Source organism: uncultured Oxalicibacterium sp., assembly GCF_913776015.1.
GTDB lineage: Bacteria > Pseudomonadota > Gammaproteobacteria > Burkholderiales > Burkholderiaceae_D > Oxalicibacterium.
Genome location: NZ_CAJYMD010000067.1, coordinates 115,343 through 158,217, shown reverse-complemented (window position 1 = coordinate 158,217; position 42,875 = coordinate 115,343). Strand labels below are relative to the sequence as shown.

At 55.6% G+C, this 42,875-nt stretch carries 36 protein-coding genes and 1 pseudogene (1 of these 37 cut by a window edge); 20 read left to right on the top strand and 17 right to left on the bottom strand.

Annotated features, from left to right (window positions below; all coding sequences use genetic code 11):
• A pseudogene (locus QZ725_RS12275) lies at nt 1–131 on the top strand (thiazole synthase); the annotation flags it as partial.
• Nucleotides 132–282: 151 nt separating this feature from the next.
• Nucleotides 283–1,263, top strand: a complete 981-nt coding sequence (locus tag QZ725_RS12270; protein ID WP_293779914.1) for an NAD(P)H-quinone oxidoreductase — start codon at nt 283–285, stop codon at nt 1,261–1,263.
• Nucleotides 1,264–1,303: 40 nt separating this feature from the next.
• Here QZ725_RS12270 and QZ725_RS12265 read toward each other — a convergent pair whose 3' ends face one another.
• Entirely contained in the window at nt 1,304–2,287 is a 984-nt protein-coding gene (locus QZ725_RS12265) for a LysR family transcriptional regulator (RefSeq protein WP_293779912.1), read from the bottom strand.
• 135 nt (nt 2,288–2,422) lie between these two features.
• Between QZ725_RS12265 and QZ725_RS12260 the strand changes: the two genes are divergently transcribed.
• The 8 genes from QZ725_RS12260 (at nt 2,423) to QZ725_RS12225 (ending at nt 11,087) form a co-directional block, all read left to right on the top strand.
• Nucleotides 2,423–2,752, top strand: a complete 330-nt coding sequence (locus QZ725_RS12260; protein ID WP_293779910.1) for a hypothetical protein — start codon at nt 2,423–2,425, stop codon at nt 2,750–2,752.
• A 419-nt stretch (nt 2,753–3,171) separates the two neighbouring features.
• Nucleotides 3,172–4,338 carry an ADP-forming succinate--CoA ligase subunit beta gene (gene sucC, locus QZ725_RS12255; RefSeq protein WP_293779908.1) on the top strand — a complete coding sequence of 389 codons (1,167 nt, stop codon included), beginning with the start codon at nt 3,172–3,174 and terminating at the stop codon, nt 4,336–4,338.
• Between the two features lie 3 nt (nt 4,339–4,341).
• Nucleotides 4,342–5,217 carry a succinate--CoA ligase subunit alpha gene (gene sucD, locus QZ725_RS12250; protein WP_293779906.1) on the top strand — a complete coding sequence of 292 codons (876 nt, stop codon included), beginning with the start codon at nt 4,342–4,344 and terminating at the stop codon, nt 5,215–5,217.
• A 195-nt stretch (nt 5,218–5,412) separates the two neighbouring features.
• Nucleotides 5,413–6,180: a fumarylacetoacetate hydrolase family protein gene (locus QZ725_RS12245; protein ID WP_293779904.1), complete on the top strand. Its 768-nt coding sequence runs from the start codon at nt 5,413–5,415 to the stop codon at nt 6,178–6,180.
• Between the two features lie 17 nt (nt 6,181–6,197).
• A complete protein-coding gene (locus QZ725_RS12240; RefSeq protein ID WP_293779902.1) occupies nt 6,198–7,208 on the top strand; it encodes a 2-dehydropantoate 2-reductase in 1,011 nt (336 codons plus the stop codon).
• Nucleotides 7,209–7,838: 630 nt separating this feature from the next.
• Nucleotides 7,839–8,861 (top strand): tripartite tricarboxylate transporter substrate-binding protein, encoded by a 1,023-nt coding sequence (locus tag QZ725_RS12235; RefSeq protein ID WP_293779900.1) that lies wholly within the window; start codon nt 7,839–7,841, stop codon nt 8,859–8,861.
• Nucleotides 8,862–8,977: 116 nt separating this feature from the next.
• Nucleotides 8,978–9,499, top strand: a complete 522-nt coding sequence (locus QZ725_RS12230) for a tripartite tricarboxylate transporter TctB family protein (RefSeq protein WP_293779898.1) — start codon at nt 8,978–8,980, stop codon at nt 9,497–9,499.
• 58 nt (nt 9,500–9,557) lie between these two features.
• On the top strand, nt 9,558–11,087 hold the full coding sequence (locus tag QZ725_RS12225) for a tripartite tricarboxylate transporter permease (RefSeq protein ID WP_293779896.1): 1,530 nt from the start codon (nt 9,558–9,560) through the stop codon (nt 11,085–11,087).
• Between the two features lie 204 nt (nt 11,088–11,291).
• On the opposite strand, the gene QZ725_RS12220 is transcribed toward QZ725_RS12225, so the two are convergent.
• Complete coding sequence (locus tag QZ725_RS12220; protein ID WP_293779894.1) at nt 11,292–11,900, bottom strand: Crp/Fnr family transcriptional regulator; 609 nt, start codon at nt 11,898–11,900, stop codon at nt 11,292–11,294.
• Nucleotides 11,901–12,170: 270 nt separating this feature from the next.
• On the opposite strand from QZ725_RS12220, the gene oxc reads away from it, so the two are divergent.
• The 4 genes from oxc (at nt 12,171) to QZ725_RS12200 (ending at nt 18,545) form a co-directional block, all read left to right on the top strand.
• Nucleotides 12,171–13,889, top strand: coding sequence for an oxalyl-CoA decarboxylase (gene oxc, locus QZ725_RS12215; protein WP_293779892.1), 1,719 nt, complete (start codon nt 12,171–12,173; stop codon nt 13,887–13,889).
• Between the two features lie 309 nt (nt 13,890–14,198).
• A complete protein-coding gene (gene frc / locus QZ725_RS12210) occupies nt 14,199–15,452 on the top strand; it encodes a formyl-CoA transferase (protein ID WP_293779890.1) in 1,254 nt (417 codons plus the stop codon).
• Between the two features lie 467 nt (nt 15,453–15,919).
• Complete coding sequence (gene frc / locus QZ725_RS12205) at nt 15,920–17,170, top strand: formyl-CoA transferase (protein WP_293779888.1); 1,251 nt, start codon at nt 15,920–15,922, stop codon at nt 17,168–17,170.
• A gap of 238 nt (nt 17,171–17,408) precedes the next feature.
• On the top strand, nt 17,409–18,545 hold the full coding sequence (locus tag QZ725_RS12200) for an ABC transporter substrate-binding protein (RefSeq protein WP_293779886.1): 1,137 nt from the start codon (nt 17,409–17,411) through the stop codon (nt 18,543–18,545).
• Here the strand turns inward: QZ725_RS12200 and QZ725_RS12195 are convergent.
• Nucleotides 18,533–19,870, bottom strand: coding sequence for a D-amino acid dehydrogenase (locus tag QZ725_RS12195; RefSeq protein WP_293779884.1), 1,338 nt, complete (start codon nt 19,868–19,870; stop codon nt 18,533–18,535). The two genes, QZ725_RS12200 and QZ725_RS12195, sit on opposite strands and share 13 nt — an antisense overlap.
• Before the next feature lie 285 nt (nt 19,871–20,155).
• Between QZ725_RS12195 and QZ725_RS12190 the strand changes: the two genes are divergently transcribed.
• Nucleotides 20,156–20,491: a hypothetical protein gene (locus QZ725_RS12190; protein ID WP_293779882.1), complete on the top strand. Its 336-nt coding sequence runs from the start codon at nt 20,156–20,158 to the stop codon at nt 20,489–20,491.
• Between the two features lie 105 nt (nt 20,492–20,596).
• On the opposite strand, the gene QZ725_RS12185 is transcribed toward QZ725_RS12190, so the two are convergent.
• From QZ725_RS12185 to QZ725_RS12145, 9 genes are all read right to left on the bottom strand, one after another.
• Entirely contained in the window at nt 20,597–20,920 is a 324-nt protein-coding gene (locus tag QZ725_RS12185) for a P-II family nitrogen regulator (RefSeq protein WP_293779880.1), read from the bottom strand.
• A 71-nt stretch (nt 20,921–20,991) separates the two neighbouring features.
• Nucleotides 20,992–24,093 carry an efflux RND transporter permease subunit gene (locus tag QZ725_RS12180; RefSeq protein ID WP_293779878.1) on the bottom strand — a complete coding sequence of 1,034 codons (3,102 nt, stop codon included), beginning with the start codon at nt 24,091–24,093 and terminating at the stop codon, nt 20,992–20,994.
• Nucleotides 24,094–24,097: 4 nt separating this feature from the next.
• On the bottom strand, nt 24,098–25,249 hold the full coding sequence (locus QZ725_RS12175) for an efflux RND transporter periplasmic adaptor subunit (protein ID WP_293779876.1): 1,152 nt from the start codon (nt 25,247–25,249) through the stop codon (nt 24,098–24,100).
• A complete protein-coding gene (locus QZ725_RS12170; RefSeq protein WP_293779874.1) occupies nt 25,246–26,484 on the bottom strand; it encodes a TolC family protein in 1,239 nt (412 codons plus the stop codon). Before QZ725_RS12170 ends, QZ725_RS12175 begins: the two co-directional genes overlap by 4 nt.
• Nucleotides 26,485–26,570: 86 nt before the next feature.
• Complete coding sequence (locus QZ725_RS12165; RefSeq protein ID WP_293779872.1) at nt 26,571–27,002, bottom strand: hypothetical protein; 432 nt, start codon at nt 27,000–27,002, stop codon at nt 26,571–26,573.
• Nucleotides 27,003–27,193: 191 nt separating this feature from the next.
• On the bottom strand, nt 27,194–28,342 hold the full coding sequence (locus tag QZ725_RS12160; protein WP_293779870.1) for a UbiH/UbiF/VisC/COQ6 family ubiquinone biosynthesis hydroxylase: 1,149 nt from the start codon (nt 28,340–28,342) through the stop codon (nt 27,194–27,196).
• Nucleotides 28,335–29,681 (bottom strand): aminopeptidase P N-terminal domain-containing protein, encoded by a 1,347-nt coding sequence (locus QZ725_RS12155; protein WP_293779868.1) that lies wholly within the window; start codon nt 29,679–29,681, stop codon nt 28,335–28,337. The genes QZ725_RS12160 and QZ725_RS12155 overlap by 8 nt, the downstream gene beginning before the upstream one ends.
• Complete coding sequence (gene murU, locus QZ725_RS12150) at nt 29,678–30,394, bottom strand: N-acetylmuramate alpha-1-phosphate uridylyltransferase MurU (protein ID WP_293779866.1); 717 nt, start codon at nt 30,392–30,394, stop codon at nt 29,678–29,680. The genes QZ725_RS12155 and murU overlap by 4 nt, the downstream gene beginning before the upstream one ends.
• 54 nt (nt 30,395–30,448) lie before the next feature.
• Nucleotides 30,449–31,486, bottom strand: a complete 1,038-nt coding sequence (locus QZ725_RS12145) for a phosphotransferase (RefSeq protein WP_293779864.1) — start codon at nt 31,484–31,486, stop codon at nt 30,449–30,451.
• A gap of 101 nt (nt 31,487–31,587) precedes the next feature.
• Here QZ725_RS12145 and QZ725_RS12140 point away from each other — a divergent pair, with 101 nt between their 5' ends.
• The 5 genes from QZ725_RS12140 to gloA all read left to right on the top strand — a co-directional run bounded on the left by QZ725_RS12140 (nt 31,588) and on the right by gloA (nt 37,631).
• Entirely contained in the window at nt 31,588–33,825 is a 2,238-nt protein-coding gene (locus QZ725_RS12140; RefSeq protein WP_293779862.1) for an LPS-assembly protein LptD, read from the top strand.
• A 2-nt stretch (nt 33,826–33,827) separates the two neighbouring features.
• Nucleotides 33,828–35,261, top strand: a complete 1,434-nt coding sequence (locus tag QZ725_RS12135) for a peptidylprolyl isomerase (protein WP_293779860.1) — start codon at nt 33,828–33,830, stop codon at nt 35,259–35,261.
• Between the two features lie 3 nt (nt 35,262–35,264).
• Nucleotides 35,265–36,302 carry a 4-hydroxythreonine-4-phosphate dehydrogenase PdxA gene (pdxA, locus tag QZ725_RS12130; protein WP_293779858.1) on the top strand — a complete coding sequence of 346 codons (1,038 nt, stop codon included), beginning with the start codon at nt 35,265–35,267 and terminating at the stop codon, nt 36,300–36,302.
• A 36-nt stretch (nt 36,303–36,338) separates the two neighbouring features.
• Nucleotides 36,339–37,112 (top strand): 16S rRNA (adenine(1518)-N(6)/adenine(1519)-N(6))-dimethyltransferase RsmA, encoded by a 774-nt coding sequence (gene rsmA / locus QZ725_RS12125; RefSeq protein WP_293779856.1) that lies wholly within the window; start codon nt 36,339–36,341, stop codon nt 37,110–37,112.
• Nucleotides 37,113–37,223: 111 nt separating this feature from the next.
• Nucleotides 37,224–37,631 carry a lactoylglutathione lyase gene (gene gloA, locus QZ725_RS12120; protein ID WP_293779854.1) on the top strand — a complete coding sequence of 136 codons (408 nt, stop codon included), beginning with the start codon at nt 37,224–37,226 and terminating at the stop codon, nt 37,629–37,631.
• Nucleotides 37,632–37,727: 96 nt separating this feature from the next.
• Here gloA and QZ725_RS12115 read toward each other — a convergent pair whose 3' ends face one another.
• The 5 genes in view from QZ725_RS12115 to glyQ are tightly spaced (at most 37 nt apart) and all read right to left on the bottom strand, a layout consistent with a single transcriptional unit that may run on beyond the window.
• Nucleotides 37,728–38,621 carry a SprT family zinc-dependent metalloprotease gene (locus tag QZ725_RS12115; RefSeq protein ID WP_293779852.1) on the bottom strand — a complete coding sequence of 298 codons (894 nt, stop codon included), beginning with the start codon at nt 38,619–38,621 and terminating at the stop codon, nt 37,728–37,730.
• A gap of 15 nt (nt 38,622–38,636) precedes the next feature.
• Entirely contained in the window at nt 38,637–39,410 is a 774-nt protein-coding gene (locus tag QZ725_RS12110) for a lysophospholipid acyltransferase family protein (protein WP_293779850.1), read from the bottom strand.
• Between the two features lie 26 nt (nt 39,411–39,436).
• Nucleotides 39,437–39,994: a D-glycero-beta-D-manno-heptose 1,7-bisphosphate 7-phosphatase gene (gmhB, locus tag QZ725_RS12105; protein ID WP_293779848.1), complete on the bottom strand. Its 558-nt coding sequence runs from the start codon at nt 39,992–39,994 to the stop codon at nt 39,437–39,439.
• A gap of 37 nt (nt 39,995–40,031) precedes the next feature.
• Nucleotides 40,032–42,134 (bottom strand): glycine--tRNA ligase subunit beta, encoded by a 2,103-nt coding sequence (gene glyS, locus QZ725_RS12100; protein ID WP_293779846.1) that lies wholly within the window; start codon nt 42,132–42,134, stop codon nt 40,032–40,034.
• Nucleotides 42,131–42,875: the 3' portion of a glycine--tRNA ligase subunit alpha gene (glyQ, locus tag QZ725_RS12095; protein WP_293779844.1), read on the bottom strand. Its footprint extends 185 nt past the window's final position; the window shows 745 of its 930 coding nt (coding positions 186–930); the start codon falls outside the window, past its right edge — the gene reads right to left on this strand; it ends in the stop codon at nt 42,131–42,133. The genes glyS and glyQ overlap by 4 nt, the downstream gene beginning before the upstream one ends.

Genomic DNA, 42,875 nt, shown 5'->3' with positions numbered 1-42,875 from the left:
AAGACCCGGTACGCATGGCACATGCCATGAAGCTCGGCATCGACGCTGGCCGCAATGCCTTCCTCGCCGGTCGTATTCCACGAAAGTTTGCTGCTTCGCCATCGTCGCCGATGGCTGGGCGCGTGGTTTGATTTTGAATTCGGTTGTTGGGTCGGAAAGATTTCCGGGCAAGGTGCCAACGTTTGACGGCAGTGCCGCAAGGCGCGAATAAGGCGCATGTCTGCAAAACGTAGCGTTATGGCATATCCTTTGCAGCTTCAAAGTCAGTCATAAGGATTTCTCATGCGCGCAATCGAAATTACGCAGCCAGGTCCGCCGGATGTTCTCAAGTTATGCGAGCGTCCGATGCCGGTGCCCAAGGAAGGCGAACTTTTGATCAAGGTTCATGCGGCCGGCATCAATCGTCCCGATGTCTTGCAGCGCACGGGCAACTACCCGGTGCCGAAAGGCGCCTCCGATTTGCCGGGGCTGGAAGTTGCCGGCGAAGTCGTCGGAGGGGATTTTGAAGGCACGCATTTCAAACTTGGCGACATGGTGTGTGGCCTCGCGCAAGGCGGTGGTTATGCCGAGTACTGCACGGTTCCTGCTGCGCAATGTTTGCCGATTCCCGAGGGCTTGAGTGCTGTCGAAGCGGCATCGCTGCCGGAAACGTTCTTTACCGTCTGGAGTAATGTCTTTGATCGTTGCCATTTGTCCGAGGGCGAAACCTTTCTCGTGCAAGGCGGTACGTCGGGCATTGGTGTGACAGCGATTCAGATTGCGGCGGCACTGGGGCATCGCGTGTTTGCCACGGCGGGTAGCGACGAGAAGGTGAAGGCGTGTGAAGAGTTGGGTGCCGAACGTGGTATCAACTACAAGACGGAAGACTTCGGCCAGGTCGTCAAGGATGCAACGAACGGCAAAGGCGTCGATGTCATTCTCGATATGGTCGGTGGCGAATATACGGATCGCGAATTGCGTTGCCTGGCGGATGACGGTCGTTTGGTATTCATTGCCCTACTTGGCGGCAACAAGGCGAATGTCAGTCTTGGACAAATCCTGTTGCGACGTTTGACAGTCACCGGCTCCACGCTGCGTCCGCGATCTGTCGCCTTCAAGGCAGCCATCGCGCAGCAACTGCATGAACGCGTCTGGCCCTTGATCGAGGCGGGCAAGATCAAGCCGGTTATCTACCAGACTTTTTCACTCGAAGAGGCGGCCAAGGCGCATGAGCTGATGGAAAGCAGCACGCATATCGGCAAGATCGTGTTGAAGGTCGTTTGATGCATCACCCGTAAAAAAGCCCGGCTCGTGCCGGGTTTTTTTATTGCCCCTGCCGCTTCTTGGCGCGCTTGACGGGCAGGTTGCTGAGTTGTCGCCCCGGGCGCGGGTTGTAGCGCACGATGCGTTCGATCTGCGTCGGACCTTCTTCCAGCAGGAAGTTCTTGAAGGCCTGGGCGACGGGTGGCAGACGCTTGTTCTTGCGATGCACGACATACCAGTTGAGCATGACGGGAAAACCTTCGACGTCGAGAACGGCCAGACTGCCAGCCTGTAATTCCAGACTGATGGTGTGTGCGGAAAGAAACGCCAGTCCCATGCCTGCAATCACGGCCTGCTTGATGGTTTCGGTACTGCGAATCTCCATGGCGATATTGAGATTGCTCAATTGCCCACCGAAGCCTTCTTCCATCGAATTCCAGGTATCTGAACCTTTTTCGCGGACGACAAAGGGTTCACGTATCAGTGTCTGCAACGGAATGTTTTTCTGCGTCACCAAATGATGGTCGGGTGGGGCGACGATGACGTAAGGATGCGGTGCGAACGCTTCCACATGCGTGTCGACGTCAAGTGGTGGCCGCACCATGATCGCGATGTCGGTCAGATTGTTGGCGAGCTGGTTCAACAAGCCTTCGCGATTGTGTACCGAGAGATTCAGCGTCACGCCTTGATGACTGCGTGCGAATTCGACCAGCAGGCGGGGAAAGAAGTAATCGCCGGCGCTGATCACGGCGACATTCAGCTTGCCGCCGGTAATGCCCTTGAAGTGCGTCATGGCATCTTCGGCTTCCTGGAACAACTGGATGATATCGCGGCAGTAATGCAGCAATTCGGCGCCGCCCGGCGTCAAGTAAATCTTTTTCCCCAATTGTTCAAACAGCGGCAAGCCGGCGTGGTCTTCGAGCTTTTTGATTTGCGTGGAGACTGCCGGTTGTGTCAGATGCAGCTCCTCGGCCGCACGTGAAAAGCTGAGATGGCGGGCAACCGTTTCAAAGACCTTCAACTGGCGCAGGGTGGCATTTTTCATAATGAGCTCGGCAATCCATAACTTATTAAGAATACATATTATTAAATACTTTAACTATGCGTAATCATATTTTTTTCTTAAGATGGCCCTCGATCCGGTTTTACCCGGAATCGCGGAATCTTTAAGGAAGTCATCATGTTCAAGTTCTCGCCCGCTCATGCCGCCGCCGACGTTGCCGATCTGCATCGCAACGCCTATAACGCTGCGTTCTATGAATTGGGGTTGCGCTGGCATTGGGACACGGATACCGACCACGATCTTTCCGACGCGACGGCAGGCACACAACGCTTGCGTCACTTTCTGGAAAACGATCAGTCGCATCTGCTCAAGGTCTACGAGGCTGACTTCCTGATCGATGCCATTCAAAGCGCCAAGGCGCGTTGCTACGAAGCCATGAAGGTTGCCGGTGTACGCAAGTCGGCAGTCAATTGGGCGGAATTTCAGCACGCACAGATTGGCGTCTAATGATTGCTCTTTGCCGTTAACGTCATGATCTGACGCGATGCGGTTGGGCAATGGTCTCAAGCATGCACACGCCTATCGGCCTGTGGTGTTCCGAAGAGTCGAGTTCTCCCTTGTCAGCTCAAGACGCGGCAATCGGAAGCAGGTCACTTCCTTTTTGTTTCTCGCATGATTTGTTGCGCTGCCGCATGCATGATTTGCACGGTAGCGTGAAAAAATCTTAACCGAGGTCAAGGCATCCGGTTCGGGCTTCTCGGACAATCGCGGCACCGTTTGAATTCGAGTCAAGAATTGCTAAGATAGCAGTCTTTTTGCTGGAAGAGGCACAGAAGAGGCACTCACGGTTTTTGCGTGGATTCAATGCAAAAAAATATTCGTAGCGAATCGCTGCCAGAAAAAATTGGTTTTCAATAAGGACGATCATGAATATCCACGAGTATCAAGGAAAAGAAATACTGCGCAAGTACGGTGTCACGACACCAAAAGGCGTTCCATGTTTTTCCGTAGACGAAGCTGTCAAGGCTGCTGAAACACTGGGCGGCAAAGTTTGGGTTGTTAAAGCCCAGATCCACGCTGGCGGTCGCGGTAAAGGCGGCGGCGTTAAAGTTGCCAAGTCGCTCGACGAAGTACGCAAGTACGCTGACGACATCCTCGGCATGACGCTGGTCACGCATCAAACCGGCCCTGAAGGTCGTCTGGTCAAGCGTCTGCTGATCGAAGAAGGCGCAGATATCAAGAAAGAACTGTACGTGGGTATGGTCGTTGATCGCGGTAGCCAACGCGTTGCGTTGATGGCCTCGAGCGAAGGCGGCATGGATATCGAGCACGTCGCAGAACATACTCCTGAGAAAATCCACACGGTATTCATCGATCCAACCAAAGGTTTGCTCGATAGCGAAGCAGACGACATCGCACGCAAAATCGGCGTGCCTGAAGGTTCGATCGGTCAAGCACGTGCATTCATGCAAGGCTTGTACAAAGCATTCGACGAATCCGATGCATCGCTGGCAGAAATCAATCCGCTGATCGTCACTGGCGACGACCGCATCGTTGCTCTCGACGCGAAATTCAACTTCGACTCCAACGCACTGTATCGCCACCCTGAAATCCAGGAAATGCGCGATCTGGACGAAGAAGATGCAGCAGAAATCGAAGCATCGAAATTCGACCTGACCTACATCTCGCTCGACGGCAACATCGGCTGCCTGGTGAACGGCGCCGGTCTGGCAATGGCAACGATGGACGTCATCAAGCTGTACGGCGGCGAACCAGCCAACTTCCTCGACGTCGGTGGCGGTGCCACGACCGAGAAAGTGACCGAAGCATTCAAGATCATGTTGAAGAATCCGGACATCAAAGCGATTCTGGTCAACATCTTCGGCGGCATCATGCGTTGCGACGTGATCGCAAACGGCGTGATCGCAGCAGCGAAACAAGTTGATCTGAAAGTGCCACTGGTTGTTCGTATGGCAGGTACCAACGAAGAACTGGGCAAGAAGATTCTTGCTGAATCCGGTCTCCCGATCATCACGGCTAACAACATGGCTGAAGCGGCAGAAAAAGTCGTCAACGCAGCACAGGGGAAATAATCAATGTCTATCCTGATCAATAAAGACACCAAGGTCATCACCCAAGGTATCACCGGTAAAACCGGTCAGTTCCACACCAAAATGTGCCTCGAGTACGCGAACGGTAAAAACTGCTTCGTTGCTGGTGTGAACCCGAAGAAACCAGGCGAATCGTTTGAAGGCGTACCAATCTACGCCTCGGTTGCCGAAGCAAAAGCAGAAACGGGCGCAACCGTTTCCGTGATCTACGTTCCGCCTCCATTCGCTGCTGCTGCGATCGACGAAGCGGTTGACGCTGGCGTTGATCTGGTGATCTGCATCACCGAAGGTATTCCTGTGCGCGACATGATCCGCACCAAGCAACGTCTGGAAAATTCCAAGACTTTGCTTTTGGGACCAAACTGCCCAGGTCTGATTACGCCTGACGAAATCAAGATCGGCATCATGCCAGGCCATATCCACAAGAAAGGTCGCATCGGCGTCGTTTCGCGTTCGGGTACCTTGACCTATGAAGCAGCGGGTCAATTGGCTGAATTCGGTCTGGGTCAATCGACCGTGGTCGGTATCGGTGGTGATCCGGTTTCGGGTCTGAAACACATCGACGTGTTGAAGATGTTCAACGACGATCCAGACACCGATGCAGTCATCATGGTTGGTGAAATCGGCGGTGAAGCAGAAGAAACCTGCGCACGCTGGATCAAAGACAACATGAAGAAACCAGTCGTTGGCTTTATCGCTGGCGTTACGGCACCTGCAGGTAAGCGTATGGGCCACGCTGGCGCGATCATCTCGGGCGGCAAAGGTACGGCGCAAGAGAAGCTGGCTGTCATGGAAGCATGCGGTATCAAAGTAACGAAAAACCCAGCTGAAATGGGTCGCCTGCTGAAGTCGGTTCTGTAATTAAGTAGTTTTGACACTCCCCTGCATTGGGGGAGTGTTATCCCTACAGGAAATACGCGGTGTTTTCTGTAGAGATAGTTACAAATGCAAAAAGGCAGTGCGCCAAAGTGCACGCCGGGATCTGATTGCGATGAGCGGGTGTTCTCGTAATCCCTTGCGTAACAGTACAAGTTTCGAAATCTGGAGGAAGCAAAAATGTCTACACGTTGGGTACGTTTCAGTCACGCAGGCAATGAGCAGTTCGGTACGCTCGAAGGCGACAACATTCAGGTTTACACCGGCGACATGTTTGCCAACCCTGTCAAGGGCGACACGGTTGTGAACGTCAATGACGTCAAATTGCTGATGCCATGCCAGCCAACCAAAGTCATCGCCATGTGGAACAACTTCCACGCCTTGGCTGCAAAACTCAATCTCGCAGATCCGGCTGAGCCGCTGTATCTGATCAAGGCACCAAACTCGTATCTGAATCCAGGGGAAACGATCGAGAAGCCACCAACCGACGACAAGATCGTCTTCGAAGGTGAACTCGGTATCGTTATCGGCAAGAAAGCCAAGAACGTGTCGGAAGCCGATGCGCTCGACTACGTGTTTGGTTACACCGCAGCAAACGACGTCACTGTTGCCAACATCCTTAATCGCGATGAATCCTTCGCGCAGTGGGTGCGTGCAAAAGGTTTCGACACGTTCTGCCCATTTGGTCCTGCGATTGCAACCGATCTGGACCCGACCACACTGGTCGTCAAAACCATTCTTAACGGTGATGTCCGTCAGGATTACCCAATCAGCGACATGCGCTTCTCGACCCAAAAGCTGGTCAGCATGATTTCGCAGGAACTGACGCTGTTCCCTGGTGACATCATCCTCTGCGGTACCTCCGTCGGTGTTGGCTCGATGAAGCCAAACAGCGTTGTCGAGGTCGAGATTGCCGGCATCGGTAAGCTCACGAACGATTTCAAATAAAAAATCAGAGGAAAGCTATGAAAATTGCAGTTATCGGAGCAGGCGCAATCGGCGGTTACGTCGGCGTCAAACTGGCATTGGCAGGTGAAGACGTTACCTTCATCGTGCGTGGTGCCAATCTGGAAGCCATTCGCAAGAACGGCGCCAAGCTGATCATGCATGATGGTTCCGAGCACGTTGCATCCAACGTCAAGGCAACCAACAACTACGATGAAGCTGGTCATCAAGACATCATCGTGTTGGCAATGAAGGCGCACCAATTGGAAGCGATCGCTGACGATCTGCCAAAATTGATCGGTCCAGATACTGTCATCGTTACGATGCAAAACGGTATTCCATTCTGGTATTTCCACAAGCACGGCGGTGACCTGGCAGGTACCTGCGTCAAGAGCGTGGATCCAACCGGCAAGATTACGGCCAAGATCCCTGCTGATCGCGTGTTGGGTTGCGTGGTGTATCCAGCATCCGAACTGATCGCGCCAGGCGTCATCAAGCACATCGAAGGCGATCGTTTCCCAATCGGTGAGCTCGATGGTTCGGTCAGCGAACGCGCTACCCGCGTTTCGGAATGCTTCACAAACGCTGGCTTCAAGGCACCTGTGCTGGATAACATCCGCGCAGAAATGTGGCTCAAGCTGTGGGGTAACCTCACGTTTAACCCAATCAGCGCGCTGTCGCACTCGACCTTGGTAGATATCTGCCAGTACCCACTGAGCCGCGAACTGGCTGCTGCCATGATGACCGAAGCGCAGACCGTCGCGAACAAGCTGGGCATCGAATTCCGTGTGCCACTCGAAAAGCGTATCGCTGGCGCAGAGAAGGTCGGCAAGCACAAGACCTCCATGCTGCAGGACGTCGAAGCTGGTCGTGATCCTGAAATCGACGCGCTGGTGGGTTCGGTTGCCGAGCTCGGTCGTTTGACCAACACGCCAACACCGCACATCGATACCGTATATGCACTGGTCAAATTGCTGGCCAAGACCATGTCTGAAGAATCGGGTATGGTGAAAATGCAGCAAGCGGCTTGATCATAGATTGCTGATGTTTAAAAAGGCCTGCGAAAGCAGGCCTTTTTCTTTTCTAAAAGAAGAAAGGTGCGGCGATTAAACGTTTCTTCGAGATAAAAATTCAATGGTACGTATAAATACGTATTGTGAATGTGTTCGAGGATCGTTAAAGATGTGTAAAACTTGACCGGAGTCAATGAAGGCTTGTAAGCCTTCTCCCAGAATCCGGGCAGTTAGTGAAAGGATTGTGAGGAAAGCGTAAAAAAGTTTCCCCCCATCCAAGCCAAAGATGGCACACTGACGCAAAGCAATATTGATAAGAATCAGGAAGCAGTGCTGGCTGATTCAAGAGCAGGATAGGACGAGCCGCAAGACGGATTGCCATCTTGAAATTGAATCGGGTTTGCAGACAAGGTTAAAGGAGGCCGTGTCAGCATACCGTTGGAAGTCAGCATGCCGCCTAAGCAGTTGGTGATGTGGCCGCGTTGTTTTTAGACAGATGACGTTGGCGAAAGGACGCATCGCCTGAAATGATCACAACAAGATTATTTCAATCAGCATCGGCGCCGCACGATGCGGGAGCCCAAAAGGCATCCAGACCAGTGGCATGTAGCAAAGCAGTGAAAAAATTATTATTCCAAGGAGACAGTAATGATCAAGAAATTGCTTTCCAAGAGTGGTGTAGCCAAAGCAACGGCAGGCGCAATTGCCGCTCTCGCACTTACAGCCGCTCCCGCCTTTGCAGCATGGGAGCCAACCAAGCCAGTCGAATTCGTCGTTCCAGCCGGTACCGGTGGTGGCGCTGATCAAATGGCGCGCTTCATTCAGGGTGTGATCATCAAGCACAAACTGATGAAAGAGCCACTCATCATCGTCAATAAATCCGGTGGTGCCGGTGCCGAGGGTTTCCTGGGCATCAAGAATGAAAAAGGTGATCCGCACAAGATCATCATCACCCTTTCCAACCTGTTCACCACGCCAATGGCAACTGGTGTGCCTTTCAACTGGCGCGACATGACGCCGGTTGCAATGCTGGCGCTGGATCAGTTCGTTCTCTGGACGAATGCTGACCAACCATACAAGACTGCAAAAGAGTACATCGATGCGGTAAAAGCGGCCGGTCCGAACAAGTTCAAGATGGGCGGTACGGGCTCTAAGCAGGAAGATCAGATCATTACTGTCGGCCTTGAAAAAGCAACCGGTGCCAAATTCATCTACATCCCATTCAAAGGCGGTGGCGAGGTTGCTGTTCAGCTCGTGGGTGGTCACGTTCAATCGACTGTGAACAACCCGATCGAAGCTGTTTCGCAATGGCGTGCTGGCAAGCTGAAGGCGCAATGCGTGTTCGATCACGAGCGTATGCCGTACAAGGCCAAGGTGACTGACACCCAATCCTGGAACGACATCCCAACCTGCCAGGAAGCCGGTATTCCAACCGATTACACCATGCTGCGTGGCATCTTCATGCCAGCTGGCGTGACGGCGGACCAGTTGGCCTTCTATGTGAATCTCTTCAAGAAACTGCGTGAAACGTCTGACTGGAAAGAGTACATGGAAAAAGGTGCGTTCAATACCACATTCAAGACCGGCGACGACTTCAAAAAATGGCTTGAAACCGCAGAGAAGCAACACGAAACTCTGATGCGTGAAGCAGGTTTCCTGGCTAAGAAGTAATCTCCGCTACCTGCAGAGAATCCATACGAACGGAATGACGACGCTACCGAGAAATCGGTAGTGTCGCCGAAGTTCGTCTGTACAAATCATATAAATAATTTTCAGGAGCATTCCCCATGGATCAGCATTCAGAATCCAATGGCGGCGTTCGCACAGGCGTAGCCCATTACGTCGTGGAGGCGGCGGTCGCCGGACTTTTACTCTTGCTCGGCATCGTCGTCGCCATTAGTAGCTGGGAGCTTGGCGCTGGCTGGACAAGCGACGGGCCGGGCTCGGGTTACTTCCCGTTCTATATCGGCCTTGTGATCTGCATATCGGGAGCCGGTACGCTTTTTCAAGCCTTGTTTGGCAAGGAAAAAAATACTGAAATCTTCGTCGATAGCGAGCAGTTGAAACGCATTTTCCAGGTCTTGATACCTGCAGCCATCTACGTCGGCGCGATTCAGCTAATCGGTATCTACGTCGCCTCTGCGATTTACATTGCACTGTTCATGATCTTCCTCGGCAAATTCGCGCCATGGAAAGCGATCGTTGCAGCACTGGGTGTCAATACGCTGTTCTTCATGATGTTTGAAGTGTGGTTCAAAGTCCCACTCTACAAAGGCGCTGTCAATCTCTTGAGCTTCATCGGTTACTAGTGTGTTGACCAAATCAATCACGGAAATCGAACAAGCTTGAATTAAAGGAGTTACGAAAATGGATGAAGTTAGCGCATTATTTCACGGCTTTGCCGTGATTTTGACGCCAATGAACTTGCTGCTGATGGTCGTCGGCATTGTTCTTGGTGTTTTGATCGGCGTTTTGCCGGGGCTCGGGGGGGCGAATGGCGTGGCAATCTTGTTGCCGCTGACATTCACGATGTCGCCGACGTCGGCAATCATCATGTTGACATGTATTTACTGGGGAGCATTGTTCGGCGGTGCAATTACGTCGATTCTGTTCAATATTCCAGGTGAGCCTTGGTCTGTTGCGACAACCTTTGACGGTTATCCACTGGCCCAAAAAGGTGAGGCAGGCGCATCGTTGACCAGTGCTTTCACGTCTTCGTTCGTCGGTGCATTCCTGGCCGTGATCATGATCACGTTTATGGCGCCGCTGGTTGCGAAATTTGCGCTGCGTTTTGGTCCGCCAGAGTTCTTTGCGGTGTATCTCCTGACCTTCTGTAGCTTTGTGGGTATGGGTAAAGGCTCGCCGTTCAAAGTGCTGGGTTCGATGGCGCTGGGTTTTGCTCTGGCTTCGGTTGGCATGGACACCGTGACCGGTCAGTTGCGCTTGACCTTTGGTTTTGAAGAGTTCATGCGCGGCTTCGACTTCCTGATCGCTGTTATCGGCTTGTTCGGTATTGGTGAGATCCTGCTGTCAATGGAAGAAGGTCTGGCTTTCAAAGGCAAGTCTGCAAAAATCGATCCAAAAGTCGTGCTGCAAACCTGGAAAAGACTGCCTGCCTACTGGGCAACGTCGCTGCGCAGTGCGGTGGTCGGTATGTGGATGGGCGTGACGCCTGGTGGTGCAACGCCGGCATCGTTCATGGCTTATGGTCTGGCCAAGAAAATGTCGAAAGACGGCAAGAACTTCGGCAAAGGTGAGATCGAAGGTATCGTCGCCCCAGAAACCGCAGCGCATGCTGCAGGTACCGCTGCGATGCTGCCGATGCTGGCGCTGGGTATTCCAGGTTCGCCAACTGCTGCGGTTCTGCTGGGTGGTCTGTTGATCTGGGGTCTGCAGCCTGGTCCTCTATTGTTCGTTGAGCAGAAAGACTTCGTCTGGGGCCTGATCGCCAGTATGTATCTGGGTAACCTGGTTGGCCTGGCGATTGTTCTGACCACAGTGCCAGTGTTTGCTTCGATCTTGCGCATTCCGTTCTCGATCATCGCACCAGTCATCATCGTCATCTGTGCAATCGGTGCCTACACCGTGCACAACGCGATGTTCGATATCTGGCTGATGATTGTGTTCGGTGTGATCGGTTATCTGTTCAAGAAGCTGGACTATCCGCTTGCACCAATGGTGCTGGCACTGGTTCTCGGCGACAAGGCAGAAGATTCGTTCCGCCAGGCGATGCTGGTTTCGCAAGGTGACGTATCGATCATGTTCTCGAACCCACTGGTTGGCACCATCACTGGTCTGGCACTGTTAATGTTGTTCTGGCCGCTGATCTCGAAAGTGATCGCTTTGGTCAAGCCACCGAAGAAAGACGAGTTCGCGGACGAACGTCCAGTCGATTAATCTCATGCGGTGACGTGCTGTCAAACGCACGTAATAAAAACCCTGCAAGCTTGCTTGCAGGGTTTTTTTGTTTGGGAAGTTTACGGTGCATGTGCCGACAATCTGTTTTACCAAAGCCGGTAGCGCGGATATTGCTGATGGGAGCGTCAGGCAGCAGTGTCAACTAAACGCGTTTGCTATTGCGGTGCGTCTTGCTAAACAAGGTCAGATTTTGCCTTGGTGTTTAAGGCGGCTCAGTGTTTCGGGAGAAAGGTTGAGATAGGAAGCAAGCTCTTTCTTGGGAATCCGATCGAACAAGGCAGGATGCTTGCGCACGAAGCGCTGTACGCGTCCCGGCGCATCCAGCAAATGCAGTGTGATGGTATGCGCCATGATGTCGCTCATGAGTTGCATCACATCAAGTTCGAATGCCTGTTTGATATGTTCGTGCTTGTCGAGGAAGGCGATCCATTGAAGCAATGGCAACTTCACGATGCGCGCTTTGGTAACGCAGATAATGCTGTAAGGTGTCGGTGTTTTAAGGCGCCAGGCAGCGTAACTGGTTTCCATGCTGCGTTCATCGGCAAAGCGTAGAATCATTTCCTTGGCTTGCTGGTTAGTGACGACGCGTTTGAGGATGCCATCGAGAATGAAGTATTGCTCCATCTCGTGCACGCCCTGATGCAGCAGGAAATCGCCCTTGGGACAATCAACGACTTGCAGATGTTGTTCCAGCTCTGCCCATTCCTGCTCCGTCATGTCTTTCAAGACATGATTTTGCTTCAATTGAACGCGTATAACATTGCGGTCAGGATGGTTATCGACTGTCGGCATTTGCGATCAGGAAACAGGGCGGAAAAGTGGTAGAGCAGGGGCAGATATCATGCGATGAAAATTGACCGGGGTCAATGATAGAAGCGCAACCCGATCGATATGATACGCCCACTTGGATAAGGATGCGTATTAACGCATGTTTAAAGGGTGTCTCTAAAAATCTGCCGATCGGATTTTTAGAGGTGCCTTGCAAGTAAGGATGACCGTCAAAGAGCGGTATGAACATGGCACTGAGCAACCTTGCTCAACCTTTACGAAAGAGATCTCATCATGAGTAACGCACCTGCTGTAGTACCTGAAGGCGTAGAACTGACCGACGGCTTCCATCTGTTGATGGATGCACTGGAGCTGAACGGTATCACCAACATCTACGGTCTGCTCGGTATCCCAGTAACCGAAATCGGCCGTATGTGGCAAGCTCGTGGCAACAAGTTCTACAGCTTCCGTAACGAACAAAATGCTGGTTACGCTGCATCGGTTGCCGGCTACCTGACCAAGAAACCTGGCGTTTGCGTGACTGTTTCCGCACCAGGCTTCCTGAACGGTTTGACTGCATTGGCTAACGCCACCACCAACTGCTTCCCAATGATCCTGATCTCGGGTTCGTCCGAGCGTGAAATCGTTGACCTGCAGCAAGGTGACTACGAAGAGATGGATCAGCTGAACATCGCTCGCCCACACTGCAAGGCTTCGTACCGTATCAACCGTCCTGAAGACATCGGCGTTGCTGTTGTTCGCGCTGTGCGTACCGCTCTGTCGGGTCGCCCAGGTGGTGTGTATCTGGACATCCCAGCACGTCTGTTCAGCACCGTCATGGCTGCTGACGAAGGCAAAAAATCGCTGTGGGCACCAGTTGATCCAGCTCCTGCACAAATCCCAGCACCATCGGCTGTTCAACGCGCTGCTGAACTGATCAAGAACGCTAAGAAGCCTCTGATCTTGTTCGGTAAAGGTGCTGCTTACGCTCAGTGCGACGCTGACATCCTGGCATTCGTTGAAGAAACCGGTATTCCTTTCACGCCAATGTCGATGGCAAAAGGTCTGGTTTCCGATCTGCACCCACAATGCGCTGCTGCAGCACGTTCGCTGGTTCTGCAAGAGTCCGACGTCGTCATCCTGGTTGGTGCACGTCTGAACTGGCTGCTGGCTCACGGCAAAGGCAAAACCTGGGGTGTCGCTCCGAAGAAATTCGTTCAAATCGATATCCAGGCAAACGAGATCGACAGCAACGTCAAGATCGAAGCGCCTCTGGTTGGTGACGTCCAATCGTGTATCAACGCACTGCGCGCTGAACTGAAAGGCTACAAATCGGCTGACCAAGCTGCTTGGGCTTCCTCTGTTGCCGAGAAGCACAACAGCACCCGTGCCAAACTGGCAAGCAAGCTGTCGACGGCTACGCCAGTCATGAACTACCACAACTCGCTCGGCGCGATCCGTGACGTTCTGAAAAACTACCCAGACATCTGCCTGGTCAACGAAGGCGCAAACGCACTCGACAACGCACGTATGGTCATCGACCAATACCTGCCACGTAAGCGTGTGGATACGGGTACCTGGGGTGTGATGGGTATCGGTATGGGTTCGGCTGCTGCTGCTGCTGTTGAAACCGGCAAGCCTGTCGTCGCCATCTGCGGTGACTCGGCATTCGGCTTCAGCGCAATGGAATATGAAACCCTGACCCGCTACAATCTGCCAGTAACCGTGATCGTCATGAACAACGGCGGTATCTATCGCGGTGACGAAGCCAGCCCTGATCACCAGTTCTCGTGCATGCTGTTCAACCCGAACACCCGCTACGACCAACTGAGTATCGCTCTGGGTGGTGAAGGCGTTCGCGTCAACACCCCAGAAGAACTGGCTAAGGCACTGGAAGATTCGATCAAGTCGGGTAAAACCACCATCATCGACGCGATCATCGACCCGGCAGCTGGTGTTGAATCGGGCCGTATCGGTAACCTGAACATCGTTTCGACGATCGGCAAGAAGTAATCTTTGTGCATGGCGCAAGCCATGTACAAACGAAGTAACTTGTTTTATCGTTACAGAGTTGGCGCGTCACGGGTGACCGGACGCGCCATTATCCCAAAAGCCGTCCTGGCTCTCGGGCTGTAAAAAATACTCATTCCAGTGTTGAAATTTCCGCAAGGGTCCACATCTGGTTTGAATATGAATAAGTCGGCTACAAAAAGCCGTCCCCATTCCGCGTAAGGTCTCGTGGGATTTCCATTTTCTGGGATGCATTGCTGTCGGATGTATTTTCAGGAAGCAAGTTAAACAATTAACAAGGAAGCTATCAATATGAGCAAGCCATTAGAAGGGATCAAGATCATCGACTTCACGCACGTGCAAGCAGGTCCTGCATGTACGCAGCTGCTGGCATGGTTCGGCGCTGATGTGATCAAGGTTGAGCGTCCAGGCGCTGGTGACGTAACGCGTTCGCAATTGCGCGACATCCCAGGCAAAGACGCCCTGTACTTCACGATGCTCAACAGCAACAAACGTTCGCTGACCCTGGACACCAAGACCCCACAAGGTAAGGAAGTTCTGGAAAAGCTGATCAAGGAATCGGACGTTCTGGTTGAAAACTTCGGTCCTGGCGCACTGGATCGTATGGGCTTCTCGTGGGCACGTATTCAGGAACTGAACCCAGGCCTGATCATGGCATCGGTCAAGGGCTTCTCCGAAGGTCACCACTACGAAGACCTGAAAGTCTACGAAAACGTCGCACAATGTGCTGGCGGCGCTGCTTCGACCACTGGTTTCTGGGATGGTCCACCAACCGTCTCGGCAGCTGCTCTGGGTGACTCGAACACCGGTATGCACTTGGCAATCGGTATTCTGACCGCTCTGATGGGTCGTCAAAAAACCGGCAAAGGTCAAAAAGTTGCCGTTTCGATGCAAGATGCTGTTCTGAACCTGTGCCGCGTCAAACTGCGCGATCAACAACGTCTGGACAAGATCGGTTACCTGGAAGAGTACCCACAGTACCCACACGGCAAATTCACCGATGTGGTTCCACGCGGCGGTAACGCAGGCGGTGGCGGTCAACCAGGTTGGGTTCTGAAATGTAAAGGTTGGGAAACCGATCCTAACGCCTACATCTACTTCACGATCCAAGGCCACGCATGGGCACCAATCTGTAAAGCATTGGGTAAAGAAGAGTGGATCGAAGATCCAGCGTACAACACGCCACAAGCTCGTCAAGACAAGATTTTTGACATCTTCGCATTCATCGAAGACTTTATCAAAGACAAGACCAAGTTCGAAGCTGTCGACATTTTCCGCAAATTCGACATCCCTTGCGCACCAGTTCTGTCGATGAAAGAAATCGCAGCAGACGAGTCCCTGCGTAAGAGTGGTTCGGTTGTTGAAGTCGAGCACGCAGATCGTGGCGAGAAATACCTGACCGTTGGTAGCCCGATCAAATTCTCGGATCTGACCCCAGAAATCACGGCTTCCCCATTGCTGGGCGAGCACACCGATGAAGTTCTGGCTCAACTGGGTTACACCAAAGAGCAGATCGCTGAATTGCACGCAACCAAATCGGTTTAATATCCGCTTCGGCAGATATGCGAAAAAAGCGCCTTCGGGCGCTTTTTTTTATTTGGGCAACAAAAAGAACGGAATGGAATACGACAGTTTTGGTGTTCTGGAGACTTTGCTCTACAATGCCACGCGCAAGTGTCGTGTAAGGTTTGCATGCATTGGAAAATTGACCGCGATCAATGCTGGCGGGATAGCCGCATCGCTATGATACGGCCACCCCCGATTAAGATGGATTGGCGTGTGCCCAATTCCATCCTGCTGGCATCCGGCAACTACCCCCGCCGGCAGCATGACTGCCATGCACCGCAAGCAACGCACACGAATTCGCCACCGAGAAAACATCTGGATCGAGCCTGCATCGATTTGTCAGATGCGGTGGCTCGATGCGCACAGACAGAATTTTTATTGAGTTGAACGCAGCGCGAAGCGGACTCATGTTCGCTCGCGCTTTTTTGTAAAACAAAGGAGTAGTGATGAGTAAGGCATTAAGCGGTTACCGCATTCTTGATTTCACGCACGTGCAATCCGGCCCAGCCTGCACGCAGTTGCTGGCATGGTTTGGTGCAGACGTCATCAAGGTGGAGCGCGCAGGTGAAGGCGACGTAACACGTAGCCAGTTGCGCGATATTCCGGAAGCGGACAGCTTGTACTTCACGATGCTGAACAGCAACAAGCGTTCGATCACGCTCGATACCAAAAACCCAAAGGGTAAAGCTGTTCTTGAAAAGCTGATCAAGGAGTGCGACGTTCTGGTTGAAAACTTTGCTCCTGGCGCGCTGGATCGTATGGGCTTCTCGTGGGAGCGCATTCAGGAACTGAACCCGAAGATGATTATGGCTTCGGTCAAAGGCTTCGGTCCTGGTCCTTACGAAAACTGCAAAGTGTATGAAAACGTCGCGCAATGCGCAGGCGGTGCTGCATCGACCACCGGTTTCGACGATGGTCCTCCACTCGTGACCGGTGCACAGATCGGTGATACCGGTACCGGTATGCACCTGGCACTGGGTATCATGGCTGCGCTGATTCAGCGTCAAACGACGGGCCGTGGTCAGCGCGTTCTGGCTGCCATGCAGGATGCTGTTCTGAATCTGTGCCGCGTCAAGCTGCGCGATCAGCAACGTCTGGAGCGCACCGGCGTCATGAAGGAATATCCACAGTATCCAGGTACCGAGTTCGGCGATGCCGTGCCGCGTGCTGGTAACGCATCGGGTGGTGGTCAGCCTGGTTCGATTCTGAAGTGCAAAGGTTGGGAAACCGATCCGAACGCCTACATCTACTTCATCACCCAGGCACCAGTCTGGGAGCAGATCTGCAAGGTGATCGGCAAGGAAGAATGGCTGACCGATCCAGAGTACGCAACGCCAGCAACGCGTCTGCCGCACTTGAAAAACATCTTCGCTACGGTTGAAGAGTGGACCAAGACCAAGACCAAATTTGAAGCGATGGATATCCTGAATCAATACGATATTCCTTGCGGTCCGGTTCTGTCGATGAAGGAAATCGCCGAAGAACAGGCACTGCGCGATACCGGTACGATCGTTGAAGTCGATCACCCAGTTCGCGGCAAGTATCTGACGGTTGGTAACCCGATCAAACTGTCGGACAGTCCGACTGACATCGTGCGTTCGCCTCTGCTGGGTGAGCATAACGAAGAAGTGCTGTCGCAGCTCGGTTACTCGAAAGCGGAAATCGAAGATCTGCGCGCTGATCGCGTGATTTCGTAATCCTTGGCGATTGCCTACGAAAAGCCCCTCGAAAGAGGGGCTTTTTTTTGCCTTTGCAAAATGGTGTCTCAAAAAAGGCTTGCCCGAATAACGACGTAGTGGCTTTGCGAGGTATTGCTTGCTTGCACGATTGTAGTCAGGCAATCTTCAGCATCGTCCACAGGGCCAAGGGATTACAGCGCACATCAAGATGCGTCCTGTCTGGCGGACACAAAGTCTGAAGAAAAGAGGAGGAGTGATGCGTTTCATATGGAAAACGACCATCGCGGCCATGCTGCTGGTTTCAGCGCAATGCGCCATGGCTGAAGAGGGAATAAGCGACAGCACGATCCTGATCGGGCAAAGTATTGGAGTGACCGGGCCGATTGCCGACACGGTCAAGGAAATGAACGATGGTGCGCGTGCGTATCTGGCGCATATCAACAAGCAAGGTGGCGTCAATGGCCGGCGCATCGAACTGCGTACGCTGGACGATCAGTACCAGCCAGAGAAAGCGGCAGCCAATGCCAGAACGCTGATCGACAACGAACATGTGTTCGCCCTGTTCCAGAGCCGTGGTACGCCGCAGACGCTAGCGGTCGTGCCCGAGCTGAGCAAGCACAAGGTCGCATTGATTGCTCCCAGTACAGGCGCTGAAAGTCTGCATATGCCGGTACAGCGCATGGTGTTCAACGTGCGTGCAAAGTATCAGGATGAGGTCTTCAAGGGCATCGAGCATTTCCATACGCTGGGAATGAAGAATATTGCGCTGCTCACGTACGAAAAAGACGACCCCTTGGGATTGGATGGCCTCAATGGTTTCAACAAGGGGATGGCGCATTTCAAACTCACGCCGGCCGTCATCGAAATTTTTTCGCGTCACAAGCCGAATGTGCAGGAGACGGCCAGAAAACTGATCGCCGCCAATCCTGATGCACTGATCATCGTCAGTTCCGGTGTGAATACGGTGGAAATCATCAAGGCGATTCGTGCGCAGGGCAGTCGCATGCAGTTGATGACGCTATCGAATAATTCCTCACAGGATTTCATTCAAGATCTGGGCAAGGACGGCGTGGGTGTGGTGGTCACCCAGATCACGCCGCCGCCGACATCATCGGTCAGTGGACTGGGCAAAGAGTTCCAGGCGATCGCCAAGGCCGCGAATGTCACAGTCTCCTATGCCGCGATGGAGGGATTCATGTCGGCCAAGGTACTGGTGGAAGGTTTGCGTCGCGCTGGACGTAACCCGACGCGCGAAGGCTTGATCAAGGCGATGGAATCCATGCAGCGCGTCGATATCGGCGGTGTGCTGATCAGCTATAGCGAGCGTGATCATAGCGGCAGCGATTTCGTCGAGCTAACCCTGATTGGTAAGGACGGTCGTTACGTACGCTGATCGCCAGATGCGGTGAAGGTATCAGAAGTGGATGTCGCAAGCTGAACGGCGCGGGCCGGCATGCCGCTAAAACGGAAGTTCACATCGGGAATCTTGCCGGAGACGATGTCTGCGATCGCCTTGCCGGAACCGCAACCCATGGTCCAGCCCAGCGAACCGTGTCCGGTGTTGAGATACAGGTTGGCAATTTTCGTTTTGCCAATGTACGGCACATTGGATGGTGTCAACGGCCGCAAGCCCGCCCAGTAGGTCGGTGCATCGTAGTCGCAGGCGGTCGGAAACAATTCCTTGGTGCGGCGTGTAATCGCTTCGCAACGCGTCGGATTCAATTCGCGCGAATAGCCATTGAATTCGCAGGTACCGGCAACGCGCAATTGATCGCCGAGGCGCGACACCACCAGCTTGTAACCATCGTCGATAAGCGAGATTGTGGGTGCGGCTGCCGGGGCCAGAATCGGGTAGGTCGCCGAATAGCCCTTGCCTGGATAAATCATCAAGGGAATGCCGAGCGGCTTCAGCATGGCGACCGAAAAACTACCCATTGCCATCACGAAAGCATCGGCCTGCAAGGTGCGATGTCTGCCTTCGGCATCAATCACTTCAACGCCTGTAACACGAGTAGCAGCGCCGCTGCCTTGCGTGATCAGACGTGTCACCGTGTGATTGAAGTGGAATTGGACCCCTTGCTCGGCTGCCTTGGCAGCCAGGCCGCTGGTGAAGCGATGAATGTCGCCCGATTCGTCTGTCGGCGTGAAGTCGGCGCCAACCAATTGCGTACGTATCGATGCCAGCGCGGGTTCCAGGCGAATGGCTTCTTCGACCGCCAAGGGATCACGCGCGCAACCCAGTTCACGCATGAGGGCGGCCGATGCCAGCGAATTGTCAAATTCGCGCTGATCCGTATAGAAATGCAGGATGCCACGCGTCAGGCAGTGATAGTCGATGCCGGTTTCAGCGCGCACAGCTTGCAAGGTCTGCCGGCTGTATTCGGCAATCGCGACGATCTGGCGGATGTTATAGGCGGTGCGCGATGGCAGGCATTCGCGCAGAAAATGAGCGCCCCATTGCCATTGCAGCCATTCGGGACGGAAACGATACAGAAGCGGCGCATCCTCACGGCCCAGCGATTTCAGAATGGTCAGTGGTGCGGTCTTGTTGGCCCACGGCGTGGCATGCGATACCGAGATCTGGCAACCGTTGGCAAAGCTGGTTTCCTGAGCCGGACCGGGTTGCCGATCCACGACGGAGACATCATGTCCGGCCTTGTTGAGGAACCAGGCGGAAGCGGTACCGATAATGCCGGAACCGAGGACGATGACTTTCATGATGAAGACCGTGAAAACATGGATGAGCGAACTGCAACTGGTAGAGACGTTAAAGCAAGAACGAAGGCTACCGTGATTCGTGCAATTCGCCTATGACGGGTGTCAAGAAAGCTGGCGGCGAGGCAATGCCTCGCGAACTAGTTATAAATAATAGGTAATGGTACACATTAAATACTTTAACTATACGTAATCGTTTGCGGCGATTACGATGCTCTCAAAGGTCGGCTAAACATGCAGACCATTCCTAGTCCGCGTGCAGCACATCAGGCTGCGAGGAGAGCAAACATGACGACTACCGTACTCGAACAATGCCCGATTGGTCCGGCTGTGACGTGTCATCTGGCCGCATACAATGCCGCTTTCTACGAGCTTGGCCTCAGTTGGCACTGGGACGATGAAACTTTCCACAATCTGCAAAGCCTGCCTTGCGAGCGTGAGTGGATCAAGGCGTACATGAAGACGCATCAATCGCATCTGTTGTCGGCCTATGATCCTGACTTCCTCATCGATGCCATTCAAACCACCAAGGCACGTTGCTTCGAAACGATGACCGATGGCGGTGTGAGAAAAGCCGCGCAGGTGAACTGGGCAGCTTTCCGCGAGGCGGAAGTCGGCGTCTGAGTCGGCGTCTTATTTCCCGCTTCTGTTGTCGCTAGCTGGCGTAAAACAAGCAATCCATTAAAAAACCCGCCTAGGCGGGTTTTTTGTTTTTTGGCACGCGCCAACTCAATCGCCCGGATGCCAGATGTAATCGAATGCCTCTACATGCGTCATCCAAACAATACCGTCGCCGATGTGGCGTGTGGAACCAAGTTGACGGATCGTTTCGTAAAGCGTTCTGGCATGGTCGTCTTCGGCCACGATATCGATACGAATCTTCGGCGAGTAGTCGAGTAATTCTTCGTCGATATTTTGCGGCTGGTGCCGTATAGGTGCGCTACGTCCCTTGACCTCGGTGACCGTCATGCCGGGAAAGCCGGGCATGTTGCGTAGTGCCTGGCTGATTTCATCGAGTCGTTCGGGGCGGATGATGGCCTTGATTTCTTTCATCTGCGGTACTCCTTGTGCGGATCAGAAGAGGATGCCGCGCGCAGCATCCTGTTAAGTGAGGCAATACGCGATTACGCTTCGCCCGGATTGTCATCGAACCAGCGGTACAGCACTGGCAGCACAAGCAAGGTCAATGCGGTACATGTGATGAGGCCACCGATCACAACGACTGCCAACGGCTTCTGCACTTCTGAGCCGGGACCGCTGGCAAACAGGAAAGGTACGAGGCCCAGCATCGCGACGGTGGCTGTCATCATCACCGGACGGAAACGCATGGTGGCGCCTTTCACGACCGCTTCGGCCAATTCCATGCCATCAGTGCGCAGTTTTCTGATGTACGACACCATCACCACGCCGTTCAACACCGCAATACCCCATAGTGCGATGAAGCCGACCGATGCCGGCACCGACAGATACTCGCCGGTGACGAACAGGCCGATGATGCCGCCGATCGATGCGAATGGCAGCACGGTGATAATCAAGGTGGCGTATCGAACCGAATTGAACAGCAGGAACAGCAGGAAGAAAATTGCTGCAACCGTGGCCGGTACGATGATAGCCAGATGGCCGAGTGCGCGTTCCATGTTCTGGAACTGCCCACCCCACTCGAAGTAGTAACCCGAAGGCAGTTTCACCTTGCTGGTAACGACCTGCTGGAGTTCGGCCACGAAACCGCCCAGATCCCGATTCTCTACGTTAATGGCAACGACCACGCGACGTTTACCGCCTTCACGGCTGACTTGCGCCGGTCCGTCGCGCACTTCGATCTTGGCGAGACTATCGAGCGGGACACGAATGCCATGCGGTGTGGTCAGCAGAATCTGGCGAATCGCCTGTACATCGCCACGGAAACTTTCGGGCAAGCGCACTGCGGCCGAGAAGCGACGTTCGCCTTCGTAGATTTCGGTCGCTGTCTTGCCGGCGATTGCGACCTCAATGACGTCATGCACATCCGATACATTCAGACCGTAACGGGCAATCGCCTGTCGATCGATGTTGATCGACAGATATTGCTGGCCGCTGACGCGATCGACACGAATGTCACGCGCGCCTTGCACCGTACCGGCCACGCGTGCGATTTCATGTGCTTTCTGCAGCAGCCGGTCGAGGTCTTCACCGAAGATCTTCACGGCGACATCGGAACGCACGCCCGTGACCATTTCATCGACGCGATCCGAAATCGGTTGAGCCATCACGATTTGTGCACTCGGAATCACGGCAAGGCGTTTTTGAATTTCTGCCGTGATGGTGTCTTGCGTCCAGCCTTCAGGCCACTCCTTCTTCGGTTTCAGACTCACAATCGGTGTCGATTCGTTTTGCGCTTGCGGATCTGCCGGACTTTCACCGCGGCCGACGCCAGAGATCGCAGATTTCACACCGGGTACTTCCATGATGATGCCCATGGCTTGTTTCTCTAGCGCGATCGATTCTTCCAGCGAAATGTTCGGCACCCGGTTGATCCCGGGAACGATGGAACCTTCCTTCATTTCGGGAATGAAGGCAGTTCCCAGCAGCGGCAGAATTGCCACTGACGCGGCGAACGCGCCAACCGCGAGAATCAGCGTCTTCTTGGCATTGTTCAGCACCCAATCCAGCATGCGCAGATAGTGACGCTTCATGAAGGCGATGACGCGCGTATCGTGTTCAGCGCCACCCTTGAGCAGATAGAAGGACAGCACGGGCGACAGCGTCATCGATAGCAGCAGCGAGATCGCGAGGGCAATCGCAATGGTGTAGGCAAGCGGCGCAAACATCTTGCCCTCCATGCCTTGCAGTGTCATCAGCGGCAGGAAGACGAGAATGATGATGCCGATGCCGAACACGACCGGTGTCGCCACTTCCAGTACTGCATTGAGGATGATCTGAATCTTCCGCTTGCCGTACTTGTTCGGTCTGCCCAGATGTTCGAACGCGTTTTCCACCACCACCACCGAGCCGTCCACCATCAGACCGATTGCCACTGCCAAGCCGCCAAGCGACATCAGGTTGGCCGATATGCCAAGCTGGTTCATGAAGAAGAACGTCAGCAAGGGGGTCAGCACCAGCGTTGCAACGACAATCAATGAAGACCGGACATCGCCGAGGAATATGAACAGCACGATCACCACCAGTGCGACACCTTCGAGCAGCACTTTGGCAACCGTCCACAACGCCGCATCCACGAGCTCGCTGCGGTCGTAATACGGCACGATCTGCAAGCCGTCAGGCAGCATGCCCTGACTGTTGATTTCCTCCACGCGATCCTTGATGCGCGACACGACTTCCTTTGCATTGCCGCCTCGCATCATCATCACGATGCCGCCGACCGATTCGGTCACACCATTCTTGACCACGGCTCCGTAGCGGACTTCGTGACCCATCGTGACCTGCGCCACATCGCGTATGTACACAGGGGTGCCGTTGGATTCGGACAGCACGATGTTGCTGATGTCCTCCAGATTTTCGATCAGGCCCACACCGCGAATCAGGTATTGCTCGGCATAGTGCGGCAGGATACCGCCACCCGAGTTGGCATTGTTGCGGGCCAGTCCTTCGTACACTTGCTTGAGCGAGATGCCGTAGTGATTCATGCGCTCGGGATTGACCTGCACCTGATACTGCTTGACGTAGCCACCTTGCGAATTGATCTCGGCAACTTGCGGGATGGAACGCAGCAGCGGACGCACAATCCAGTCCTGCACGATACGACGTTCGGTCAACTCCTTCTGCGTGAGTTCGCGGTTGCCGTCGTCGGGTTTGTCGAGTGTGTACTGATACACCTCGCCGAGTCCTGTGGATACCGGCCCTAGTACGGGTGTCACGCCATTCGGCATGCGCGAACCGATCTCGATCAGGCGCTCCATCACGAGTTGCCGCGCAAAATACACATCGGTGGCATCGGTGAACACGAGCGTGATCAGCGACAGACCGGGTTTGTTGAGCGAGCGCATTTCTTCCAGGCCGGGCAGGCCGGTCATGGCGATCTCGATCGGGACGGTGACGAAGCGTTCGACTTCTTCAGGCGAGCGACCGGTTGCATCGGTGGCAATCTGCACCTGTACATTGGTCACATCGGGGAAAGCATCGACCGATAGCTTGCGCATGGCGTCCACGCCCACCACAAGGGCGATCACGGCCAGGACGACAATGATCAGCCGCTGCTGCAGGGCAGTGCGGATTGTCTGTTGTAGCATGGCTTTACTCCTGGGCGATACCGGTACGCTGGTTATTCAGATGGAAGGCGCCATCGGTCACGATGCGGTCACCCGCTTTCAAGCCCGAAACGATGGTGCGTATCCCGTTATGCGATTGCCCCAGTTGCACCTGCGTGGCGCGATACTGGTTCTCCTTGGTTTCGACAAAAACCAGATCCTCGTTTTCGAAACGCACGACGGCGGAAGCCGGAATGACCAGTTGCTCGGTGGGACGGCTGGTGATCAGCATGGTGGCCAGCATCGCCGGTTTGAGACGGCCGTCCTGATTGTCGAGTGCCGTGCGGACCTTGACGGTACGAGTGGCGGGATCGACGATCTGTCCGACCTGAATCAATTCGCCGGCAATCTTGCGGTTGCCCAATGCCGGAATTTCAATATCGACCAACTGCCCGACAGCGACCAGATCGGCTTGCTGTTCCGGCACGTCTGCTACCGCCCATACGCGAGACAGATCAGCCACCGTGAACAGGGTGTCTGTCGGTTGCACAACCTGGCCGGGCGCGACCTTGAATTCCACCAACGCACCGCGCAGCGTGGAAACGATCGGGAGTGTCGAATTAATCTCGCCGTTCTTGCTCATTTGCGCGATGCTGCCTGCCGACATGCCGAGTACGCGCAACTGATCCGATGCGCCACGTGCTTCGGCAGCGGCAATCGCGTATTCGTTTTCGCGTCGTTGCAATTCGGCCTTACCGATGACGTCGGCAGCAAACAGCAAGCGCGCACGCTCCTGATTTTCCGCTTGCAGTTGCGATTGCGCACGCGCCTTCAGGAACGCAAGTTGTGCGCTACCCAGTTCTGTACTGTGCAGGCGTGCCAGTACATCGCCCGGTTTAACGGCCTGTCCGATGGTGGCAGAAATATCGGTGACGCGACCGGTGACCGGTGCGCTCAGGCGTGCCATACGCTGCTGATCGAAATCGATCAGGCCGGGTACGCGCAGTACTTCGCTGAACGGTGCCAGTTCGACGACGCCGATCTTCAGACGGCTACGCATGGCTTCATCGGCGATGACGAGATTGGGGTCGGTTTTCTGTGCCGGCTCGGCGGTTTCGGTTGGTTTCTTGTCGCCGCAGGCAACCAGGGAAAAGCAAAGCGTCATCAACGCGGCAAGAGGGAGAATGCGGGGCATCATGGTGTGTTACCTGTAGTAGGGTTGGCCAACAGTCGTTCGATTTCGATGACGGCGATTTGTAGATCAAATTGGGCGGCGATCAGATCGTTGCGGGCGACGCGCAGTACACGCTGGGCATCGAGATAGTCGATGATGCCGCGCTCGCCGTAGCGATAAGCCGCTTCCGCCACGCGCAAGGCACTTTCAGCTTGGCGCACGATGCCGGATTCCAAGGCTTCCACCTGCGAGGCGGCAATCTGATATTGCTGGTAAGCGGTGTCCAGATGCTGTGCCAGTTCGAATTCGCGTGCTTCCAGTTCATAACGCAGACGCATTGCATTGGCGGAAGCTTCGTTGATGGGACCGCGATTCTGATCCCACAACGGCACGCTCATCACCACGCCGAACTGGGTATTTCGGTTCTCGGGGTCGCTGCTGGAAGTGGCTCTCAGTGCCAGCGAAGGCATGCGTAAAGAACGCTGATAATCGACGGCAATGCCGGCACGCTGCAATTGCAGGCGCGATTGTCGCAGCTCGGGATTCTTGTCCAGCATCTGCTGGCGCAATTGCTCAAGAGGCGCCAGCGGTGGAATCTCGTTCATCTTGCCTGCGACCGAAAAGGTCGGCGGCAGGTCGCGGCCAACATATTGACGCAAGGTAGATTTGGCCTGGTTGGCACGTAACAGCGTGCTCTGGCTGTTCTTTTGCGCGTTCAGCAATTCAGCCGCCACGCGGATCGATTCGTACTTGGGCGCTTCACCGACTTCGACACGCACTTGCGCACGGTCATAAAGTTGCTGTGTCAATTGCATGTCTTCCAGCGCAGCTTGAAATTCTGCTTCGCGACGCAGCGTTTCATAGTAGCCATGCTTGACCTTAGCGATCAGTTCCGCCGCAAACTGCGTCTGTCCAGCCGTGCTGACATCCAGCGTGCGGCGTGCCATTTCCTGACGCAGATAGCGCTGGTTCGGCAGATCCACACGCTGTGTCAGGGAAATGGTCTGACCATTGCCGGTCATGACACCGGGTACGCGTGCGCCCACGCGACCGGCTGTGTACTCGATTTCAGGATTGGGATAGGCGCCGGCCGAGGTAACGCCGGCGCGTGCGGCCTCGACTTGTGCCGCACTAGCAGCGACGCCCCGGTTGCCTTGCAATGCAAGGGAGAGCAATTGGTCCAGTGTGTACGACTGGGCAGAAGCCTGCGAGCAAGCTACTGCCAGACACACTGCCGTGATAAGTGTGATGGGCTTCATGATTTCCGTGAAAAAGACCTGCCGTGCGCCAAGCGCGCAGCAGAAGGGGGACGATCAGCGACCGTCCGTGCAGCGAAGAAAGACGATCAGATCGTCAGTGTCGGGGGGCGATAAGTCGCGAAAACGGGGGCGGCAGGCGGCGCCTGCAGGGCAGCGGCAAAGGAGGCATTGCCGTGTTCCGATTCATGGAAGGTCAGCACGAGTGGCACATCGTATTCCTGCGGATCGGGCAATTGCACCGTCGAGGCAGATGCATCCTTCGAAGCGCGACAGGGATGTTGCTCCATATCGGCATGTGCGGAGACTTGGGAGACGATGCCATGCTTGCCATCGACTTCGAATTCCCACCATTGCAATTCCAGCAAGACGACCGGATTGTTGAACGGGACGGGAACAGGAAAAGCCGTTTTTTCATCTGCCGAGGCGAGCAGAGAAAGTTCGTTGACGACGGCTTCCGGTGGAATGGTGCCGCTCATCTGCAGAAAGGAGCCGGGTACGGCGTAGCTTGGCGCAGGCATTTCTGTCCGGCACGAAGTTGTGTTGCCCCAGGCCCATTGCAAGGGCAGCAGGAGCATAACAAGAAGCACGTAAAGTCGAGGCATTGCCGGCATTGTAAGGATCGATGGGGTTTTGCGCAATCCGCGCCGCTGGAGGGGCGGCGGCAAATGTTTTCCTTCATGCAAGCTTTGTGCCCGCAAACGGGGAAGCTTCAGGAACGCTGGCCGAACATCATCTGTTGCGCGAGCAACTTTTTGGCCGGGCGAATGCCGTCGATCATGCCCAGCGACAAACCGAGCAGGCTTTGCGGGACCTTGCCTGCCGTCTGTCCGGCAAAAATACGGGCCATCAGATCGGTGAGGTGAATGGTGAGACTGCGATCGTTTTTTCTGGTGGCAGAGAAGCTCGCCAATGCATCGACCGGTGTTTGCTCGCGCAGCAGACGCGACAGCGTGTGCGCATCGCGCAATCCGAGGTTGAGTCCCTGCCCGGCAACCGGATGCAGGGTCTGAGCGGCATTGCCAATCGCGATGCTGCGTGGACGATCCTTAACCTGGGCGTTGAGGCCAAGCGGGAAGGCATGACGTGCCGACGTTTGGATGAAGCGGCCGAGCCGAGTGCCAAAGGCTTCTTCCAGTTCAGCCAGAAACTTGGCGTCTTCCAGCGTCAGTAGATAGCTGGCGCGCTGCGGGCTGACGCACCATACCAGCGCGTAACCGTCATCCTGCGGTAGCAAGGCCAGCGGTCCCTCGTCGCAAAAGCGTTCGAAAGCGCGATGTGCGACCGGCTCATCCACCTTGATGTGAGCAACCACTGCGCTCTGATGGTAATCGCGGTGCAGAGTTTTCTTTTCTTGCTGGCCAAAAATGCCGCCTTCGGCTTGAATGACGATGCGTGTGTTGATGGCGGGCTGGTCGGCCAGCTCGATGCTGGCACCGTCGCCGGTTTCCGTCATGCCGATCACCGAAGCGGGGCGGACGACATGCAGCGCGCTACCCGCCAGCCGGTTTTCCAGTGTTTCGACAATGCTGCCGTAGCGCAGCACATATCCCAGTGCCGGTAAGCCGTAATCGGCACGATCGATCATGGTGCGGCCGAAATGACCGCGCCGCGAGACGTGAATCTGTTCGATGGCCGTCGCGGCAGCGGGCCAGGCCGCGATCTGTTCCAGAATCTGGCGGCTGCCCCATGATAGCGCGATCGAGCGCGGATCACGCATGGCTTGCGCCGCCGGGCGCGCATCGATCAGTGCCATACCTTCGGCACGCTGTCCCTGCTGAATTAGCAGGGCGGCAAGTGCCAGTCCGACCGGGCCGGCACCACAAATGGCAATGTCGAAGGTTTGCGGAGCGTTACGCATTGTTCATCAACGCTTCGATGTCGGCGACCGTCTTGGGTGCGGCCGCGCTCAGGATGTGCATGCCGTTCGCGGTGACAAGGACATCGTCTTCGATGCGAATGCCGATGTCCCAATACTGTTCGGGTACACCCTCGGCAGGCCGTACGTAAATGCCTGGCTCGACAGTGACGACCATGCCCGCCTGCAGCGTGCGCCATGGACGATCGACACCCGGCGCGGCGGCATCGCGATAATCGCCTACGTCATGGACATCCATGCCCAGCCAATGGCCGGTGCGATGCATGTAGAACTGGCGGTAGTCGCCTTTTTCGATCACATCGTCGAGTGTGCCAACCTTTTTCTTGTCCAGCAGGCCGGTATCCAGCATGCCTTGCGCGAGAATGCGTACGGCGGCATCGTGGGCATCCATGAAGCGTTTGCCGGGTCGTGTTTCTGCGATGGCGGCATCTTGGGCCGCAAGCACGAGTTCATACAGTTCCTTTTGCGGACCGCTGAATGTGCCATTGGCCGGGAATGTGCGTGTGATGTCGGAAGCATAGCTATCGAGTTCGCAGCCGGCATCGATCAGTATCAAATCGCCATTCTTGAGCTCGGTATCGCTGGCGCGGTAGTGCAGCACACAGGCATTGGCACCCGTGGCGACGATCGAGCCGTAGGCGGGGAACTGCGAACCGCTGCGACGGAATTCATGCAGAATTTCTGCTTCCAGATGATATTCACGCAAGCCCGGACGCGCGATTTGCATGGCGCGACGATGTGCCGCGGCGGCAATATCGGCCGAACGCTGCATGAGGTCGATCTCGCTCGCATCCTTGATCAGGCGCATCTCGTCGAGCATGATCTGGACGTCGTACGCGGCGGACGGTGGCGTCACACCGGCACGCGCTTGCGTGCGTACCGATTGCAGCCAGCGCTGGACTTGTGCGTCGAGTTTGCTGTCGCTGCCCAGCGCGTAGTACAGCGCCTGCGCATTCGCCATCAGCTTTGGGAGTTCCGTGTCGATGGTATCGATCGCGTAGGCGGCATCGAAGCCGAATGCGGCACGTGCAGCCTCGGGGCCGTAGCGGAAGCCGTCCCAGATTTCGCGTTCCAGATTCTTTTCGCGGCAGAACAGGATGCTTTGCGGCTTTGCGCCGGCGACCAGCACGATCACGGCTTCCGGTTCGGTGAAGCCGGAAAGATAGTAGAAGTAGCTGTCATGGCGATACGGATATTCGGCATCGCGGTTGCGCATGACTTCTGGGGCGGTCGGAATGATGGCAATACCGCCGCCTTTTGCCTGCATCTGCGCGATCAGGCGGGCACGACGTGTGACGAATGGCGTGATGTTGATGCTCATGGACGGTTTCCTCCGGGCGGCAAATTCAGTTCTTCCAGTTGTTCGATGGTGCCGACGTTATGCCACTGGCCGCGATAGATATCGCCGCCGATCTGTCCGCGCGCCGCATATTCGCGCAGCAGCGAACCGAGTTTGGCGTGTTCGCCCGGCGTAATGCCATCGAACATTTGCGGACGATAGATGCCGATGTTGGCAAACGTCAGCTTTTCCTCGCCTTCATTTGCCAGCGAAAAATTGTGCAGGGCGAAATCGCCATGCGGATGGAAGGGCGGGTTCTTGACCAGATACAGCCATGCCACATCGCGTTGATCCGTCGGCAGCGGATTGCCCCACAAATCGTTATCTTCGAGTGCACTGATGAGTTCTGTGTAATCGAAGTGTGGCGTATAGATATCGCCCGAGACCGCGATGAAAGGTTCCTCGCCCAGCAGATGGCGAGCGTTTGCAATGCCGCCAGCGGTCTCCAGCGCCTGTGCCTCCGGCGAATAAAGAATCCGCGCACCAAACTGCTCGCCCGTTCCCAGCGCTTGCTCGATCATGTGGCCAAGATGAGCGTGATTGATGACGATGTCGGTAATCCCGGCTCGTACCAGATTGAGAATCTGCCAGACGATGAGCGGGCGGCCGCGTACTTTCAGCAGTGGCTTGGGGCAGGTGTCGGTCAGGGGGCGCATGCGTTCGCCACGCCCCGCGGCAAGAATCATTGCCTTCATGCGAGTGATGCTCCGTGCGGCGTTTCCGTCGCGAGTATTGTTGCAGGATGGGAGTCAGAAAGTGTAGCCGACGGCCGGTGCCTTGTTTTCAAGTTCGTCGAGCAGGCGGCTCAGCGGTGCCAGTTCCTTGTAACGGTAAACGACCTTGCGTGTGTATTCCATCACGAGCGGCAAATCTTTCAGGTAGCCATCCTTGCCATCACGATGGTAAAGGCGCGCAAAAATGCCGAGTACTTTCAGATGGCGCTGCAGGCCCATGAATTCGAAGTCGCGGTAAAAATGGTCGATATCGGGGTCGACTGGTAGGCCGGCGCGACGCGCCCTTTCCCAGTAACGGATGACCCAGTCGAGCACGAGTTCTTCATCCCACTGGATATAGGCATCGCGCAGCAGCGAAGCCAGATCGTAGGTGATCGGACCGAACACGGCGTCCTGAAAATCCAGAATGCCCGGATTGCCTTGTGACAGCACCATCAGATTGCGCGAATGATAGTCGCGATGCACATAAACCTGCGGTTGCGCCAGATTATTGGCCAGTAGCAGATCGAACATGCTGTTCAGCGTGGCTTGCTGTTTCTCGTTCAGCGTCAGGCCGAGATGCTTGCCGATATACCACTCGGGGAACAGATTCATCTCGCGTAGCAGCATGGCACGATCGTATTCGGGCAACGCATCGGGACGACTTTGCGTTTGCAGCAGGAGCAGCGTGTCGATGGCATCCATGTACAGCTTGTGGGCCGTATCCGGCGCCAGTTGCTGCAGATAGGTGGTGTTGCCGAGATCGCTCAGCAGCAGAAAGCCGTTGTCGATATCTTCCGCCATGATGGCCGGTACGGAAACGCCGGTTTCGCCGAACAGTTTGGCGACGTGCAGGAAAGGACGCACGTCCTCCTGTGGCGGCGGGGCATCCATGACAATATAGCTGCTGCCGTTGCTGCCATCGACGCGGAAATAGCGTCGAAAGCTGGCGTCGGCGGAGGCAGGGCGAATCGACTCGACTTGCAAGGAAGGCGAAGCGAGTGAGGAAAGCCAGGTTTTGATGGCTTGCAGACGCGCATCGGAAGCGCGATCCGGCTGGGGATGAGAGGACATTGAAGCTTGCCTGGTAATACGGTTGATGGGCGGTGAGTTCCCATATAATAAGGGATTAATTTCCAAAAGACGCCAGCGATGGGTCTCCAACTCTACTTTTCATGACCTGGCTTTCACCACTTCTTCCCGGACGACGGTCCATGATGGCGATGACGGCCATGGCAGCAGCCATTTCGGCGTTGCCCTTCGCGTCCCATGCGCAGACAACCGTTTCTTCAGCACAAAGCGATGCCAATGCCCCCACCAACGTCAGTGCCGAGCAGATGACCGGCAGACCGGACCGTGAACTAGTTCTGGAGCGCGATGTGGAAATCGTGCGCGGCGGCACCACGATGACGTCGGACAAGGCCACCTACTGGATTGCCGAAGATGAAATCGAAGCTGTCGGTAATGTGAAAATGACGCGTTTCGGTGATCGTTATACCGGTGACAAGCTGCGCTACAAGATGGATGCCGGCACCGGCTTTGCCGATAACCCGACTTTTCACATCAAGGCTAACAACGGCCAGGGCGGTGCTGAGCGCATTGACTTTTTGGGCGAAGATCGTGCCCGTATTACCGAAGGCACGTACAGTACCTGTGAAGGTCCGGATCCTGACTGGTATCTACGTGCCAATACGATGACGCTGGACAAAGGGCGTGATGCCGGTACGGCAGGTACCACACTCGTCTACTTTAAGGGCGTACCCATCGTGGGAACGCCCTATATGTCGTTTCCACTTTCGGACGCGCGTAAATCTGGCGTCTTACCACCTACGATGGGGACGACCTCCCGTGGCGGCTTCGAGGTCATGGTGCCGTACTATTTCAATATTGCGCCAAACCGCGATTTCACGTTTTCGCCGCGTTTTATCGCCAAGCGCGGTCTACAGCTCGGCGGCGAGGCCCGTTATCTGGGACAGAACTACGCGGGTGAAACGCGTTTCGAATATCTGGCAAATGATCGCGAAACCAAGACCGATCGTTACTCACTATCGACTTTGCACACACAGCGTCTGAGTCCGCAGGCAACGTTTGGCTGGAACATCAATTCGGCTTCCGATAACGACTATCCGCGTGACTTCTCGCGTAACCTAGCGACGAGCACCAACCGCTTGCTATTGCGTGATATCTACTTCAATTATGCGGGCGATTACTGGAATGCCACTGCGCGGGCTTCCAGCTATCAGGTGCTGCAAGACGTGTTATCGCCGATTACGCGTCCTTACGATCGTTTGCCGCAATTGAGCTTCACGTCCGCGCGTTATGACGTCGGTGGTTTCGACTGGACAGCGAATGCGGAGGCGACCAGCTTCTACCACCCGACCCTGGTGCGCGGCCAGCGCTATGTGGTCAATCCCAGCCTGTCATATCCCATTGTTCGTCCCGGATATTTCATCACGCCGAAGGTCTCGCTGCATGCATCGAGTTACAGCGTGGAGGATCCAACCACCAACGCACAGTCGAGTTACAACCGCACCTTGCCGACCATGTCGCTCGATTCCGGTCTGATCTTTGAACGTCCTGCTAGCTTTCTCGGCCAGAGCATGACGCAGACTTTCGAGCCGCGGTTGTTCTATGTGAAAACGCCTTATCGCGATCAAAGCAATATTCCGATCTTCGATTCTGCACTGGCGGATTTGAGCTTCGCGCAGATTTTCGCGGAGAACCGTTTCATCGGCAACGATCGCATCAGCGATGCCAATCAGTTGACGGTGGCAGCGACCACGCGCTTCATCGAGGACAATGGTGTGGAGCGACTGCGTCTCGCTTTGGGACAACGCTTCTATTTCACTGATTCGCAAGTGACCTTGCCCAACCAAGTGGCAACCACAGACAAGAAATCCGATATTCTGGCTTCGGGTATGTTGAAGCTGTCGGATACCTTGAGTACGGAAGGCAATCTGCAATACAGCGCAACGCAAAAAACGCTGAGCCGGGCCAATTACGGCCTGAGTTGGCGTCCTGCAGATAAAAAAGTCTTGAACCTGACCTATCGTCGCGACAAGGCGAACGAATTGAGCCAGATCGACGTCTCAGGTCAGTGGCCGCTGTCCACACGCTGGTATGGCGTCGGTCGTATCAACTATTCGCTGTCCGATGGCACGCAAACAGTCAGTACAAACAACCGTATTGCAGAAGGCTTGCTCGGTCTGGAATACAAAGCGGATTGCTGGATTTTCCGAATTGTTGCTCAGCGCCTGCCAACCGGTACAAGCCAAGCCAATACCAGCCTGTTCTTCCAGCTTGAGTTGAGCGGATTGACCAGGCTCGGTTCCGACCCATTGACGGCAATTCGCAGGAATGTGCCGGGCTATCAAATGATCAATAATCAACCATCCAACGTTAGTGGCATGTAATCATGAAGAAATCCGTTTCAATATCGGCACTGCACCACGGGATGTCGCGTAGCAAAAAACTCGCGCTGTTGTCGGCGCTCGGCATCAGCCTCTGTGTCGGTTCGACCGTGCATGCGCAGCGCGTGGCGGCACCGGTCAAGGATGGCGCGACCAAAAGTGCGCAGCAGCAACCGCGTCTGGCCGATGCGATTTTGGTTGTCGTCAATAGTGATGTCATTACGCGCTATGAATTCTTGCAGCGTCTAGAAATGGTCGAGCAGCGCCTCAAGAGTCAAGGTGGCCAGATGCCGCCGGGCGATCAATTGCAGCGCCAATTGCTGGAACGCATGATCGTCGAGAAAGCGCAGATGCAGATGGCCAAGGAACGTAGTATCAAGGTCGACGATACGATGCTTGATCGCGCCGTGGCACGCATTGCCGAGCAAAACAATATGGGTCTGGCGGATTTCCGTCGTCGCCTGGAGCAGGATGGCATTTCCTATTCGGCCTTCCGCGAAGACATTCGCAAGGAAATCACCATGCAGCGTTTGCGTGAAGTCGAGGTCGATAACAAGATTCAGATTTCCGATGCCGAAATCGACGCCTATCTCGCTGCTCACACTGGTGCTGTCGATGCACCGCAGCAGGAATTGAACATCGCGCAAATCCTGATCCGCGTACCGGAAAATCCGACGCAACAGCAACTGGCCGAAAGCAAGAAGCGCGCGGACGATGTACTGGCGCGCCTGCAAGCCGGTGGCGATTTTGCCAAGCTGGCAGCAGCTTATTCGGATTCGCCAGATGGTTTGGCCGGTGGCGATCTTGGCTGGCGTCCCAAGGATCGCTTGCCGCAACTGTTCATCGATGCCACGGCCAATCTACAACCGGGACAAGTTTCGCAACTGGTGCGCAGCGGTAACGGCTTTCATATTCTCAAACTCGTTGGCAAACGTGCGCAAAGCGTGATGCGTGGTGGTAACGATAATGCCTCGCAGCCGGCGATGCCGAGTGTGCAGCAGACGCACGCGTATCACATCCTCATAAAGGTCAACAAGGTGGTGACGGCGGCCGAGGCACGTCGCAAGCTGCAGGAACTCAAGCAGCGTCTGGATAACAAGGCTGCGACCTTCGAAGAATTGGCGCGCCTGTATTCCAACGACCTGTCGGCATCCAAGGGCGGTGATCTTGGCTGGATTTACCCGGGCGATACCGTACCGGAATTCGAACGTGCGATGAATGAGCTGGCAGTCGGCCAGGTCAGCGAGCCGATCGAATCGCCATTCGGCTATCACCTGATTCTGGTCAAGGAACGCAAGGTCGATGACGTATCGCAAGAGCGCCAGCGCATGGCTGCACGCCAGGCGTTGCGTGAACAGAAACTCGAAGAAGCCACGCAGGATTGGCTGCGTCAGGTGCGCGATCAGGCGTACGTCGAATATCGCATCAACGAACTCTAAGGTATGCACCAGCGCCCGACGATTGCCGTTACTTGCGGTGAGCCGGCCGGTATCGGTCCGGAAATCTCGGTGCGCGCCGCCTGTGAGCTGCGTGCCGATGTACGCAGTGTATTGATTGGCGATGCCGCGTTGCTGTCTTCGATCGCTGCGGCAATCAATCCGGCCATCGAACTGGTGAAGCTGGCTTCGATGGCGCAGTTGCAGCAAGCATCCGTTATGCATGCACGTGATCAATTGCTGGTGCTGGATTGTCCGTTGCCGGTACCTGTGGTGGCGGGTCGTCTGGATGCGCGCAACGGATTGTCGGTGCTGCATACGCTCGACCTGGCGATCGATGCTGCGTTGCAGTCGCAGGTCGATGCCATCGTTACCGCACCACTGCAAAAATCCACCATCAACGATGCCGGCGTTGCCTTTACCGGTCATACCGAATATCTGGCCGAACGCACGCAGACGGCACAGGTTGTCATGATGCTTGCCACCAATGCGACGCCGCAGCCCTTGCGAGTGGCGCTGGCGACTACACATCTGCCGCTGAAGGATGTTGCGGCGGCTATCACCTTTGACCGGCTGGCATCCATCATCGATATCGTGCATGACGATCTGCAACGCAAATTCGGGATCGCGCGTCCACGCATAATCGTAACGGGATTGAATCCGCATGCAGGTGAAGATGGTTATCTGGGGCGCGAAGAAATCGATGTGATCACGCCCGTGTTGCGGGCCGCAGTCGCCAAGGGGCAGGATGTAAAAGGCCCGTATCCAGCCGATACGCTGTTCCAGCAACGGCATTTGGCAAACGCCGATTGCGTGCTTGCGATGTATCACGATCAGGGTTTGCCAGTACTCAAGTACGCCAGCTTCGGGCTAGGGGTGAATATCACCTTGGGCTTGCCCATCATTCGTACTTCGGTCGATCACGGTACGGCGCTCGATCTGGCAGCGCAAGGTCTAGGCGCAGCCGATTACGGCAGCATGATGGAAGCCATTCGCGTGGCAGCGCAGATGGCACGCGCGTCACGCACCATCGATCCTTCTTAATTTTACGAACGGTTATTCCGTTCCTTCACGGCATTCATGAATCACATTCCACGCAAGCGTTTCGGCCAGAATTTTCTCAAGGACGACGCCGTCCTGCACGGCATCATCCGTGCGATCGATCCGCAACCGCATGACACCATGGTCGAGATCGGCCCGGGCCTTGCCGCCATGACGCGTCTGTTGGTCGATGAAGTGGCGACCATGCATGTTGTCGAACTGGATCGCGATCTGGTGGTGTATCTGAAGAAGAATTTCGGCGCAGAGCGGTTGACAGTGCATTCCGCCGATGCGCTGCAGTTCGATTTCTCGACGATTCCGGTTCCGGCGGACCGCAAGCTGCGCGTGGTGGGCAATCTGCCCTACAACATTTCAAGCCCCTTGCTGTTCCATCTGGCGACGATTGCACCGCATGTGCAGGACCAGCATTTCATGCTGCAGAAGGAAGTCGTCGAACGCATGGTGGCGGAGCCTGGCAGTAAAACCTTCGGGCGTCTGTCTGTCATGCTGCAATGGCGTTACCACATGGAGTCGATGTTCGTGGTGCCGCCAGAAGCCTTCGATCCACCGCCGCGCGTCGATTCCGCCATCGTGCGCATGATCCCGCGCGCGCAACCGTTGCCTTGCAATGGCGAGCGTCTGGAGCAGGTCGTGCAAAAAGCGTTTTCGCAGCGCCGCAAGGTGATTCGTAATTGCCTGTCCGGCATGGCCGACGAGCAGCAATTGCGTGCGGCGGGTATCGATCCGCAATTGCGTCCCGAAGCAGTGGCGATGGAGCAGTACGTCGCACTGACAAATCTGCTGTATCCCTGAGCCACGCCTTCAGATATAGCAAACGGCTTCTTCGGCGGCATCGTCCGGCAGGAAAAGCGCGCACGCCTTACAATCGCGTTCTCGAATAACCCTGCTTACCGGAGGACTATCATGCGCATTCTGCATACGATGCTGCGCGTTGGCGACCTGCAACGCTCGATCGATTTCTATACCAATGTGCTGGGCATGACGCTGTTGCGCAAGACCGACAATCCCGAATACCAATACACGCTGGCCTTTGTCGGTTACGGCAAGAATCCCGATCATGCGGAGCTTGAGCTGACCTACAACTATGGCGTCGATCAGTACGAGATGGGTTCTGCCTACGGTCATATTGCGATTGCCGTACCGGATGCCTACAAGGCATGCGAACAGGTCAAGGCAGCGGGTGGCAATGTCACGCGCGAAGCCGGCCCAGTCAAGGGCGGTACGACCGTGATCGCCTTCGTGACCGATCCTGACGGCTACAAGGTCGAACTGATCGAGCGCAAGGAATGGGAAACCATGGAAAAGTTGTGAGCACGATAACGTGCAGTGCTGAAACACCTTGATGTGTTTCAGCGCACACGCTGGTGATGCAGCATGCCTGCGCCGCAGCAAAAGCGTACGCTCTAATCAGAAGATCGGTAGTGTTTCCGGTGCGTGATCGCGCAAGGCTTTTTTTGCGGCGGCGAATTCGGGGAAGATGGATTGCACGGTCGCCCAGAATTGCGGGCTGTGATTCATCTCGCGCAAGTGCGCAAGTTCGTGCGCGATCACGTAATCGATCAGCGGCAGAGAGAAATGCACGAGGCGCCAGTTCAGACGAATGCGTCCGTCGGCCGTGCATGATCCCCATTGCGTGGTGGCGGATGACAACGCAAATGACTGATAGCTGACGCCTAGTTTTTCTGCATAAATCGGCAGACGTTCGCCGAACAGGCGCTTGGCTTCCAGTTGCAGCCAACCCTGCACGCGATCCTTCAATTGCTGCTCGGCGGCGTCTTGCGGCAGCGCTACCGTCAATTCCCTTTTCTCTGCGTCGTAGGCGATGCCGGTCGCCGAACCGGGGTGCAGGCGCAGCGTGATATCGTCACCCAGATACGGCAGAATGCCGCCATCGCACCAGCGCATTTGCGGTTGCAGGCGACGTGCCGAGCGTTCGCGACGTTCATTGAGCTTGTTGAAAATCCAGCGCTGCTTTTCGTGGATCGCACTGTCGATCTCGCTCAGCGTGACCCATTTGGGCGCCGTGATGCGCAAGCCGTCGTCATCGATCATGAAACCGATCGAACGGCGCTTGGAACGCACGAGCACGTAGTCCAGAACATGTTCGCCGATCTGGATGCGCCGCTTGCCTTGCTGTACGGGACGCGACACTTCGGGCACAGCCGCCACGGGCGCGTGTGGTGCCGACGGCGCCGGAGCCGGTTGATCCACGCTCGGTTGCGTTGAAAAATCGCCCGCGAAAAAATCCAGCTGCAACGCGAGCTGCTGCGGATCGGGAGCGGTATGGCGGAGCAGTTTCAAGGATGGTGTGTTTGCTTATCGGGCTTCGGAAACCGCAACCTCGCCGGCTGGTGCCTGAGTATAGACATCTGGCGAGATCACGCGCATTTCCGATTCTATCCAATTTTCGACTTCGGCCATCAGATCGACCGGATTGCGGCCTTCTGCAGCAATCGGCTTGCCGATGGAAACCGTGATCACACCCGGTTTCTTGATGAAGGAATTACGCGGCCAGCATTCGCCCGCATTGAGTGCAATCGGCACCACTGGCGTATTGGTTTCCACTGCCAGACGCGCACCGCCACCTTTGTAGCGGCCCTGGCTGCCAACCGGCGTGCGGGTGCCTTCAGGGAACATGATGATCCACTGGCCGTTTGCCAGACGCTGCTTGCCGATACGGGCGACGGCAGCAAAGGCATCCTTGCCATTGCTGCGGTCGATCGGGATCATGCGCAGCAGCGCGAGCGCCCAGCCGAACAGCGGGATGTACAGCAGTTCCTTTTTCAGCACGTATACCAGCGGTCGCGGCATGCTGTAGAAAAGAAAGATGGTTTCCCATGCCGATTGGTGTTTCGCCAGCAGGATGACCGGATAGTCGGGCAGGTTTTCACGACCGATCACGCGGTAATCAATCCCGCACACGACCTTGCCGAGCCAGACGATAAAAACGTTCCAGCGCGAGGTGACGTAGTAGCGTTTTTCGTAAGTCAGCGGCAGAGCCGCAAAGCAAACGAAGGCCCACAGCACAGTTGCGAAAAACATGCCGATCGCAAAAACCAGTGAGCGCAGGAAAAGAACGGGGCGGGACATCGGAACTCCAGAAAGGCGCGCTTCCCTTAGCGGGCAGGCGGTGCGGAAGGCAGGGAAAGAAGATGATCGACCACGTCTGCGAGATCGACGAAGATTTTGGTGCCTGGCGGCAGGCCGCCCTTGGCTTGCGTCATTTGTCCCTTGCCGGTGGATACCAGGCAAGGAGTGCAACCCGCAACGAAGGCCGCCTGCAGGTCGCGCAGCGAATCGCCGACATGCGGCATGCCTTTCAGACTGATCTCGAAACGCTGGGCAATCGCCTGCAGCATGCCCGGCTGCGGTTTGCGGCAATCGCAATGATCGTCGGCCGCATGCGGACAAAAGAACACGGCGTCGATCTCGGCACCGACTGCCTGCGCAAATTCATGCATCTTCTGATGAATGGCATTGAGCATCATGATGTCGAGCATGCCGCGCGCAATGCCGGACTGATTGGTGGCGACCACCACGCGATACCCGGCCTGATTCAGGCGTGCAATCGCTTCCAGTGAGCCCGGAATCGGCACCCATTCATCCGGCGAGCGGATCGGTTGTGCGGCATCCAGATTGATGACGCCATCACGATCAAGAATGATGAGCTTCATGGGCTCGCCTTTCGCGCGGGTTTCGCCGGGCATGATGTCAGGCCGCCAGACGGGAAATGTCGGCAACCTGATTCATCGCCGCATGCAGGGTTGCCAGTAAGCCTTGTCGATTGGCGCGCAGGGCAGCATCATCGGCATTGACCATGACATTGTCGAAGAAGGCATCGACCGGCGTTTTTAATGCAGCCAGTGCCTGCAGCGAAGCCGTGTAGTCGCCCTTGGCAAAGGCCGCATCGGCAGTCGGCTTGACCTTGGCGAGTGTGGCGTTGAGGGCCACTTCGGCGTCTTCCTTCAGCAGTGCCGTATTGACGTTGGCCGGAACATCGCCTTCGATCTTCTTGAGGATATTGCCCACACGTTTGTTGGCGGCTGCCAGGCTGGCGGCTTCCGGCAGTGCGGCGAAGGCACGCACGGCGGCAAGACGGCTGGTGACATCGGCCAGACGTTGCGGTTGCAATGCCAGCACGGCATCGATTTCCTGCGCGCTGTAGCCTTGTTCACGCAGGGCGTTGGCAAGACGGTCGAAGAAAAAGGTCAGCAAGGCCGTGCGGTGTTCTGCGCTCAAGCCGTCAAACGGTGCGGCGGCCGCATCGATCAGTTCATCGATGCCAATCGCGAGCTTGCCTTCGGTCAACATGCGGATGATGCCCAGCGCATGACGACGCAACGCAAACGGATCCTTGTCGCCGCTCGGGACTTGCCCAATGCTGAAGAGACCGACCAGCGTTTCGAGTTTATCGGCCAGTGCCGCGACCGTGCCGACGGCATTGCGTGGTAGTTCATCACCGGCGAAACGAGGCTTGTAGTGATCCTCGATGGCATCGGCAACGTCGGCCGGCAGGCCATCGTGTTGCGCGTAGTAGCGGCCCATGATGCCTTGCAACTCGGGGAATTCGCCCACCATGTCGGTCAGCAGATCGGTCTTGGCCAGACGCGTGGCGGTTTCCACCTGCGTAGCATCGACACCGAGTTTGTCGGCAATGGCAGCAGCGATCTGTTGCACACGCTGGACGCGTTCACCCTGCGTGCCCAGCTTGTTGTGATAGACCACCTTGTCGAGGCCGGGCAGGCGCGATTCCAGGGACTTCTTGCGATCCTGATCGAAGAAGAACTTGGCATCGGCCAGACGTGGACGCACCACGCGCTCGTTGCCGCCAATGACGAGGCTGGCATCGGTCGGGCGAATGTTGGAGACGATCAGGAACTTGTTGCTCAGGTTGCCACTGGCATCGAGCAACGGGAAGTATTTCTGATTGGCCTTCATCGTCAGGATCAGGCATTCCTGCGGCACGTCGAGGAAGGCTTCTTCGAATTGACCGATTAGCACATTCGGACGTTCGACCAGACCAGTCACTTCATCCAGCAAGGCTTCGTCTTCGATCGGCTTCAGATTGTCGCCCGCCTTGGCGGCGGCTTCGGTCAACTGACGTGCAATCTCGGCACGGCGTGCTTCGAAAGAAGGAATAACTGCGCCTTCGTTCGACAACTGCTGCTCGTAGCTGTCGGCATCGCGAATGTAGAGCGGATCGAGACCGGCTTCAAAGCGATGACCATGCGTGGTGTTGCGCGATTGCAGGCCGAGTACGGAAACGTTCAATACATCTGCGCCGTGCAGGACAACCAGACCATGTGCCGGACGCACGAAATTGACCGACTCCCAGCCATCGGCCAGTTGATAGGTCATGACTTTCGGAATCGGCAGTTTTGCCAGCGTGTCGTCGAGTGCTTTTTGCACGCCTTCAGCCAGCGTGGCGCCCGTCACGACACTGTTGAAGAACAGAACTTCGGCCTTGCCATCGTTTTCACGCTTGAGCGAAGCGACTGCCGACTCGTCAGCACCCAGTGCATTCAGCTTTTTCAGCAGTGCAGGCGTGGCCTTGCCATCCGCTGTCAGGCCGACGGCAACCGGCATCAGTTTTTGTGCAATCTGTTTGTCGTCTGCCTGCTCGACGACATCGGTCAGGTGAATGCCGAGACGACGCGGCGAGGCAAAGGCCGTCAGCGTGCTATTGGTGCCGAGCAGCGCTTGCGCTTTCAGTGACGCCAGCAATCCTTGTGCAAAGGCGTCGCCGATTTTTTTCAAGGCCTTGGGTGGCAGTTCTTCGACGAACAGTTCGATGAGGAGATTCTTGTTGCTCATGCCGCTTCCTTCTCGATCTGGGCCAGCACTTCGGCGGCATGTTCAGGGGGGGCCATCGGGAAGCCGAGGCGCGCACGGCTGTCCAAGTAGCTCTTGGCGACGCTGCGTGCGAGATTGCGAATACGACCGATGTAGGCCGCGCGTTCGGTGACCGAAATGGCGCCGCGCGCATCCAGCAGGTTGAACGTATGTGCAGCCTTCAGTACTTGTTCGTAGGCCGGTAGCGCCAACTGGTTTTCCATCAGATTCAGCGCCTGCTTTTCATGCGCACCGAACGCGGTGAACAGGAAATCGACATCGCTGTGCTCGAAGTTGTAGGTCGACTGCTCGACTTCATTCTGCTTGTAGACATCGCCGTAGCTGATCTTCTTGCCATTGGCTTCGGTCCAGACGAGATCGTAGACGTTGTCCACGCCCTGCAAATACATCGCCAGACGTTCCAGGCCGTAGGTGATTTCGCCGGTAATCGGTTTGCAGTTGATGCCGCCAACCTGCTGGAAGTAGGTGAACTGCGTGACTTCCATGCCGTTGAGCCAGACTTCCCAGCCGAGGCCCCAGGCGCCCAGCGTCGGATTTTCCCAGTCATCCTCGACGAAACGGATATCGTTTTGGCGCAAATCGAAACCGAGTGCTTCGAGCGAGCCCAGATACAGTTCCAGGATGTTGGCCGGTGCCGGTTTCAGTACGACTTGGAATTGGTAGTAATGCTGGAGACGGTTCGGGTTTTCGCCATAGCGGCCA

Bases quoted from the DNA above. Each gene is read 5' to 3' on its own strand.
- rsmA (WP_293779856.1), top strand. From the start codon at position 36,339: ATGAATCACATTCCACGCAAGCGTTTCGGCCAGAATTTTCTCAAGGAC.
- QZ725_RS12260 (WP_293779910.1), top strand. From the start codon at position 2,423: ATGTTCAAGTTCTCGCCCGCTCATGCCGCCGCCGACGTTGCCGATCTG.
- frc (WP_293779888.1), top strand. From the start codon at position 15,920: ATGAGTAAGGCATTAAGCGGTTACCGCATTCTTGATTTCACGCACGTG.
- sucC (WP_293779908.1), top strand. From the start codon at position 3,172: ATGAATATCCACGAGTATCAAGGAAAAGAAATACTGCGCAAGTACGGT.
- gmhB (WP_293779848.1), bottom strand. From the start codon at position 39,994: ATGAAGCTCATCATTCTTGATCGTGATGGCGTCATCAATCTGGATGCC.
- glyS (WP_293779846.1), bottom strand. From the start codon at position 42,134: ATGAGCAACAAGAATCTCCTCATCGAACTGTTCGTCGAAGAACTGCCA.
- QZ725_RS12235 (WP_293779900.1), top strand. From the start codon at position 7,839: ATGATCAAGAAATTGCTTTCCAAGAGTGGTGTAGCCAAAGCAACGGCA.
- QZ725_RS12185 (WP_293779880.1), bottom strand. From the start codon at position 20,920: ATGAAAGAAATCAAGGCCATCATCCGCCCCGAACGACTCGATGAAATC.
- QZ725_RS12170 (WP_293779874.1), bottom strand. From the start codon at position 26,484: ATGAAGCCCATCACACTTATCACGGCAGTGTGTCTGGCAGTAGCTTGC.
- QZ725_RS12230 (WP_293779898.1), top strand. From the start codon at position 8,978: ATGGATCAGCATTCAGAATCCAATGGCGGCGTTCGCACAGGCGTAGCC.
- QZ725_RS12195 (WP_293779884.1), bottom strand. From the start codon at position 19,870: ATGAAAGTCATCGTCCTCGGTTCCGGCATTATCGGTACCGCTTCCGCC.
- QZ725_RS12225 (WP_293779896.1), top strand. From the start codon at position 9,558: ATGGATGAAGTTAGCGCATTATTTCACGGCTTTGCCGTGATTTTGACG.
- QZ725_RS12245 (WP_293779904.1), top strand. From the start codon at position 5,413: ATGTCTACACGTTGGGTACGTTTCAGTCACGCAGGCAATGAGCAGTTC.
- QZ725_RS12135 (WP_293779860.1), top strand. From the start codon at position 33,828: ATGAAGAAATCCGTTTCAATATCGGCACTGCACCACGGGATGTCGCGT.
- QZ725_RS12190 (WP_293779882.1), top strand. From the start codon at position 20,156: ATGACGACTACCGTACTCGAACAATGCCCGATTGGTCCGGCTGTGACG.
- QZ725_RS12240 (WP_293779902.1), top strand. From the start codon at position 6,198: ATGAAAATTGCAGTTATCGGAGCAGGCGCAATCGGCGGTTACGTCGGC.
- QZ725_RS12160 (WP_293779870.1), bottom strand. From the start codon at position 28,342: ATGCGTAACGCTCCGCAAACCTTCGACATTGCCATTTGTGGTGCCGGC.
- sucD (WP_293779906.1), top strand. From the start codon at position 4,342: ATGTCTATCCTGATCAATAAAGACACCAAGGTCATCACCCAAGGTATC.
- frc (WP_293779890.1), top strand. From the start codon at position 14,199: ATGAGCAAGCCATTAGAAGGGATCAAGATCATCGACTTCACGCACGTG.
- pdxA (WP_293779858.1), top strand. From the start codon at position 35,265: ATGCACCAGCGCCCGACGATTGCCGTTACTTGCGGTGAGCCGGCCGGT.
- QZ725_RS12175 (WP_293779876.1), bottom strand. From the start codon at position 25,249: ATGATGCCCCGCATTCTCCCTCTTGCCGCGTTGATGACGCTTTGCTTT.
- QZ725_RS12270 (WP_293779914.1), top strand. From the start codon at position 283: ATGCGCGCAATCGAAATTACGCAGCCAGGTCCGCCGGATGTTCTCAAG.
- QZ725_RS12180 (WP_293779878.1), bottom strand. From the start codon at position 24,093: ATGCTACAACAGACAATCCGCACTGCCCTGCAGCAGCGGCTGATCATT.
- QZ725_RS12165 (WP_293779872.1), bottom strand. From the start codon at position 27,002: ATGCCTGCGCCAAGCTACGCCGTACCCGGCTCCTTTCTGCAGATGAGC.
- QZ725_RS12220 (WP_293779894.1), bottom strand. From the start codon at position 11,900: ATGCCGACAGTCGATAACCATCCTGACCGCAATGTTATACGCGTTCAA.
- oxc (WP_293779892.1), top strand. From the start codon at position 12,171: ATGAGTAACGCACCTGCTGTAGTACCTGAAGGCGTAGAACTGACCGAC.
- QZ725_RS12265 (WP_293779912.1), bottom strand. From the start codon at position 2,287: ATGAAAAATGCCACCCTGCGCCAGTTGAAGGTCTTTGAAACGGTTGCC.
- gloA (WP_293779854.1), top strand. From the start codon at position 37,224: ATGCGCATTCTGCATACGATGCTGCGCGTTGGCGACCTGCAACGCTCG.
- QZ725_RS12145 (WP_293779864.1), bottom strand. From the start codon at position 31,486: ATGTCCTCTCATCCCCAGCCGGATCGCGCTTCCGATGCGCGTCTGCAA.
- murU (WP_293779866.1), bottom strand. From the start codon at position 30,394: ATGAAGGCAATGATTCTTGCCGCGGGGCGTGGCGAACGCATGCGCCCC.
- QZ725_RS12200 (WP_293779886.1), top strand. From the start codon at position 17,409: ATGCGTTTCATATGGAAAACGACCATCGCGGCCATGCTGCTGGTTTCA.
- QZ725_RS12140 (WP_293779862.1), top strand. From the start codon at position 31,588: ATGACCTGGCTTTCACCACTTCTTCCCGGACGACGGTCCATGATGGCG.
- QZ725_RS12155 (WP_293779868.1), bottom strand. From the start codon at position 29,681: ATGAGCATCAACATCACGCCATTCGTCACACGTCGTGCCCGCCTGATC.
- QZ725_RS12110 (WP_293779850.1), bottom strand. From the start codon at position 39,410: ATGTCCCGCCCCGTTCTTTTCCTGCGCTCACTGGTTTTTGCGATCGGC.